Here is a 57,276-nt window from a genome sequence, read left to right as displayed (position 1 = left end):
CCGCGTGCTCGGTCCCTCCGACGCGGGCTACCGCGCGCTCGGCGGCCAGGTGCTCGGCCCGGGCGCCGGAGACAACGCCGCCGCGGCCCTCGCCCTCGACCTGGCCCCCGGCGACGTCGCCGTCTCCATCGGCACCTCGGGCGTCGTCTCGGCGGTGTCCAGCGCCCCGACCGCCGACGCCTCCGGACTGGTCAACGGGTTCGCCGACGCCACCGGCGCCTTCCTCCCGCTCGCGTGCACGCTCAACGCCTCCCGGGTCCTCGACGCCGCCGCGCGCATGCTGGGCGTCGACCACCACGGCCTGTCCGAGCTCGCGCTGAGCGCACCCGCCGGCGCCGACGGCCTCGTCCTGATCCCCTACCTCGAGGGCGAGCGCACGCCCAACAAGCCCGACGCCACCGGCGCCCTGCACGGGATGCGGCTGGCCAACACGACACCCGCTCACCTGGCCCGCGCGGCCGTCGAGGGCATGCTCTGCGCGCTGGCCGACGGCATCGACGCGCTGCGCGCCCAGGGCGTGCCGGTGCAGCGGCTGTTCCTCGTGGGCGGCGGTGCGCAGTCCGCCGCCGTGCGCGCCATCGCGCCGACCGTCCTCGGGCTCGACGTGCACGTCCCGACGCCCGGCGAGTACGTCGCCGACGGGGCGGCCCGACAGGCCGCCTGGGTGCTCTCCGGCGAGGCGCCCGCGTGGAGTGCCGCCACCGAGGCTGCCGTCCACCGCGCCGAGCCGCAGCCGCACGTGCGGTCCCAGTACGCGGCGGTCCGCGAGCTCACGGGCACGCGGCCCCTCTGACCCGCTCCCCCTGACGCACGAGAGCCCGGCGCGGGGGCGCCGGGCTCGTCGTCGACCGGCGGGGGCCGGTCGTTGCTCTGCTCGCGTCAGTGCGACGCGTCGTACGCGGCCTTGACCTCGGCCGAGATGCGGCCACGCTCGGACACCTGGTGCCCGTGCTCCTTGGCCCACTCGCGGATCGCCTGCGCGTCGCTGGACGACGAACGACGGCCGCGGGGGGCCGACTTGCCGGCCGTGCGGCCACCGACCTTGCGCGCGTGCCCGACCCACTGGGCGAGCGCGTCACGCAGCTCGGTCGCGTGACCGGCGGTCAGGTCGATCTCATAGGTGACGCCGTCCAGTCCGAACGTCACGGTTTCATCGGCGGTTCCACCGTCGATGTCGTCGACCAGGAGAACCTGGACCTTCTGCGCCATTGTTCGCTCCGTCTGGCTGAAATTACAATGCGGACGCGGTCACTATCGCATCGGCACATGAGAGCGTCAAACGCTGGAGGTCGGCGTTTCCCCATTGATGTTTCGTGCCTTGGCGGCCTCGGCGATGCGTTCCTCGGCATCCATTTTTGCCAACGCCTGCCGTTCCGTGCGGTCTGCATTGACGAGCGCGCGGATCGCCACCCAGAACAGCAGGCCGACGCCGATCGACGGAAGCAGCGCCGCGAGGGCCGTGAACAGGGGATTCATCTCACACCAGAGGTTTCACGAGAGGAAAGAGGATGGTCTCCCGGATGCCGAGCCCGGTGAGCGCCATGAGAAGTCGGTCGATGCCCAGGCCGATGCCGCCGCTCGGCGGGAGCGCGTACTCGACGGCCGTGAGGAAATCCTCGTCGACGCGCATCGCCTCGTCGTCACCGGCGGCCGCGAGCAGCGCCTGGGCCTCGAACCGCTGCCGCTGGATCACGGGGTCGACCAGCTCGGAGTAGCCGGTGGCCAGTTCGACGCCCCGCACGTAGAGGTCCCACTTCTCGACGACACCCGGCACCGACCGGTGCTGACGGACCAACGGGCTGGTCTCCACGGGGAAATCGCGCACGAATGTCGGCGCGTACAGATCGTCGCCGACGCGGTGCTCCCACAACAGCTCGACGAGCTTGCCGTGATTGATCTTCTTGGGGTCCGCCTCGATGTCGAACTTCTCCGCGAGAACCAGCAGGTCGTCCATCGACGTCTCGGGGGTGATCGGAATGCCGAGCGACTCGGCCAGCGAGTCATACATCGAGAGCTGTGCCCACTGGCCGCCCAGCTCGTACTCGGTCCCGTCGGGCAACGCGACCGTCGTCGTACCCAGAACGTCGAGCGCGGAACGCTGCACGAGATCGCGCGTCAATTCCGCCATCGTGTCGTAGTCGCCGTAGGCCTCGTACGCCTCGAGCATCGCGAATTCCGGCGAGTGCGTGGAGTCGGCGCCCTCGTTGCGGAAGTTCCGGTTGATCTCGAAGACGCGCTCGATTCCACCGACGACCGCACGCTTCAGGAACAGCTCGGGCGCGATCCTCATGTAGAGATCGATGTCGAAAGCATTCATGTGCGTGATGAACGGGCGCGCCGTGGCGCCGCCGGGCTGCGTCTGCAGCATCGGCGTCTCGATCTCGATGAAGTCGCGCGCGTGGAAGTTGTCGCGCAGCGAGCGGATCATCGCCGGGCGCAGGCGGGCCGTCTGCCGGGCCGTCGGACGCACGATCAGGTCGACGTAGCGCTGCCGGACGCGGGCCTCCTCGGACAGCTCGACGCCCTCGTACAGGTTGGGCAGCGGGCGCAGCGACTTGGCGGCGATCTGCCACGCGTCCGCCAGGACCGACAGCTCACCGCGTCGCGACGAGATCACGCGGCCGTGCACGAACAGGTGGTCCCCCAGGTCGACGTCCGTCTTGAACGCGGCGAGGCGCTCCTCGCCGACCGCGTCGAGGCTGAACATCGCCTGCAGCCGGTTGCCCTCGCCGTCCTGCAGGGTGGCGAAGCAGAGCTTGCCCCCGATGCGCACGAAGACCACGCGACCGGCCACGCCGACCTCGTCGTCCGTCTCGGTGCCGGCCTCGAGGTCGGGGTACGCGGCGCGGACCTGCGCGATCGTGTGGGTGCGCGGGACGCCGACGGGGTAGGCCTCCTGCCCCGTCGCCAGGAGTCGCTCGCGCTTCTCCCGCCGGACGCGGATCTGCTCGGGGGCGTCGTCGGTCGGTGCCTCAGTCACCGGGCAAGGATACCGGCGCGTCCTGTGCGGTCGCGGCGAGGGGTTCCAGGTCCAGCGCCAGGTCCAGGATCGGCGACGAGTGGGTGAGCCCGCCGACGGACAGGTAGTCGACCCCCGTCTCGGCGACCTCGCGCGCACGGTCGAGGGTCAGGTTGCCCGTCGCCTCCAGCTCGACGCCGGCGTCCTTGGCCCGGACCGCCTGCACGACCTGCCTCAGGACCGGCGTCGGCATGTTGTCCAGCAGCAGGAACCGCGCACCCGCCTCGACCGCCTCCAGCGCCTGGTCGAGCGTGTCCGCCTCGACCTGGACCAGGACGTCGGGGTACCGCGACCGGATCGCGTCGATCGCCGCGGTCACCGAGCCGGCCGCGACCACGTGGTTGTCCTTGACCATCGCGACGTCGTACAGGCCCATCCGCTTGTTCGTCCCGCCGCCGCAGCGCACCGCGTACTTGTCGAGCGCGCGCAGGCCGGGGGTCGTCTTGCGGGTGTCGAGCACCTGGGCGCCGGTGCCCTCCAGCACGTCCGCCCAGCGGCGGGTGTGCGACGCGACCCCGGAGGCGCGGCTGGCCAGGTTGAGCAGGGTCCGCTCCGCGACGAGCAGCACCTGGAGCCGTCCGGTGAGGACTGCGAGCACGTCGCCGCGGACCACGCGGGAGCCGTCGGAGATCCGCTGCTCGACGGTCGGCGTCGGCAGGCCGAGGCGCTGGGCCACCTGCTGCAGCACCGCCGGCACGAGCACCAGCCCCGCCACGACACCGGCCTCGCGTGCGACGAGGTCCGCCGACCCGGTCGCGTCCGGCGAGATGGTCGACTGCGTCGTGACGTCCCGGCCGGGAGCCGGGCCGAGGTCCTCGTCGAGCGCGGTCGCGACGGTGCGGGCGACCCAGTCCGGGTCGAGTCCGGTGATGCTCACGGCTGCACGCTAGCGGTTCCCGACCCGGACGACCGCGTCCGTCCGGGACCGTGCGGCCGCGGCCGAGATCGACCCTTCGGCGCGAGAACGGCTGTGCGGACGGGCGATCTCGGGGCGAAGGGTCGCCCTCGCCGCGCGCACAGGCGCACACGGCTCACAGGCTCAGCTTGAAGCCTTCGTGGGACTGCTCGTAGCCGAGCGAACGGTAGAACCGGTGCGCGTCGGCCCGGCGCTTGTCCGACGTCAGCTGCACGAGCACGCAGCCGCGCGCGCGACCGCGCTCGTGCGCCCAGAGCATCATCTGCCGGCCGATCCCGCCGCCGCGCAGGCGTGCGTCGACGCGCACGGCCTCGACGAGCAGCCTCGTTCCTCCGTGCCGCGAGATCCCGGGGACGTAGGTCAGCTGCATCGTGCCGATCACCTCGCCGTCCAGCTCGGCGACCACCAGCTCGTTGTTCGGGTCGGCCTCGATCGCCTCGAAGCCGGCGAGGTGCCGGCCGTCGAAGGAACCGGTGCGCTCGGCCGAGACGACGTCGTCGGCGATGAGCTCGACGACCCGCGCCAGATCCTCGAGGCGGGCGGGCCGGAAGCGGACGCTCACGTGAGCGGCACGCGGCGCGTGGTCAGCGTGCCGTCGGCGTCCAGCGAGGCCTCCAGCCGCAGGCGCCAGGCCTCGACCTGCGAGGGGAAGTCGCTGCGGGCGTGGCCACCCCGGCTCTCCTCGCGCTCCAGCGCGGTCGCGGTCAGCACGGTCGCCACCTGGTGCACGTTCGTCGTCTCCCACTCGGCCACCTGCGGTGCGGCCAGCCGGCGCCCCTCGTCGCTGCGCAGGTGCGCGTCCGTGGGCACGGCCGCGAGGGCGGCCGTCGCGCGCTGCAGCCCCTCGCCCGAGCGCAGGACCCCCGGCCCGTCCGAGGCGATGCGCTGGACCCGGGAGCGGGAGGCCGCCGCCACCAGCGCCGCGTCCCCGGATCGCTCGACCGGCTCGACCGTCGAGAGCGGCTGCGTGGCGATGTGCCGTGCCGCGCGCGTGGCGAACACGAGGCCCTCCAGCAGCGAGTTCGACGCGAGCCGGTTGGCGCCGTGCACGCCTGTACAGGCGACCTCCCCCACGGCGTACAGGCCGGGCACCGTGGTCCGGCCGACGAGGTCCGTGACGACGCCGCCCGAGTGGTAGTGCTGCGCGGGCGCGACCGGGACCAGGTCGGTCGCCATGTCGATCCCGTGCTCGGCCAGCCGGTCGTGGATCGTCGGGAAGCGGCGGCGCAGGAAGTCCGCGCCCAGGTGCCGGGCGTCCAGCCAGACGTGGTCGGCGCCCGTGAGCGCCATCCGGCGCACGATGGCGTGGGCGACGATGTCGCGCGGGGCGAGCTCGGCCATGGGGTGCACGTCCGGCATGAACCGCACCCCGTCGGTGTCGAGCAGCAGGGCGCCCTCGCCGCGCACGGCCTCGGACACGAGCGTCAGCTGGCCCTTCACGCCGGCGCCCAGCCACAGGACCGTCGGGTGGAACTGCACGAACTCGACGTCCCCGAGCACCGCGCCCGCGCGCAGCGCCGCGGCGATCCCGTCGCCCGTCGCCTGCGACGGGTTGGTCGACGAGCGGAACACCTGGCCGATGCCGCCGGTCGCGAGCACGACAGCGCTGCCGAGGGCCGCGCCGACGCCGTCGCGCTGGCCCTCGCCGATCACGTGCAGCGTCACGCCGCACGCGCGGCCGGGCCGGCCGTCCGGTCCCGGCGGGCCGGTCAGCACGTCCAGGACCAGCGCGTGCTCGATGACCTCGATGCCCGGGTCGTTGCGCACCGCCTCGATCTGCGCGACGAGCGCGCGCGAGACCTCGGCACCCGTGGCGTCACCACCCGCGTGCACGATCCGGTCGGCGTGGTGACCGCCCTCGCGGGTCAGCGAGATGGTGCCGTCGGGTGCCCGGTCGAACACGGCACCGCGCTGGACCAGCTCCCGGACGCGGGCGGGACCCTCGGTGACCAGCACCTCGACGGCGCGCGGGTCGCACAGGCCCGCACCGGCGACGAGGGTGTCCTGCAGGTGGGCGGCCGGCGAGTCCGAGGGGTCGAGCGCCGCGGCGATCCCGCCCTGCGCCCAGACCGTGGAGCCCGACGCGAGGATGTCCTTGGTGACGAGCAGGACCCGCGGGACGCGCGTGCGCAGCTCGAGCGCGGCGGTCAGGCCGGCGATCCCCGACCCGACGACGACCGCGTCGGCCTGCACGGTCCAGCCCGGCGCGGGCGCCGCGAGCCGGGTGGCCAGGGCGGTGGCCGTCCGGMCGGCCTCGGCCGGGTCGCCGACGAGCGCCGTCACCGGCTCTCCCCGACGAGTGCGCGCCCCTCGGCGAGCGTCAGCCCGCTCGGTTCGAGGTCCGACCAGTCCGGGACCTGGCCGGGGTCGTCGCCGAGCGCCACCGCGCGGTTCTGCTCGTCGACGAGCACGACGCGCGGCGCGTAGGTGCGGGCCTCGTCGTCGGCCATCGCGCCGTAGGCGATGAGGATCACGACGTCTCCGGGATGGACGAGGTGTGCGGCCGCGCCGTTGACGCAGACCTGGCCGGGTGAGCCCGCGATCGCGTAGGTGGTCAGGCGCGCCCCGTTGGTCACGTCGACCACGTCCACCTGCTGCCCGGGCAGGATGTCGGCGGCCGCCAGCAGCGCAGCGTCCACCGTGATCGAGCCGACGTAGTGCAGGTCGGCCTGGGTGACGGTCGCGCGGTGGATCTTGCCGGTCATCATCGTGCGCTGAAGGCTCGTCACGCGGTGACCTCCACGGTGGCGTTGTCGATCAGGCGCGTGCTCCCCACGGTCGCGGCGAGCAGCAGGAGCGCCCCACCGCGGAAGGACGCGTCGACCTCGTCGAACGTGTCGGGGTCGACGAGCGCCACGTAGTCGATGTCCTCGACGCCGGAGGCCTGCAGGGTGTCGAGGGCGATGGACCGGATGTCGTCGACCGTCTGCTTGCGCGCGGCCAGCCGCAGCGCGTGCGACAGCCCGAGCGCGCGACGGCGCTCGTCGTCGGACAGGTAGGCGTTGCGGCTCGAGAGGGCCATGCCGTCCTCGTCGCGGACCAGCGGGGCGCCGTGCACCACGACCGGGACGTCGAGGTCGCGGACCATGCGGCGGACCGCGGCCAGCTGCTGGGCGTCCTTGCGGCCGAACAGCGCGACGTCGGGGCGGGTGAGGTGCAGGAGCTTGAGCACGACGGTCAGGACGCCGTCGAGGTGGCCGGGGCGGGACACGCCCTCGAGCACGTCGCCGATCGCGCCAGCGCTGACCCGCACGATCGGGTCGCCGTCCGGGTACATCACGGACGGGTCGGGGGCGAAGACGATGTCGTCGGGACCCAGCAGCCCGGGGCCGGAGAGCAGCGCGAGGTCGCCGTGCAGGTCGCGCGGGTAGCGGGACAGGTCCTCGCCGGCGCCGAACTGCAGCGGGTTCACGAAGATCGTCACCACCACGGCGTCGGCCAGCTCACGGGCCTTCGCGACGAGGGACAGGTGGCCGGCGTGCAGCGCGCCCATCGTCATGACGACGGCCCGCCGGTGCGGCCTCGCCGTGTGCGCGGCACGACCCTCGGTGCGCGGCACCGCCTGCACGTCCTGCACCGCCAGCGCCGCGGCGAGCTCCTCGCGCGTGTGCACGAGGGTCGGCGTCGTGGTCTGCGTGGTCATTGGTCGTCCTCCTGCGGGCTCACGTCCCCTTGCAACGCCGGGGAGCCCTCGTTGATGCCATCCAGAACGTCCTGCGCCGCGCTCGCCGAGATCAGACCGGCCGCGAGCGCCCTGGCGGCGGCCGATCGGGCCAGAGCACGGTACCCCTCGACGACGTCCACCGCCCCCGTGCGGGCGGCGAACCCCGCCAGCGCCACCCCGTGCTCGCGGACCGTGCCGGCATCCCCGCGGCGCACCGGGCCCGTCAGCGCGCTGATCGCGCCCGCGCCCCGGCTGCCGGTGGCGGGATCGGTGGGCGACTCCGCGCGCAGCGCTCCGTCGAGCGCCGCCTCGAGCAGCGGGGTGAGCATCCGTCCGGGATCCGCCACGCCGGCGGCCGCGAGCGCCTGGGCGGCCTGCGCGACGAGGACGACGAGATGGTTCGCGCCGTGCGCGAGGGCCGCGTGGTAGAGGCCGCGGGCCTCCTCGTCGAGCACCACCGGCTCGCCGCCGATCTCGACGACGAGCGCCTGCCCGATCGGCAGCACCGGGCCCGGCGCCGTGACCGCGAACGAGCAGCCGACCAGGCGGGCCAGGTCCAGCGACGTGCCCGTGAACGTCATCGCGGGGTGCAGCGCCAGCGGGATCACGCCCGCAGCCCGCGCCGGCGCAAGGACGTCCACGCCGAACCGACCCGACGTGTGCACGACGATCTGGCCGGCCTGCCAGGCACCCACGTCGGCCAGGCCCTTCACGAGGCCCGCGAGCGCGTCGTCGGGGACCGCGAGCAGGACCAGCTCCGCGCGACGGACCACCTCGGGGATGTCCAGCACGGGCACGCCCGGCAGCAGCGCGGCGGCGCGCTCCCGGGAGGCCTCCGAGATGGCGGAGACGGCGACCACCGGGTGGCCCGCACCGCGCAGTGCGCTACCGAGGACCGCACCGACCCGTCCCGCGCCGACGACGCCGACCCCGAGCCGCCCCGGTCGCGCGGCCGGGTCGCTCATGCGGGCGGTCCCTGGTCTGGGGGGTGCACCGCGGGGACGTCGGCGACGGGTCGCGGTGTGGGGAGGTCGGCCGCGGGCTGCGTCGCGGGGATGTCGACGACGGGCTGCGACGCGGAGACGTCGGGCTGCGTCGGCGGGACGTCGGCCACGGGCTGCGCGGCCGGCGTCGGGACCCCGACGGCGCGCATCCACTGCTCGGGCGACGCGGTCGCGCGGGCGGTGCGGGCGCGGGCCGCCTGCTCGTCGAGGAGCTCGGCGGCGATCGCGGCGCCGAGGTGGTTCACGCGGGGCGCGACGGGACCGGGCGTCGAGTGCAGGACGAACGACGCGAGCCCGAGCCTGCGCTGGATGACCCCCTGCTCGAGGCCCAGCGACTGGGTCCGCTCGTGCGGCACCACGTCGACCTGCCGCCAGAACCTCCCCGACCGGGTGACCAGCGCCCGGTCGGTGACGCGGAAGCCGTGCCGCCGCCAGCCGATCGGGTCGACCCACCGGGCGCTGCGGGGCGCCCCCGTGAAGCCCGCGTCGTCGCCGGAGCTGTCCAGCGCCGCGTTGACCAGGGCCACCGGGTCCGCGACCCCGAGGTCCGGCAGCACGAGCCACAGGGCGGTCATCGCCTCGCCGCGGGTGGCCACGGGGTGCAGCACGGTGTCCCGCTGCGACTCGTTGCCCTGGCCGTACCCGGCGACGTTGATCTCGACGCGCCACCAGTCCTTGCCGCGCCAGAGCGGGGTCTGCGTGAGGCGGATGGCCTGCACGCGCCCGGGGGGCACGGTCTGGGCGCGGTTCTCGGTCAGCCCGTGGCGCAGGCGGATGCCGTCGGGCGAGATGGCCGCCCGGAAGTTGGCGCCCTGGTTGACGCGGTTCCAGACGAACGCGGCACCACCGAAGATCGCCGGCAGCATGTAGAACAGCGCCCCGAACTCGCCGGACACGACGACGGCGACGACGATGCCGGCGGCCGCGAGCAGGAGCGTCGGCACCGCCCCGGAACGCAGCGTGGCGACGATGAGCCGCGCCATCGGCAGCTCGTACACCTCGCGCTCGGGAGCCGCGTCGAACACGGCCGGCGGCGCGAGCGTCGTGGTCGGTACCGGGAGGCCGCCCTCGTCCGACGCCGACGCGACGGGCGCAGGCGCGGCCACGGCCGGACGTCGCAGACCTGCGGCCAGAGCGAGCAGCTCGGCCCGCAGCACCTCGGCCTCGGCCTCGCGCAGGAACGCGAGCGAGACGCTGGAGCCCTCGCCGCCGGCGACCTCGATCTTCAGCTCGGACAGCCCGACGAGCCGCGCCAGCAGCGGCTGCACCACGTCCACGGCCTGCAGCCGGTCGAGGCGGGCCTGTCGCTGCTGCCGGAACAGGAGGCCCGTGCGCAGGTGCACCGCCTCGTCGGTCACGGCGAACCGGGTCACGCGCCAGGCCAGCGACGAGTACGCGAAGCCGATCAGGGCGATCACCGCGATGGCGGCCAGCACGATGAGCCACGTGCGGCCGTGCCGCAGGTCGACGGCCTCGCGCAGGTTCTCGGACTGGATCACGACGATGCCGACGACGACCGCCAGGATCCGCCAGCCCTTGAGCGCCGGGGTGATCGGGTGCATCCGGCGCCAGCCGACGATCGCGTCAGGCCCCTCGACGGGCTCGTGCTCGACGGGCGGCGCGCCGGGGAACGGCTCGGTCACAGCCCCGCCAGCCGGGCCTCGCCCCGAGAGGCCATCCGGTCGCGCAGGCGAGCGGCCTCGTGCGGCGGCAGGCCGTCGATCGCGGCGCTCGTCGCGGGCGCGGCCGTGTGCAGCTGGACCGTCGCGATCCCGAACCGGCGGGCCAGCGGGCCGGCGTTGACGTCCACGTACTGCATGCGCCCGTACGGCACCACGACCATCGAGCGGAACATGATCCCGTGCCGCACCAGCAGGTCGTCGGCGCGTTCCGCGTAGGCCATCGCACCGACCTGACGCGGCACGAGCCAGCCGATCCACACGCCGAGCAGCACGACGAACGCCGGCAGCGACCAGAGCCACGCCTCGCCGGCCGCCACCGCCACGACCACGAGCACGACCAGCAGCGGCACCAGGAACAGGCCCGCGACCGTCAGCCGTGCGCCGATCAGCTTGCGGGACACGGGGGTCCAGGTGACGTCGCTCGGGTCGAAGGGCTCCCGGCTCGGCGGCAGCGCGTCAGAGGTCATGGTGCCCATCCTGTCACCGCGCGGGATCGCGCCGGCGCGCGTCCGTCACAGCGTGGTCGGGTCCGGCGCCGGGCGTTCGCGGGCCGAGTCGGCGCCGGCCTCGGGCGGCGGGATCCGGCAGAACCGCTCGACCACCAGACCGACCACCGCGAGCACGACGCCGCCGAGCATCGCGATCGCCGCCGACAGCGTCCGCCCACCGTTGCCGGGCTCGTCGGTGCCCGTGAGCAGCGCGAGCACCTGTCCGCCGTACCAGCCGGTCAGCAGGGCGCCCGTGTAGCAGGAGGCCTTGGCGAGCACGACCGTGCGGGCCGCGCGCAGCGCGTCGAGGTTGGGCCGCTTGCCCTGCAGGTACTGGCGCACCTGCCACCCGAGCACGAAGACGACGGCCGCGATGCCGAGCTCGACGACGACCACGAGCCACGGCACGTTCGGGGGCAGCGCGCCGCGTGAGGCCATCGAACGCAGGACGATCCAGGTGCCGACCGCGACCACCGCCGCGGTGAGCAGGAGGGTCTGCCAGCGGGTGCTGTGCATCACGACGGCGGTGCCTCACCGTCGTCGGTCGCATCGTCGTCGGTCGTCGCCGTCGACTGCGCGGCCGTCAGCCAGTCGAGCGCGAGCCAGCGGATGCCCTCGCGGTCCGGCGCCGTGGCGGCCAGCGCCGCCACGGGTCCCCCGCCGAGCCCGGGCAGGATCGCGTGCGGGTCCACCTGCGCCCACGGCTCCAGCACGAACGCACGCTCGTGCGCCCGCGGGTGCGGCAGCTCGAGGTCGTCCGTCACGGCCAGCACGGAGCCGTAGACGACGATGTCGATGTCGAGCGTGCGCGGCCCCCAGTGCTCCTCGCGGACCCGGCCGTGGTTCTGCTCGATCGCCTGGGTCACCCGCAGGAGCTCGCGCGGCGAGAGCAGCGTGCGCGCCAGCACCACCGCGTTCAGGTAGTCGGGCTGCTCGGGCCCACCGACCGCCGCCGTCCGCGCGAGCGGCGACACCTGGACCACCTCGAGGCCCGGCGTGTGCGAGAGCGCGTCGACCGCGGCGCGCAGCGTGTCCTGCGCCGCCCCGAGGTTCGCGCCGAGGGCCAGCACCACGTCCGCGACGGAGGCGGGCGCGAGGTCCAGCGCGTCGGTCACGATCTCGCCGACGACCGCGTCGCTGCTCGTCTCGACGAGCTGGGTGCCGCCGGTCCCGACGTCCTGCGCACCCGCAGCCGCGGCGACGAGCGGGACGTCGCCGGTCGGGGCGTCGGACGGAGACGGCTCGTCGTCGACGTCTGCGACGGGCTCGGGAGGCGTGAGCGGCGCCGGTGCAGGCGGCGGCGTGAGCGGCGTCGGTGTGAGCCCCGTCGGCTCGAAGGTCGTCGGCACGACGGCGGCGACCGCACCGTCCGGACCCTCGCTCGACAGCCCGCCGGGGGCGCCCGGCAGGTCGGCACCGATCGGCTGCACGATGTCCGACCACGGGATGGTCGGCGGGATCACGGCCCCGGCAGCGGCGACCGGCACCGGCGGCGCGACGACGGGCGGAGCGGGGGGTGCGGGCGGCGGGGGAACGGGAGGCACCCCGGCCGCGGCCGCGACCCCCGCGACCAGCGGGGCGCCCGGCGCCGGGGTCACCGGGAACGTCGCCGTCGGCGTGGGGGTGTGCCGGACGGGAGCCTGCGCCTCGGACTGCGTGCGCGGCAGGTACGGCTCGGCGGCGGGCAGCTTGGCGCGGTCGCGACGGATCCGCACGACGACGTCCCCGAACGGCACCTCGATGGGCGCCTGCGGCTTGTGCACGCTGACGTCGACGGCCTGGACGATCGCGTGCGACAGGACGGTGGCGGCGATGCGCTCGGCGACGGTCTCGACGAGGTCGACGGGCTCGCCCGACAGGACCGCGGAGACCTGCTCGGCGAGCACGCCGTAGTGGAGGGTGTGCGCCAGGTCGTCGCGGGCCGCGGCGCGCCGGGTGTCCATGTGCACGACGACGTCCGCGACGAAGGTCTGGCCCTCGCGGCGCTCGAACTCGAACACGCCGTGATAGCCGGTGGCCGTGATGCCCGTGAGCCGGATCTGGTCCAGCAGCCGGCCCCCGCCGTCCAGGACGCCGCCTTCCCACTGCTCGTCGGTGGTCACCGCGTGCTCCCTCCGGTTCGTGCGTCCTCGTCCACTGCGAGCTCGTCGTCGGGCAGGTCCGTGGGGGCCACGGCACGCCCGGACTGCCAGGCGGCGGCCACCCGTACCGCATCGGCCGAGCCTGCCACCTCGTGCACCCGGACGCACCAAGCCCCCGCGACCGCGGCCAGGGCGGAGACCGCGGCGGTCGCGCGGTCGCGCGCCAGGGGCGGCGCCGGCTCCCCGTCGGCCCCCGCCAGCAGGTGTCCGAGGAAGCGCTTGCGGCTCGCGCCGACCAGCACGGGGAAGCCGTCGGCGACGAGCTCGGGCAGCCGCGCCAGCAGCGGCCAGTTGCTCGCGCCCGCCTTCGCGAACCCGAGGCCCGGGTCGAGCACCACCTGCTCGTCGCGCACCCCGGCCGCGCGCAGGCCCGCGACCCGGGCGGCCAGCTCGCGCCGGACGTCGCTGACCACGTCGTCGTAGTCGTCGAGGTCGTCCATGACGTCCGCGTGCCCACGCCAGTGCATGGCGACGTACGCGGTCCCGGTCTCGGCGACCACCCCGTACATGTCGTCGTCGGCCAGACCGCCCGAGACGTCGTTGACCAGGCGCGCGCCCCGCGCCACGGCCTCGCGCGCCACGACCGCGCGGGTGGTGTCGACGCTGACGACTGCGCCGCGGGCGACGAGCCCGTCGATGACCGGCAGGACGCGGTCGAGCTCGTCCTGCACCGGGACGCGACGTGCGCCGGGCCGGGTGGACTCGCCGCCGACGTCCAGCAGGTCGGCGCCCTGCGCGAGGAGCTCGAGCCCGTGCGCGACGGCCGCGGACGGCGTGAACCAGCGGCCGCCGTCGGAGAACGAGTCGGGCGTGACGTTGACGACGCCCATCACGAGGGTCCGACCGACGTCCGGGAGACCCATCACCCTGCCGAGCCTAGGGGTGCCCGTCATGGCGCTCGAGGTGCGTCAGCGGCCGAGCACGAGGCTCATGGCCTCGGCCCGCGTCGCGACGTCACGCATCTGCCCACGGACCGCGGACGTCACGGTGCGGGAGCCGGGCTTCCGGACGCCGCGCATCGACATGCACAGGTGCTCGCACTCCACGACGACGAGCACGCCGCGCGGCTGGAGCTCGGCGACGAGGGCGTCGGCGATCTGCGCGGTGAGGCGCTCCTGCACCTGCGGGCGGCGCGCGAACACGTCGACCAGCCGGGCGAGCTTGCTCAGCCCGGTGATGCGGCCGTCGACGCCCGGGATGTAGCCCACGTGCGCGACCCCGTGGAACGGGACCAGGTGGTGCTCGCAGGTGGAGTAGACCTCGATGTCCTTGACCAGGACCATCTCGTCGTGGCCGAGGTCGAAGGTCGTCGTCAGGACGTCCGCCGGCTCCTGGAAGAGACCGGCGAAGATCTCCTTGTAGGAGCGGGCCACACGGGCCGGCGTCTCGCGCAGACCCTCGCGGTCGGGGTCCTCGCCGACGGCGATGAGCAGCTCGCGGATGGCGGCCTCGACGCGGTCCTGGTCGTACTCGCCGATCGCGGAGCCCTTGTGCGCGGTGGCGGGACCGATGTCGCCCACGGTCACGCGTCCGGGGTCTGGCCGGGCGGGAGCTGCACGATCTGCTCACCGGGGAACCCGAACGCCTCGGCGGCCTCGTCCTCGGGGATGATCGGCTTGCCGTTGCGCGCTGCGAGCTCGGCGGGCGTCATCACCGGCGGGCGGTCCGAGACGGCGCGCTGGTCGCTGGACAGCCACACCTGGCGCGGCGGGCGCTTGGTGATCGGCTCGAAGATCCTGGCGAGCTGCTCCTGGTTGAGCGTCTCCTTGTCGAGCAGCTCGAGCACGAGCGCGTCCAGGACGTCGCGGTACTCGACCAGGATCTCCCAGGCCTCGTCGTGCGCCCGCTCGATCAGGGCGCGCACCTCGAGGTCGATCGACGCGGCGACGTCCTCGGAGTAGTCACGCTGGTGGCCCATGTCGCGGCCCATGAACACCTCGCCGGACGCCTGACCCAGCTGGATCGCGCCGAGGCGGGCGCTCATGCCGAACTGCGTGACCATCTTGCGGGCCGTGGCCGACGCCTTCTCGATGTCGTTGCTGGCGCCCGTCGTCGGGTCGTGGAACACGAGCTCCTCGGCGACGCGGCCACCCATGGCGTAGGCCAGCGTGTCCAGCAGCTCGTTGCGGGTGGTCGAGTACTTGTCCTCGGTCGGCATGACCATCGTGTACCCGAGCGCGCGGCCTCGCGGCAGGATCGTCACCTTGGTGACAGGGTCGGTGTACCGCAGCGCGGTCGCCACCAGGGCGTGCCCACCCTCGTGGTACGCGGTGATCTTGATCTCCTTGGGGTTCATCACCCGGGTGCGCTTCTGCGGGCCGGCGATGACCCGGTCGATCGCCTCGTCCAGCGTCACGTCGGTGATGATCTGCTGGCCCGTGCGCGCGGTGAGCAGTGCCGCCTCGTTGAGCACGTTGGCCAGGTCCGCACCCGTGAACCCGGGCGTGCGGCGCGCGACGACGTTGAGGTCGACGTGCGGCGCCATCGGCTTGCCCTGCGAGTGCACCTGGAGGATCCGCTCGCGGCCCTTCAGGTCGGGGGCGTCCACGGCGACCTGGCGGTCGAAGCGGCCCGGGCGCAGCAGCGCGGGGTCGAGGATGTCGGGGCGGTTGGTCGCCGCGATGAGGATGACGTTCGCGTTGGCGTCGAAGCCGTCCATCTCGACGAGCATCTGGTTGAGCGTCTGCTCGCGCTCGTCGTGCCCGCCGCCCATGCCGGCGCCACGGTGCCGACCGACCGCGTCGATCTCGTCGATGAAGATGATCGCCGGGGCGTTCTGCTTGGCCTGGTCGAACAGGTCGCGCACACGGCTGGCGCCGACGCCGACGAACATCTCGACGAAGTCCGAGCCGGAGATCGAGTAGAACGGCACCCCGGCCTCACCGGCGACCGCCCGCGCGAGCAGGGTCTTGCCGGTTCCAGGCTGGCCGTACAGCAGCACGCCCTTGGGGATCTTGGCCCCGACCGCCTGGAACTTGGCGGGCTCGGCCAGGAAGTCCTTGATCTCCTGCAGCTCCTCGACGGCCTCGTCGACACCCGCGACGTCCGCGAACGTGACCTGCGGGGACTCCTTGTTGACGAGCTTGGCGCGCGACTTGCCGAAGCTCATCACCCGCGAGCCGCCGCCCTGCATCTGCGAGCTCAGGAAGAAGAACAGGCCGATGATGATGATCAGCGGGATCAGGAACGTCAGGACGCTGAGCCACCACGGGCTCTGCGGGACGTCGGACGTGTAGCCGTCCTTGGGGTTGGCCTCGGCGATCGCGTTCACCACGGACTCGCCCTGCGGGACGACGTAGTTGAACTGGACCAGCTTGCCGAAGTTCTTGTCGTCCTTGACGAAGTCCTCGGCGAGCGTGAGGTTGACGCGCTGGACGCCCTCGGTGATCTTGGCCTGCTCGACCTTGCCGTCCGCGATCAGGGACATGCCGTCGGAGGTGTCGATGCTGCTGACCTTGGGCTGGTTGATCGAGCTGAATCCGAACACCGCCAGGACCACCGCGAGGGAGATCCACAGCAGGAGGCTACGAGAAAGGCGCTTGACGTTCATGGGTGATCGGGGCCGAGCCCCTCATCCTCCGCTCGCGGGTCTGGTTGCTCGAAGTTACCCGATGAACCTGGCCTCGCCCGACCGTGTTCACCGAGGGCGCACACGAGCGCGAGCGCGTCCCGGCGCTGCTCAGGCCCCGTAGACCTTGGGCGCGAGCGTGCCGACGAACGGCAGGTTGCGGTACTTCTCCGCGTAGTCGAGGCCGTATCCGACGACGAACTCGTTGGGGATGTCGAACCCGACGTAGCGCACGTCGACCTCGACCTTGGCCGCCTCGGGCTTGCGCAGCATGGTCGCGACCTCGACGGTCGCGGGGCCGCGGGAGCGCAGGTTGGACAGCAGCCAGGACAGGGTCAGGCCCGAGTCGATGATGTCCTCGACGATCAGGACGTGGCGCCCGGTGAGGTCCGCGTCGAGGTCCTTGAGGATGCGGACGACGCCGGACGACTTGGTGCCCGACCCGTAGGAGGACACCGCCATCCAGTCCATCTGGACCGGCGAGTGCAGGCGCCGCGCGAGGTCGGCCATGACCATCACGGCACCCTTGAGCACGCCCACCAGGAGGAGGTCCTTGCCCGCGTAGTCGGCGTCGACCTGCGCCGCGATCTCGTCGAGACGACCGTGCAGCTGCTCTTCAGAGAGGAGCACCCGCTCGAGGTCGTCTCCCATGTCCGCCGGGTCCACCGAAGTCGCTCCTTGTTGTCGTGCTACGGCTGGGCGCTGAGGTCCGCCTGGCCGAGTGCAAGCCTGCCATACGCCCGGCGTGCGGCCACCCCGCCGGGAAGTGCGACCGGACCCTGCCCGTGCCAGAGGGTGACCAGTGCGTCGACGGCCAGGACGTGGTCCCTGCTCAGCGCGCCCGCCGGGCTGCCCGCGGCGATGATCGCGGTGCGCAGGGCGCGTCGGCGCACGGCGTCCGGGGCGTTCGCCAGGACCTCGACGTCCAGCCCGTCGGCGTTCGCCCCCAGCTCCTGCACGAGCGCGTCGGCGAGGCCGTCCAGCACGTCCGCGTCCTCGCGCAGCTGGGCGGCGGTCCGGGCCAGCGCCTGCGCGACCCCGGGGCCGAGGACGCGTTCGAGCGTGGGCAGCACCTCGGCACGGACCCGGCTACGCAGGGGCGCGTCCGCGTGCGAGCCGTCGTTCGTCGGGTCCTGCCAGGGCGTGAGCCCCTGGGCCGCGCACGCCGCCTCGGTGTCCGCACGACGCAGCCCGAGCAGGGGGCGCCGGAACCGGCCCCGGACCGCCGGCATGCCCGCGAGCGCCCGGGCGCCCGAGCCGCGCGCGAGGCCGAGCAGGACCGTCTCCGCCTGGTCGTCGAGGGTGTGGCCGAGCAGCACGGCGGTCGCCTGCGTCCCGTCCAAGGCCTCGTAGCGGGCCGCGCGGGCCGCCGCCTCGGGGCCGCCCGCACCCGTCACGTCGACGTGCACCACCTGCACCGGGTCGAGCCCGAGCCCCTCGCACGCGGCCGCGGCGGCCTGCGCGACGTCGTCGGAACCCTCCTGCAGACCGTGGTCGACGACGACCGCCCCGACCCGCCAGCCCGCCTTCCGACCGACGAAGGCCGCGCCCGCCGCGAGCGCGAGCGAGTCCGCCCCGCCCGAGCAGGCGACGAGCACCAGCTCGCCCGGGCCGACGTCCTCGAGGGCCGCGGCGACCGCCGACCTGACCGCGGCGACCGCAGGAGCGGGACCGGTCACCCGTGCACCCGTCGCACCCAGGCGCGGGGATCGGCGATCTCCCGGGGCTGCGGCAGGTTGTCCGCGGACGCGAAGACCGCGTTGAACCCCGAGGTCCCGACCTTCTTGCGCACCTCCCGGACGAACTTCGCCCCGTCGCGGTACTGCGCCAGCTTGGCGTCCAGGCCCAGCAGGCGACGCAGCACCTGGTCGAGCCCCTTGCCCTGGGACGCGCTGTCGCGGCGGGCGTCGAACGCCCGGCGGATGTTCTTGACGGTCGGCACGACCGACGGACCGACCTCGTCCATCGTCACGTCGGCGTGGCCCTCGAGCAGGGCCATGACGGCGCCGACCTCCTCGAACACCGTCCGCTGCTCCGGCGAGAGCGCGTCGAGGATCCCGCCGTCACCGAACGCCTTCGTCACGGATCCCATGAGGTCGGCCCGGGCGCCCTCGCCCGTCAGGTCCGCGAGCAGCTCCGCCGCACGCGACCGCACGTGTTCCGCGAGCCACGGCGCGGCCGCGAACTGCATCGCGTGGGTCTGCTCGTGCAGGGCCACCCAGAGGCGGAAGTCGGAGCCGTCGACCTTGAGCTTGCGCTCGTGGTGCAGCACGTTGGGCGCGACGAGGAGCAGGCGCCCGTGGTAGCCCGCCTGCGGCGTGAACGGGTCGAACTGGCCGAGCACCTTGGTGGACAGCAGCGCGAGCACGCCGCCCACCTGGAGCGCACCCGCGGCGCGCGTGCCGGGGCCTGCGGGCGCCTGGACGCCGCCCGTCATCACGCCGAACATCTCCGCGTTGGCCTGCGCCCAGCGCGGGCGGTCGACCACCAGCACGTTCGAGACGTCCTTCGGGTCGGTGCCGTCCGCTGCCTCGAGCTGCGCGATCCGCGCCACGTGCCCCGCCGCGCGGCCGGCCGCGKCGCGCAGCTCGTCGACGAGGCTCTCCAGCTGACCTCGCTCGGCGGTCGGGCCGGGCATCGCCAGGCGTCCCGCGATCGCCGCGGCCTTCTGCCAGTCGACGAGGCTCTTTTCGTTCCCGGAGGGCTCCACACCGTCACGGTAACCGGCGCCGTCACGCACGCCGCGTGCGTTCCGCCGTCGGCGCAAGAGCCGTCAGCGGCAGCCGCAGGCCGCGAGCCTGGTGACGAACTCGTCGATCGCTGCCCGCGGGCCCCACTGGCCGCCGTCGGGAGTGGCGTCGGCCAGGACGGCGAAGACGAGCTGGCGCGAGTCGGCGTCGAGGACGGTGCCGGACAGGGCGGTGACGTGCGGGAGGCTTCCCGTCTTCGCGCGCACCATCCCGCGCGCCTGCGACTGCGTGTAGCGGTCGGAGAGCGTCCCGGTCAGGCCGCCGATCGGCATGCCCGTCGCGACGTCACGCAGGTCGGGGTTGGCCGGGTCGGTGGAGAGCCGGACCAGACCGGTGAGCAGGCTGGGCGGCAGGATCGACCCCGCGCCCAGGCCGGACGCGTCGACCAGGTGGGACCCCGTGGTGTCGACGCCCGCGACGTCCACCGCGTGCAGCACCGCCGCCGAGCCGCCGTCGAACGTCGCCGGCAGCCCCTCGTCGATGGCCACCAGCCGCGAGACCACCTCGGTGATGGTGTTGTCCGACGTGTCGAGGAAGTGGTGCACGATCTTGTCCAGCGTGGCCGACTCGACCCGCCCGATCTCGCGGCCGTTCGCCGGCTTGTCCGCCCGGAACGGCGAGCCGGTGACCGTGATGCCGTTCTCGGCGAGCCGCACCGCGAACGTCCGCGCCGCCGCGAGCGACGGGTCCGCGTAGCGCGGCGGGTACTCACCGGGCTTGATCTTGGCCGTGTCCACGGCGAGCGCGGTCACGGGTGCGACGAACCCCGCGGCGATGTCCGCCGGGTTCCAGGCCGGGCTCAGCCGCGGGCCGGTGAACAGGCCGTCGTCGACTCCGAGCTCGACCGTCGTCGCACCCTCGAGCTGCAGGGTCTTGGCGGTCTGCGCGGCGAGCTCGGCCAGGCCCGCGTGCCCCTCGGTCGCGGCCGGGTCGCCGGCGCCCGCGGCCAGCATCATGTCCCCGCCCCCGACCAGCACGATCCGGTTGCCGTCGCCGCGCACCACCGTCGTCGGCAGCGTCATGTCCGGGCTCAGCGTGCTCAGCGCCGCGATCGCGGTGACCAGCTTCGCCGTCGACGCGGGCGTGCGGCCCTCGTCGGGAAGATGGCTGGCCAAGGTCTCCCCCGTGAGCTGGTCCTGGATCAGGACGCCGACGCTGGTGCCCATGCGCGGGTCGGCGACGAGCCCGTCGACCATGGCCTGCAACGTCGGGCCTCCCGGCAGCGGGACCTGCGGGTCGAGATCGGTCAGGGCGGGAACCAGCGCCGCCGGCTCGACCGCACCCGGAGCCGTCGGGAACGGGTTCGGCGGCGCGGGCTCTGCGGCCAGCGTGACCAGGCCGGGGACCTTGTCGTAGGCGTCAGCGGTGGCGTACGCGCCCGCGGCGAGCACCACGACGAGCATGCCCGTGCCCACCACCCGTCCCGCTGTGGTCATCGTCACCCCACCCCGCCCTGTCCCCACTCGTTCCCGGCCGTTCGGTGCGTCAGACTACTGTCCGAGACGAAGGCGCCCCTGACACCCGGCGCGCCGCACGACGAGTGTCGCTGCGACCGCCGGCCCGGAAACCCCCGGGCGCGGACGCACGGGCGGAGGAGAGCTGTGGAGTTCGACGTCACGATCGAGATCCCTAAGGGTCAGCGCAACAAGTACGAGGTGGACCACGCAACGGGGCGTATCCGGCTCGACCGGATGCTGTTCACCTCGACCCGTTATCCCGACGACTACGGCTTCATCGAGGGCACCCTCGGTGAGGACGGCGACCCGTTGGACGCTCTGGTGCTGCTCGAGGAGCCCACGTTCCCGGGCTGCCTCATCCGCTGCCGTGCTCTCGGCATGTTCCGCATGCGCGACGAGGCCGGCGGCGACGACAAGGTCCTGTGCGTCCCCACCGGCGACCAGCGCGCCGCGTGGCGGCAGGACATCGACGACGTCTCCGACTTCCACCGGCTCGAGATCCAGCACTTCTTCGAGGTGTACAAGGACCTGGAGCCCGGCAAGTCCGTCGAGGGCGCCCACTGGACGGGTCGCGCCGAGGCCGAGGCCGAGATCGAGCTCAGCCGCCAGCGCGCGATCGACACGAACTACTACAGCCACTGACGCTGGGCTGTTCGCTTTCCCGCAACGTCCGCACTCGTGTTCGCTATACGGCGAACGAGTGCGGACGTTGCGCATTTCTCACCGGTGGCGTCCGCACTCGTGGTGGTCATAGGCAACACGAGTGCGGACGTTGGTGAGCCGTCCACAGGGTCGTTCGGCGGCGGGTCATCCACAGGTCCTGGCTGACGGCTGTCCGGGCGGTACGCGACGAGGACCGTCTCCCCATGACGAACGAGACGGAGCGTCGAGCGCGCCGCGAGCTCGCGCGGTCGCACGCGCGTCAGCAGGCCGGGCTGCTGACCAGGTCACAGCTGAGCTCGCTGGGACTCACGGCTGCTCAGGTGCGCGCGGAGATCCGTGGCGAGCGGTGGCGACCCCTGGGCCGGCAGACTCTCGCGGTCCTCCCTTCCCCGCATGGCTCGCTCGTCGACTGGTGGCTCGCGGTGCTGGAGTGTGCGCCGCGCTCGATCGTCGGGAGCACGCCCCGGGCCGCACTGGCAGGCATCACGGCCCTGCTCGCGTGCGGGCTCCAGGGGATCACCGACGACGGACACATTCACGTCGCGGCGCCGAAGTCGTCGCACCCGGTGCCGGCGCCCAGCGGCGTCCGGGTCCACGAGACGAGGCGCTGGCGGGACGACGACGTGACCACCGAGGGAGTCGTCCGCATGCTGCCCGCGACCGCGACCGTCCAGGCTGCGCTCTGGGCGAGGACCGATCGCGAGGCCGCCCTGCTCCTGATCAGTCCGATCCAACAGCGCCTGACCACGGTGTCAGCCGTGGCCGAGGCGCTCGATCTCGTGCGTCGGGACAGGCGTCGCACCCTGCTCCGGGGTCTGTTGCAAGAGATCGACCACGGCGTCGCGAGCCTCAACGAGCTCGACTTCGCCGCTCACTGCCGTCGGCGCGGGCTCCCCGAGCCCGATCGGCAGGTCGTGGTCGAGGCTCGAGGAGGACGGGCGTACCTGGATGTCCGATGGAGCCGATGGCGCGTGGTCGTCGAGATCGACGGCGTCGGGCACCTCGACGCCGACCGGTGGGTCGAGGACAGCCTGCGTCACAACGAGATCGCCTTGAGCGGTGACGTCGTGCTCCGCATCCCGAGCCTCGGTCTTCGTCTGCACCCGGACCGGCACCTGGACGCCGTGGAGCGAGCCCTCCGCCGAGCAGGCTGGCGACCCTGACCGGACGTCCGCGCTCGTGGTCGCCATAGCCACCACGAGTGCGGACGTTGCTGAGATGGGTTGCGCAACGTCCGCACTCGTCGGCGCTATAGGCCACACGAGCGCGGACGTTGCGGGGAAGCGCAGGGGGTTACGGGCGGCCCGCGTACGGCATCGTGCTTGCCCAGCGCATCTTGATCATGCGGAGCGGGGCCAGCGGCTGCGGGGCCTCCATGATCTGGCCGTTCCCGGCCCAGATGGCCACGTGGTAGATCGCCTCGACGTTGTTGGGGTCGGTGGACCAGAAGATGAGGTCGCCGGGGCGCATGTCGTCGTAGCTGATCTTGAGGATCTGCTTGTACTGGTCCCGGGTGGTGCGGTTCAGGTTGATGCCGACCGACTGGTAGGCGCGCATCGTCAGGCCGGAGCAGTCGTAGGAGCTCGGGCCGGCGTCGCCCCAGCCGTAGGGCAGGCCGATCTTCGTCTGCGCCCACGCCAGCGCGGCGGCGGCGGTGCCCGCGGAGCTGCGCGACGTGCCCGTGCCGAGGCCGTACTTGACGGCGGGCGGGGTGGTCACCGGGGGCGGCGTCGTGACGGGAGGAGTGGTGGTGGCCGGCGGGGTGGTGGTCGCCGGCGGGGTGGTCGTGGCCGGCGGGGTGGTGGTCGCCGGCGGCGGCGTGGTCGCCGGCGGGGTGACGGCCGCGGGCGGGGCGACCGCAGCGGGCGGCGGGCGGTAGGCGGCGGCCTTCGCGGCGGCGTCCTCGCGGTCGCGGCGCTGCTGGTCGAGGAAGTCCTGGCGGGCGCGCTCGACCTCGGCGCTCGTCTGGCGGGCCGCAGCGAGCTGGGCGATGAGGGTGTCGCGCTCGGCGGCGGCGGACGCCTGCTCGGCGACGGCGTCGCTCTGGGCCTGCTCGGCGGCGGTCAGGGCGTCGGCGGCTGCGGCCTTGGCGGCGGTCGCCTTGTCGGCGGCCGTCTGGGCGCGCTTGGCCAGCATCCCCGAGATGAGCTGGGAGGCGCGGTACTTCTGCACGGCCTCGTCGGTCTTGCCGCTGATCCGCTCGAGCGACGCGCTGCGGTTGGCGACGTCCTGGAACCCGTCGGCCGACAGCACGGCCTGCAGCAGGTCCGTCGAGCCACCGGACCGGGCGGCCTCGCGGGCGATCGCGACGAGCTGGCGGCGGGCCGTCTCGGCGTCGGTGTCGGCCGCCGCGGACGCCGCCTTCGCGTCGCGGGAGGCCTGCTGCGCGGTGTCGGCGTCGGCGAGGGCCTGCGTGTACGCGTCCCCGAGCTGCTGGACCTTGAGCTCGGCCGCGTCGGTGGCGGCGCTCAGCTGCGCGAGCCGGACCTCCATGCCCGCGACGGACCGGGACGCGGACGCGACCGCGCCCTTGGCGTCCTGCACGTCCTGGGCAGTGGGCGGAGTGGGAGCCGGCGGGGTCGCGACGGCCACCCCTCCGAGCATCGGCACGACGAGCACAGCAGCCACCAGCACCGATGGCAGTCGGTACCGAGATGCGGCGCGCGGGCTCACGTTCCTCCAGCCGGGCGGCCGTCGGGCCGCCTCCAGTGATCGTCGACAAGCGGTGCGACCACCTGGCCGCCCCGAGGGACGCTACCGGCCAGAACCTCATTAGTGAACACCTGTCACACCAGTCACACGAGTAACAAGCGTGTGCTTAGGGACGAAGCGGACAGGAACCGGGTCGAATCACTCGTTCGCCGGTACATCGGCACCTGAGGGCGTCCACCCAAGCGTCAGCCGAACCTGCCCTCGACGTACGCCGCGGTGCGCTCGTCCTGCGGCGACCCGAACATCGCCGACGTCTCGCCGTGCTCGACGATGACGCCAGGCGTGCCCTGCGAGGCGAGGAAGAACGCGCAGCGCTGGGACACGCGGGCGGCCTGCTGCATGTTGTGCGTGACGATGACGATGGTCACCTCGTTGACCAGCTCGAGCATCGTCTCCTCGATCACCCGGGTGGACGTCGGGTCGAGCGCGGAGCAGGGCTCGTCCATCAGCAGCACGCGCGGCCGGACCGCGAGCGAGCGCGCGATGCACAGCCGCTGCTGCTGGCCGCCCGACAGGCCGCCACCGGGCGACCGCAGCCGGTCGCGCACCTCCTTCCAGAGTCCCGCCTTTGTGAGGCAGCTCTCGACGAGGACGTCCTTCGACTCCCTGCCCGCCCGCACGCCGGTCAGGCGCAGCCCTGCGACGACGTTGTCGTAGATCGACATGGCCGGGAACGGGTTGGGCTTCTGGAAGACCATGCCGATCCGCCGACGGGCCTCGACGAGCTTGCGCTCCGGGTCGTAGATGTCCTCGCCGTCGAGCAGCACCTCCCCCGCCAGCGACGCCGACGGCACGAGCTCGTGCATCCGGTTGAGGATGCGCAGGAACGTCGACTTCCCACAGCCCGACGGCCCGATCAGCGACGTGACCAGGCCCGCCGGCATCGTGGTCGAGACCCGGTCGAGGACCTGGTGGTCACCAAACCATGCGGAGATGTTGCGGGCCTCGAGCGCCGACAGCGGTCCGCTGGGCTCGGGCGTCGCGGGTTGCGGCGCGGGCGCCAGGTAGGGGTCGAGGTCGACGACCTGCGGCAGCACCTGGGTCATCTCGGCGGTGGGGGTGGGGGTGGACATCGCGCTCCGTTCTCACATCAGGTTCGGCAGGAGCCGCGCACCCTGGTCGGCGACCAGCAGCGCGGCGAGCACGGTCAGGGGGACGAACACGATCCACGCCTGGCGCGCGCCGACGCGCCGGGTGGCCCAGACGGCGCCGGCCTCGACGACGACGAGCAGCTGCAGGGCCAGCACGAGCGCCCACGTGGTCGAGGGGTCGCCAGCCATCTCCTTGTGCTCGGGCGGGAGCGTCGCGGGTCGGGTCTGCCGGCCGCCCGGCGGCCGCGGGTCCGAGACGAGCCGGGCGTCGAGCCGCACCACGCCTTGCGGCAGGAACGCCGGACCCCGGGCGGTCTCCAGGATCAGCCGCGACTCGCCGGCCTTCGGCCGCGCCAGGCTCGGGTCCCCGGCGTAGCGCAGGCCCACGACCTCGAACCGCTGCACGCCCTGCCCGGTCAGGACGGTGAACGTCGCCCCGGGCGGCAGTTCCTGCAGGCGGGCGAACGGTCCACCGAACGCCGCAGCGCGACCCATCAGGACGGAGACGCCCTCCTGGCCGGGCAGCACGGAGTCGCGGCGATGCCCGGGCCCTCCCATGAGCACGCCCGACGTGGTGCCCTCGGCGACGATCTCGTCGACCCCGATCGACGGGATCTGGATGCGGGCCACGGGAGCGCCGTCGGCGAGAAGCACCCCGTCGAACGTGCCCTCCGACACCGGCGTCGTTCCCGCCTCGCCCTCCTCGCCGAACTGGATCGCGAGGCGTTCCTGCAGCACGAGGTGTTGCAGCTGGCTGAAGCCCGTCAGGTAGACGACGAACGTCAGCAGGAGCGTCGCGACGAGGGCGGCGACGCCGCGGGCGACGCGCTGTGCCGGCGTCAGCTCGGCCCGCGGCACGACCGACCGGGGCATCTTGCGTGGCGGACGCGGCCGACGGGCAGGGGGCTCGGCGGGCGGTTCTGGCGGCGGGCCGGGCGGGGCCGTGCTGTCAGGCGCGACCGGGCGGTCGGTCGTCGTCGTCATGCGACGGCCACGGGCTGCGTCACCGGGGGACGTCCCCGGTCGCCCGACAGGCGCGCTGAGATGACGCCGGCCGCGACGACGAGCACGAGCACGATCGCGGCCCACGGCACGACCAGCATCGAGCGGTCGCGGACCACCGGCTCGACCGGCGGCGCTCCGGCCGGCGCGACGGGCGCCAGCTCGGCGTGCGCGGTGACGAGGGTCCACTGGCCGACCCCGTCGATGTCCTGCGAGACCGTGCGCGACTCACCCGGGGCGAGCCCGTTCACGGGGACCTTCGGCGCCGAGCCGATGCGGTGCCCCGCGACGGTCGTCGCCCAGAACCGCGCAGACGCGTCCACGGTCCGGTGCGAAGAGTTGCGCACGACGAACCGCACGACGAGGCGGCCGCCAGTCGGGTCGAGGGCCGCGCGGTAGGTGGTCCGCAGGCCGCTGACATCGAGCACCGAGGAAACGTCGAGCGGGACCACCGGCTCGGCCACCGCGGCGTCGGGAGGCAGGGGTACGTCGGCCGGGACCGAGCCCGACCCGGCCGAGAGGCCGGAGCCGGCTCCCGGGGCCGGCGCCGGCGCGGACCCGCCGACGACGGCCTGCAGCCCGATGCCCTCGCCACCGTCGGGGTCGAGGTCGGCCGCAGCGGCAGGTGTCGCCAGCACGAGGCCGCCGACGATGAGGAGCGCCGCGACGAGCAGGGCGCGGGCGCCGCTCATCGCGCGACGTCCAGGGCCGCGGCGCGCCGCGCCTCCTCCTGCGTGAACGCGATCCACTCCTGCGCCCGTCGGGTCTCGCGGCGGCGCCGGGCCCGCAGCGCGAACCAGCCCCCGACCGCGAGCGCCAGGATCCCCAGGAGCATCCACGGGACGGCGACGACCGTGGTGTCGCGGTGCACGGGCGCGAGCGGCCCGGGGTCGAGGGCGGCCGGGTCGACGTTCGGCTGCAGGTCGACGTAGGGCCGCAGCAGACCGGAGCGTCCGACGCCGGGCACCGACAGCGTGACCACCCGGGTGGCGCCCGGCAGGATCTCGGGAACCTCCTCGTGGACGGCCCGTGCGGCGGACACGCCGAACCACGTCGTCGCGCCTGCGGCGAGGGTCGCGCCGAGGGCCACGTTGCCGGTGTTGTGGACGGTGACCGTGACGGTGCTGGGGCCGGTGAGGGGATTCGCGCCAGCCGGTGCCGAGGCGGTGATGCTCGCGACCGTCAGCACCGGCTGCAGCTCCCCGGCGACGCGCACGTACATCCGGGTGGCCACCCGCCGCTCGACCTTCACCTGGCCCTCGACCGCGCTCGCGGACACCACCAGGCCTGCGGCGTGGTCGCCGGGGCGGGCGTCGGCGGGGACCGTCACCGTGAACGGGACGACCTGCTGCGCACCCGGAGCCAAGGGGACGGTCAGACGCTTCTGGCCGTCCTGCAGCGTCACCCACGCACCCGCGTCCTTCGGCTCCTCGTCGGTCGCCAGGAGCGCGAACGCACCGTCGTCGGTGTTGTATGCGTCGGTCGCGACGAGCTCGACCGACTGGTCGGTGGTGCCCGTGTTGCGCACCAGGTAGAAGTCGGCCACCTGCTGGCCCGGCTGCACCTGGTAGCTGTACCGGCTGCGCCCGTCGGGGTCGGTCCCGTTGCTGGGCGCTCCCGCGATCCCGACGGTGTCGTCGGCCCGGGCCGGCGCGGCCACGGCGAGTCCCGCGGCAACGAGGACCAGCAGCGCGAGCACGGCACGAAGGACGGGACCGTGGGCGTGCCGACGGTCGAGGAGCGGGACGAGCATGCTTCATTCACGCCCGTCGACGTGGCGGCCGGCCTGCGTCGTCGCGACGACGGGATGAACGCAGGACGGCACAGGAGTGGACGCGCGAACGGCGTGGGCCGCAGGGCCCACGCCGTTCGGTTCAGGACGTCACTTCGAGACGAGCGTCACCGTGAGCGTCGAGGTGTAGGTGCCGGCGGGCGTGCCCGTCGGCGCGACGAACGTCAGGTCGGCATCGAGCACCGAGTCGCCGGCGGTGCCGGCGGGCAGCTCCGCGAACAGGCTCGGGTAGGTGGCCGAACCGGCGGACTGAGCGGCGCCGAGCGTCGCCGCGACGCCGGAGACGTTCTTGGGTGCCAGGCCGAGCTGCTGCTTGTTGATCGTCGTGGCCCCGTTGACGAAGTTCGCGACGCCGGAGGTGCTCAGGGTCCAGCCGGGCTTGGACGCCGCGCGGCCGTCCTGGACGGTCAGCTGGCCCAGCGCACCTGTCGACTTCGAGAGCCCGTTGACGATGGCCGGGTTGCCGATGGTCGACGACGACGCCGCCGGCGCGACGAGCGAGAGGACTCCGTCCACGACGGGCGGCTCGGTCACTTGCGCGGAGAGGTCGTGGCCGGTCCCGTTCGGGTCGGTGGGCGGGTCGGTGGGCGGCGTGCCGGCACCCGCCACCTGCGCGTAGGTGTACGCGCCGGTACCCGCCGTGACGTGGACGTGGATGTAGTAGAGGCCGTGGTCGACGACGGCGAGGTTGTTGGTCTTGAGGAAGGCGATACCGACCGAGAAGTCACCGCCGGCAGACTTCACCGCGTTGGTGCCCGCCGGGGTGCCGTTGCCGATGATGAGCTGGTTGATCGGGGTCACGTTGGGCAGGTAGATCCCCCCGGGCGTCAGGCTGATGTCCGCCGCCGCGTTCCACTGCGCCGGCGTCGACTCCTTGCCCTGCGGGGAGATGAAGGTGCGCACCGTCTCGGCGCCGGCCGGGATCGGGAACTTCCCCGCGAGGTCACCGGCGCTCGGCAGGGCGATCGCCTGGAAGTCGTAGGCGACCGTGGCGTTCGTCGCGACGTCCTCGCCTGTGCTCCCGTCCGCGAGGTACAGGGTGCCGCCGAAGTACTGGTCGGGGGTGATCTGGTCGGCGGCGTGGGCCGCCCCCATGCCGATGCCGGCCAGGGCAACGGCGAGGGTTGCGCCCAGGGTGGCGCGGGCCAGTCGGGTCAGGCTCATGAGTCGTGTTCCTCTCGTCGGGTGGTGCGGGGAGCTGCGGGGCGTGCGGGCGTGCGGTCTCACGGCACCAGCTGAGGGACGGCCGGTGCGGGCGGGTTGGCGGTGGGGGCAGGGGGGGTCGGGCGACGACGACGACGGCGCACGACGAGCCAGGCGCTGAGCAGCAGCACGACGAGCACGAGCAGCGGCCACGGCACCGCCCAGGCGCGGGTCGAGCCGGTGACGGTGCCGATCCCCGGGTCGTCGCGCCCGAGCGTCGAGACGGCGGCGGCCGAGACCGTCACAGATTCGATGACCAGCGGCCACACCTCGGGGACGGCGACGGTCTGCTCGACCGACGCGCCCGGCAGGAGCTCGTCGACCTTCGTGCCGTCCGCGGTGCGCGCGAGCAGGCCGAACGGTCCGGAGGCGCGCACCGACGGTTCGACGCCGTACCGGACGTTGCCCGTGTTCGTCAGGGTGTAGGTGACCGTCAGGGCCCCGGGGCCGGCGACGCCCAGGGCGCGCCCGGCGTCGTACCCGGCGTGGACGTCGGTCACCGCGAGGCCGGGCTCCAGCGGGCCGTCGACCGTTACGTAGATGCGCGCGCCGGTCCGCTGCTCGAGGTCGACGGCGGGCGAGTTGGCCCCGCCTGCGCCCTGCGTGGTCATCGCCGCGACGACACCGGCGACGTGGTCGCCCGGCTCAGCGTCGGCCGGGATCGTGATCGTCACCGGGACGACGACGAACCCGATGCCGTCGGTCGTCGACTGCGGCGCGACGCTCACCGTGCTCGCGCCGAGCGTCAGCCAGGAACCCGCGCGGCTCGGGGCGACCGAGCGTGCGGGCAGGCCCAGCGTGCCCGCCTTGTCGTTCGCGACGTCGGCCGCGTAGACGTCGAGGTCGAGCGGGACGTCCGACTGGTTCAGCACGGCGATGTCGTCGTAGACGACCGAGCCCGGGGGCGCCGTCAGCGCGACGTAGCTGCGCGTGTCGGGGCGGCCGCCCGACGCCGGCGAGATGCCGAACGTGACCAAGGGGGCCGTGCCTGCGTCGGCTTGCGATGACGCCTCGGGGGTCGGTGCGGGCGCGGCGGCGCCGGCGGCGGCGGTCGAGCCGGACGCGAGGGCCGCGCCGAGCGCCACGACGGCCGCCGCCCGGACGGCCACGGTGCTCAGGTGTCGGTACATGCGGTGGGTCACTCCTGGTGGGGTGCGTCGTGGTGGAGAACGGCCGAACGGGAGGCGGGGCGACGTGCGCCCCGCCTCCCTCGGACCCACCCGCCGGGAACGGACCCCGGCGGGCGGGAACCGGTCAGAACGCGGTGAAGGTGACCGTCGCGCGGTAGGTGCCCGCCTCGACCGAGGTCGGCACACCGGCGATGCCGAGCGTCCCGCGGATCTCGACGGTGCCCGAGTTCTTGTGGGCCGGGTACACCGCGAATGTGGCCGGCGCGGCAAGACCCGGGGTCACCGGGGCGTTGTCGGTCAGCGCGACGTCGGCGAGCGAGAGGGTGTTGCCCGCCGGGCTCGTCTTGGTCAGGCCCGTGAGGCCGAGGTGCGTCCCCGGGAAGGTCTGGGTCGCGTCGGTGCTGGACACGAAGTCGCTCGAGACGACCGTGGCGGTGAAGCCCGGCTGGCCCGAACGGGTGTCCGTGATCTTGATCGGGGCGTCAGCGGCCTTCGGGAAGGCGGCCGAGGCGTAGTAGGTGGACGTGGCCTGGTCGAGAACGGCGGTGCCGAGGTCGAACGGGTTGGCCGGGGTGTACGGCGTCGTGATCTCGATGGAGCCGGCCGGGATCGTGACGTCGACCGTCTGCGGGTCGGCGACCCCGGTGCCCTGGGCCAGCACCAGCGTGGCCGGCGCCTGGGTGGCGGAACCGGTGTAGACGCCCGTGCCGGCGAAGGTCGCCTGGAACGTCCAGGTGCCGACCGTGAGGTTCGACTTGGTCAGCGACGCGGTGCCGCCCGCGCCGACCGGTGCGGTGCCCAGGTTCTGGACCGGACCGCCGTCGACGGAGCCCGTGAACGCGACCGAGCCGGTCGGGGTGGAGGCGTCGCCGGACACGACCGTCGCCGTGATGGTGGCGGGGGTCAGCGCCTGACCGGTGGCCGAGGTCGCCGCGACCGTGACCGTCGTGGCGACGGGCTGACCGGCGACGACGACCGTGCTCGGAGCCGAGGTCGAACCCGCATACGCCGAGTCACCGAGGTACTTCGCGGTGATCGGGTGGCTGCCGGCAGAGAAGCCGGTCGCGACGTTGAGGGACGCCGCACCGGCCGCGACCGGCGAGGTGCCGAGAAGGGTGGCGCCGTCGTAGAACTCGACGGAACCGGTCGCGGCGGCCGGGGCGACCGTCGCGGACAGGCTCACCGCGTTGCCGGCGGTGGCCGTGGCGGGCGCGGTGAGGCTCGTCGTGCTGGGCGTGAGCGGCGCGGCGGCCACCTCGACCTGCTGGAACGTGTACGCGCCGGTGCCGGGCGTGACGTGGATGTGGACGTAGTACAGACCGTCCGCGACGACGACCAGGTTGTTGGTCTTGAGGAACGCGATGCCGATCGAGTAGTCGCCACCGGCGGCCTTGACCGCGTTGGTGCCGGCCGGGGTGCCGTTGCCGATGATGAGCTGGTTGATCGGCGTGACGTTCGGCAGGTAGATCCCGCCGGGCGTCAGGCTGATGTCGGCGGCGGCGTTCCACTGGGACGGCGTCGCCTCCTGGCCCTGCGGCGCGAGGAACGTGCGGGCCGTCTCGGCCCCGGCGGGAATCGGGAACGTCCCCACCAGGTCGCCGGCGGACGGCAGCGCGATCGCCTGGAAGTCGTAGGCGAGCGTGGCGCCGGGCGCGACATCCTCGCCCGTGCTCCCGTCGGCGAGGAAGAGGGTGCCGCCGAACTGCGGGACGTCGGGGACCTGGTCGGCGGCGGACGCGGTGGCCGCGCCGGCGCCGATCAGGGCGAGCGCGACCACGCCCGCGGCAAGACTGCGTCGAACTGTTCGTGCTGACATGTCAGTTCTCCTTGTGAGCTGAAGCTGGCGAGAGCGGGACAGGGACGAACGGTCAGAGGGTGGTGAAGGCGCGGATCGCGGTGGTCGACGACGGGGCGAGGAAGCCGAACTTCTTCTTCACGGCACCCGGCGTGGACGGCAGGCTGCCGAAGCTGGTCAGGCTGGACAGGCCCTGTGCCGGGTCGAGGAGCTTGGCGAGGTTGGCGTCGTACTTCGCGTCGGCCGGGTTGACGCGGGCGTACTCGGCGACGAGGTACGTGTCGCGGCCCCAGGTCGTGTTCGAGTAGTAGGCGGCGTTCGGGGCGAGCGACGGGGCGGTGCCGGTGAACGCGGCCACGCCGGTCGGCGAGCCGAGCAGCACGCCGGTTGCGCCGATGGTGCTGGGGGCGGCGCCGTTGGACTGCGCGACCCAGTTGGCGACCGAGAACGGGATGATCTCGTTGGCGCCGAGCACGGACGCGTCGTTCTCGGGCGTCGTGTTGTTGACGTCGTTGACGGCGCCGCCGAGGGTGGCCGCGGTCACGCCGATGGCACCGAGGAAGAACGACCGGGTGCCAGAGCCGTTCTGGGGCAGGCGGGGGGTGACGACGACGCCGTTGATCGTCGTCGCGGCACCCACGCTGGGGGCCGTGTAGAGCGAGGTCAGCTGCGCGGCCGTGATGTTGGCGAGCGCCGCCGGGTCACCCTTGTAGGCGTACGCGAGGGCGTCACGGCCGTAGGGCACGTAAAGCAGGAGCCCGGCGGCGTTGGCGTTGGTGCCGGGGCCGCTGGACGAGCGGGCGATGTCGATCTGGCCGGTGATGACCGTGCCGTTGTTCGGCGCACCCGTGATCGAGTTCCGCAGCGCGGTCACGCCGTTGCCCGAGCCGGCGGGGCGGACGAAGAACGGGCCACCCGGCTTGGTCTGGATGCGGGCGGAGCCGAACGCGTCGAAGTTGCCGAGGGAGTTGCCTGCCGCCGACACGCGCACGGACGAGCCCGTGACGGACGTGCCGTTGGTGATCGCGTTGAGCGAGTCCTGCAGCGTGTCCGACCCGACGAGCACGTAGCTGCCCGAGACAGGGTCGGCCGAAGCCGGTCCGGCGAGTGCGACGGCGCCGGCCAGGAGGCCGAGCGTGACGCCCACCGAGGCGAGCTTGCGGAGCTTCATGGTGATGTCCTTCCGTGGAGGGAACTGCATGTGGGACAGGTGGTCAGAGCACTCGGCGACGCCGAGCGACAAGGGGGACGCACCCGGCCGCGAGCAGCCCACCGACCGCGCTGACGGGCACGGTCGAGGCGAGCGAGCCCGCGGAGGGGTCGTCGGAGGTGGGCGCGCCGGTGAGCGCGCCGGCCGCGTCGCCGGTGGCGTCGGGCGCGGACGGCACCGGCGCCGTGGCGTTGGCGGAGGCGTCGAGAGGCGCACCCGCGTCGTCGTAGGTGGTGCCGGATCCGGCGGACGTCGGGTCGGACGTCGTCGCGCCGGGAGCCGGGGCCGCGGGCGGTCCGGCCTGGATCGTGGCCGCGGCCGCCAGTGCGGCCTGGCGCCACGCCGGCGGCAGCGGGGCGTAGCCGGCGGGCAGCTGGCCCGGTTCGGTGCCGACGGTCTGGCCGTCGCCCGCCGCGTACCGGATGAACGCCGCGTACGCCGCCCGGCTCGCGGTGTCGCCTCCGGCCGCGTTCGTCGCCGCGTACACCGGGACCGTCAGCGGATAGGCGTCCGCGGCGCGCTGCACGACGGGCGAGGTGAGGTCGAGCGAGCGGACCTGCGCCTGCGTCGGGTCGGGCGTCATGACCGCGGCTGCGGCGGCCATGGACTCGGTCGTCGGGACGACGAACTCGCCCGCCGGGTTGCGCAGCGCCGCCGTGAACACCTGGTACTTGGCGGCGGCCGCGGTATCGGTCAGGCCGAGCACCGCCTGGCTGCCCTGCGGGTCACGAGGGGCGGTCGCCCACTTGGGCGGGCTGGCCAGTACGTCCCAGTCGCCGAGCCCGCGTCCGTCGCCGCGCAGCACCCAGTAGCCCGCGGTGTCGAGGTCCGGCGCGAACGGCCGCCAGGTCACGAGGTTGACGACGCTGAGCGGCTCCTGGTCGTTCTTGTTGAACTCGTAGGGGTCCGCCTTGGGGAAGCTGTCCGTCGGGTAGGTGGCCGGGGCGCCGGTCGGGTTGATCGTCGCGTCCGTCGCGCTGTACGGATTCACGACCATGCCCCAGGGGTCCGGGTGCCCCGCGAGGAACGCGACCGCGTCGGGGTCCGAGAGGACGTACCGCCAGACCGCCCACGCCGCGTCGGACCGGCCCAGGGGCACCAACGCGTCGGCGATGGAGGGCGCGAACATGAGCTGGTCGGCCCACTCGTGGTCGTTGACCGCCAGGAAGTCGGGGTCGTCCGCGATCGTCTGCGGGTTGCCGTCGAGGTAGTCCGCCGCCTGGCCGCCGTACGGCAGGGCACGCTTGTAGGAGGCCGTCAGCAGCTTCGCGACGAGCCGCGGCGTCAGCCGAAGCTGGGTGAACGGCTGACCGTCGCGCCCCTTCACCTCGTCGGGGACGCCGTCCCGGGGGCTCGCGCGGTGGTCGACGGCGAAGGCCACGGTCAGTCCGGTCAAACCGACGGGTGCGTAGGTGAGCGCGTCGGTCACGTCCGGCTCGGACAGCGCGCGCGTGGTCAGCGCGAGCGGCGCCGGGGCAGTGCCGTTCGACTGCAGGGCCTGGTCCGCCTCGTTCCCGACGAGCAGGTTGAACGTGGACCCCGACGTCCCCGCGCACAGCTTCGGCTGCCACGAGGCGACCGCGGTCGTCATGAGCTCGCTGCCCGCCAGCGACCGCTCGGCCACACCCAGCGCGCACCGCACCCCGAGCGGCTTGAAGCTCAGCCGGACCGCGAGCCGGTGGGTCCACGTCTCGGCGAGGAGGCCGGACTTGGTCACGTGCTCCTCGCCCCAGTCGTGGTCGCCGCGGGGCAGCACGACGAGCCAGCACGGCTGTCCGACGACCGCGCCGCCCGCGAGTGTCTGCGGGTTGCCGCAGCCGAGGCCGGGCGCCTGCATGTTCGTCTGGACCTCGAAGGTCGTCGTGCCCCTGCCGCTCGCGTCGAAGGGAGCCCAAGGCACCTCGTTCGTCGTGAGGCGCGTGAAGAACTCGTTCTCGTTCGGGTCGACGCCGGGCACGATCTGACCGTCCACGACGCGGGCGATCGTCTTGCCCGTGACCGACCGGAACGGGATCGACACCTCCGCCTGGTCGGCGAACCCGGTGCCGGGGTGCAGGTACGGCTGGTCGAGCGGCGAGACGAACTCGAGGTCGTTGGACTTCGTCGACGTGCGGGTCTGGCCGACGTTTGCGGTGGCGCCGTACTGGCAGGTCGTCCGGTCGGGCTGCCGCTGGCCGGCCGCGTCGAGCACTGGCGCGCCGCTCGCGTCGAGGAGGTCGCCCCAGCACTGCATGACCTGGAGGAAATTGCTGCCTGCGGTCCCGCCGGGCGGGTCGGAGCGCCTGCCGCCGGAGTACGTCAGGCGGACGCCCTGGCTCGTGAGGTCCTCGGTCTGCGCGACGGTCACCGAGAGGTCGGGGAACGGCGCGTCCGCGACGTCGGGGTCCTGCTGCGCCGCCGTGACGGTGACGGCGGAGGAGTCTGCGGCCCGTGCCTGCGCCGGGACGAGCAGCCCGGTGCTGAGCAGTGCGGCGAAGACGCCGAGCCCGACGACCGTCGACCGGACGACGGTCGATCCCCAGAGTTCCTGGACGGTTCGTGCGGCGCTGCTCACAGTGCTCCCGTGCTCGTTCGAACGGCGCGTTTCGCGCTCGTTACGAACCTTGGGCGGCGCTGGTGGAGCGGCGGTGAACGGTGCGGGAACGACGTCAGGAGCGCACCTTGCCGACGTCCGTCCGGCTGGCGCCAGAAGCCGTCGCGCCGCAGGTCAGGAGTCCGTCGACGCCTTGCGCAGCCGGCGGGAGAGCACGGGCGGCAGCGTGACGGCCGCGAGCAGGAGCAGCACGGCCGCCACGATCACGAGGGTCGGGCTCGTGCTCGCCGGCATGGCGAAGGCCGTTGCGGTCGCCGAGGCGCCGCCGGACGACCCCGAGCCGTCGGCGAGCAGACCCAGCTCGTCGTACCCGCCCTCGGCGAGTGCCGGGTCTGCGGCCGCGGCCGCCGGATCGACCGGCGCCGCGCCGCCCCCGGTGCCTCCTCCCCCGGTCGCACCCACCGCAGCGGCACCGCCGCCACCCGCCGTGACCGCGGTCGGCGCCTGCGCACCGCCGGTCCCGGTGGTGCACTGCGTCGCCCCGCCCTTCTTGTCACAGGCCGCCGGCTGCGGAGCGGTGGCCGCCAACTGGTTGTTCGCCGGGTTGTCGCCCGCCTTGAATGTCGGGTTGTTGCAGGTGGCGAGGTCGGGGCCGTTCGGGTCCGCGCCGGGGATCCGCTTGATCTGCTCCGCGGCCGCTTGGACGAGGTTCATGGGCAGCGGCGAGTAGCCGAGGCTGTCCGCCTGCTGCTGGCCCTCGCAGATCATGTACGACGCGAACGTGCCCAGCGTCTGCCCTTTGCTCTCCGTGAAGATCCCCGCCACCTGCGTGGGGACGATGAGGTACGAGTAGCTCGACAGCGGGTACGTGCGGGGGTCCGGGTTGTTGTAGACGCCGTCGAGGATCTGCGTCAGGTAGTCCGGCGAGGCCGGGTCGTTGTTGATCTTCGCGGAGAGCAGTCCCACGGCGACGGCCTGCGCGGTCGGCTCGATGTAGTAGCCGGCCTTATTGAGCACCTTGACGACGGGGAAGCCGGACTTCTTCGCGTAGGAGTACTCGACGTAGGTGATGGCCCCCTCGCCGTAGTTCTGGGCCACGTAGCCGGAGACGCCGTCCGAGCCTCGCTGCGCCTTGGCGCCGCCGAAGATCGGGTACTGCGAGGTGAAGCCGCAGGTCGAGGACCGACCGATCTTGGCGCAGAACGACTGCCACACGTCCGGGAACTGCTTGGACATCCAGAGCGTGAACTGGGCCGTGGTCCCCGAGCCGTCGGAGCGGATCACGGGCACGATCGGGCGGGCGGGCATGGCCAGCCCCGGGTTGTCGGCCGCGATCGCCGGGTCGTTCCAGGTCGTGATCGCGCCGGTGAAGATCTTGGTGATCGTGTCCCCCGAGAGCCGCAGGTTGGTCACCTGCTTGCCGCCGATCTTTAGGTTGTACATGAACGACGTACCGCCGGCGACGATCGGCATGTACGCGTAGCCGACGGTCGGTCTCTCGGGCGCCGAGCCGTCCTCGGGCGCGGCCTGGAACGGGATCTCGCTGATCGCGAAGTCGACGGAGCCGGAGATGAAGTCTCGACGACCCTGCGTCGAGCCGACGCCGGAGTAGTTGACGGTCATGCCGTAGTTGGCGGCGACGTTGCGGCGCCACTGGTCGAGGGCGTTCTGCGACCACGTCGACCCGGTCCCGGTGATCGGCACGTAGCCGTCGGCGAACGCGGCACTCGTCGGCAGCACGACGACGAGCAGGGCCAGCAGTGCGGCCAGGGCGAGGGACAGGCGACGGCTCATCGGGGGGTCTCCTGCTCGGTGAACTGCGGGTGGTGGCTGGCCTCGATCCGGGCGGCGTCCCGCGCCGACCGCTCGCCGGCACGTCGACGCTGGCGGTCGCTGAGCTGCCCTGGACCGCGCCCGCCGATGACGCGTGCGATGCCGAACAGGCCGAGCACGAGCATCATCAGCACGGCCGCGGCGCCGAACCCGCGGGCGACCATGGCGGGCTCCGGCGACCGGACGAAGTCGAAGACCTGGAGCGGCAGCGAGATCATCGGCCCGTGGAACGGGTTGGCGTTCTGCACGGCGGTGACACCGGACGTCAGCAGCACGGGACTCGTCTCGCCGATGCCGCGCGCGGTGCCGAGGATCACGGCGGTCGCTAGGCCGGACCGGGCGGTGGGGAGCACGACGTGCCAGACGGTGCGCCACCGCGTGGTGCCCATGGCGTAGGACGCCTCGCGCAGGGGGTTGGGCACGAGCCGCAGCACCACGTCGGACGACCGGATGATGATGGGCAGCATCATCACGGTGATCGCGATCGCGGCAGCGAAGCCCGAGCGCTCGTGGGTGACCAGCTGGATCACGGACGCGTAGACGAACAGCCCGGCGACGATCGAGGGCAGCGCGGTCATCGCGTCGGTCACGGTGCGCACGAACCGCGCGAACGGGCCGCCCACCTCGTTGAGGAACACGGCGGTCGCGACGCCCAGCGGGATCGACACGACGAGGGCGATGCCGAGCTGGATCATGGTGCCGACGATCGCGTGCCGGATCCCGCCGACCGTCAGCGGGTCGAGCGGGCCTGCCTTCTCCATCGTGCGCGTGAAGAAGTTCAGGTGCCGCAGCGCGGGCAGCCCTCGGCTGACGGTGTAGATGATGATGAACGCGAGGCTGCTGAACAGGATGACGCCCGCGGTCCCCAGCAGCACCGTGACGACGCGGTCCTTGACCTCCTGCCGGTCGCCGCGCAGGGACACGAGCAGCGCGTACACGCCGACGAACGCGAGCAGGGCCACGACGCTCCAGCCGATCGCCGACTGCAGCGGGGTGATCCAGCCGAAGAGCAACGTGGCCAGGGCGACGGCGGAGGCGGCGGCGCCGAGCAGGTCGAACTTCTCCGCGCGCGTGGCAGTCCGCACGGTCCGGCGCGGGCCGACGGGCCCCGTGGCGACCGGGGTCTCGGTGCGGGTCTGCGTCTCGGTGGCCACGGTGCTCACTGGCTCTGCGCGCCGGACCGCGACCGGGCGACGATCGAGGAAGCGGTGAAGTTGATGATCAGGGTCAGGACGAACAGCACGAGGCCCGCGGCCATGAGTGCAGAGAGGCCGAACTCGCTCGCCTCCCCGTAGCGCAAGGCGATCAGCGCCGAGACGGAGTTGGTGCCGGACTTCAGCGCCTGCCAGTTGATGACGAACACCGGCGAGATGATCATGTAGACGGCGATCGTCTCTCCCAGCGCGCGCCCCAGACCGAGCATCGTGCCGCCGACGACACCGCCCCGCCCGAACGGCAGGACGACCGTGCGGATGACCCCCCAGCGGGTCGACCCGAGCGCGTACGCCCCCTCGCGCTCCCCTACCGGCGCCTGCGAGAAGGCCTCGCGCATGATCGAGGTCGTCGTCGGCACCACCATGAGCCCGACGACGATCCCCGCGATGAACGCCGACGACGTGAAGAAGCTGGCGTCGGACATCGCCCTGCCGTCGTCGTCCGTGACCCGCAGGAACGGCACGAAGTCGAAGTTCCTCGAGATCCACCGGGACACCGGGATCACGGAGCCCTGCAGGAAGTAGACACCCCACAGCCCGAAGATGATGCTCGGCACCGCGGCCATCAGGTCGACGAGCGCGACCAGGCCGGCACGGACGCGTCCGACCACCACTTCCGAGAGCAGCAGGGCCGTGCCCAGCGCGAGCGGGAAGGCGACGATCAGCGCGACGACGGCGATGGTCACGGTGCCGAACAGCACGGCCGCGACGCCGAATTTCTGGACCTCCGGCATCCACTCGCGCTCGGTGAGGAAGCTCAGGCCGGACGCGCGCAGGGCCTCGCTCGCCCGCAGCGTGAGGAACAGGCCGACGGCGAGCATGATGCCGACCGTCGCGAAGCCCGCGGCGTAGGCGAGCCGTCGGAACGCGGTGTCGGACCCGGACGGCCTCGAGACCAGCGAGCGGCGGACAGGCGTGCTCGGCTCGGGCGTCGGCGGGATCGCGGCCGGGCGCTCGTCGAGCAGCGTCATCTCGTCTCCGTCCTTGTTCGGGGCACACCGACGGGGGCCGGGCGTCGGACGGCGCGGGCGGGGGCTCGGCATCGTCGGACGCGATGGTCCGGACCGCGGATGAACGACGACCGACGCGGCGACGTACGCCGTGCCCCCGCGGGACGACGGGGCCGCGTCACGGGGTCGACGCCTCGGTCGCGGTGGGCGTCGGGTCCGGCACCTGAGGCTGCGGGGTGCCCAGCTCGAGAGTCACGGTCGAGCCCACCGGCAGCTCCACGGTCGCGGGCGGCGACGAGGCCAGGACGCCGTGCACGCCGTCGCCGCTGCGCTCGGGCACCAGGCCCGCGGCGCGCAGGACCGCCTCGGCGTCGTCGACGGAGAGGCCGACGACGAGGGGCACGAGCGTGCTGCCCGAGGCGGCGACGAGGTCGACGGCCGACCCGGCCGGCACCGAGGCACCCGCGGCAGGGGTCGAGCCCAGCACCGTGTCGCCGGCCGTGGCCGCGCGCGTCAGCGCAACCGCACCGGCGCGCAGGCCCAGCGCCTCGATCGCCGCGACCGCCTCCGCGGTGCTCATCCCGGTGACCACCGGCACGGTCACCACCGTGATCGTCGGGGTCGGGCTCGGGCGGGGGCGGGCGCCGACCGACCGAGAGCGGGTGGGGGTCGGCGACGGTGCCGTCGTCGCCGTGGTGGCGATCGGCGTCGGCGGGTCCGCCACCGGGTCGGCCGCGGCCCGCGCCCACCACGAGACCCCGACGACGGCGGCGAGCACCACGAGCATCACGAGCACTACGGGTGCGACGCCGCGGTTCGACCGCACCGGCCCCTGCGCGGGCGCCGGCGGTACGACCTCGTCGGGCACGCGCGCCGCGACGAGCAGCTGCGAGCGGTGGATCTCGTCGGCGCGCGTCACCACGGGCAGCAGCCGCGTGCCCGGTCCGGGCGCCGTGGCGCCGGCGGCGGCGTGCGCGGCCGCACGCATGGCGGCGGCCGAGGGATAGCGCTGCGCGGGCTCCTTGAGCATGGCCGTGACGACGAGCCGGTCGAGCGCCGCCGGCAGTCCGGGGCGGGCCGCCGACGGGACCGGCGGCGGAGCCGCGCGGTGGGCGTCGACCAGGTGCTGCGCGGTCCCGTCGCCGAACGGTGGGCGGCCGGTGAGCGCGAGGTAGAGCGTCGCGCCCGCCTGGTACACGTCGCCGCGCGCGTCGACGGGCGCGCCCCGCGACTGCTCCGGGGAGACGTACCCCGGGTTGCCCAGCGCGCCGGCGCCCTCGATCGCCGCGGCGGTCCCGGTCGGTCCGGCCAGGCCGAGATCGAGCAGCCGCACACGGTCGGCGGCGAACGCCCCGGGCAGCACGTGCACGTTGAGCGGCGACACGTCCCGGTGCACCAGCCCGGCCGCGTGCACGGCCGCGAGCGCGTCCAGCAGGCCGTCCGCCAGCGCGATCGCCTCCGCCGGGTCGAGCGGCCCGTCCCGGTCCACCCGGTCGGCCAGGCTCGAACCGTCGACGAGACCGAGCGCGACCCACGCCCGACCGTCCTCCAGGTCCCCCTCGGCCAGCGCGCGCACCACGTTCGGGTGGTCGACGCCGCGCGTGGCCCGCGCCTCGTCGTGCAGGCGCGCCGGGTCCGCGTGCGGGTGTGACACCTTGAGCGCGACGACCTCGTCGGCGAGCACGTCGTGCGCGCGGTAGACCACCGCCGTGCCGCCGCTGCCCAGCAGGCCCAGCACGCGGAACCGGCCGGCGACCAGCCCCGACGGGCTCACAGGGTCGCGTCACCCCGGCGCCCGTCGGCGCTGCGCAGCAGGACCGGGTTCTGCCCGGCGCGTCGGTAGGTCGCGACGACCGGGTCGACGCGTGCCCCCGGCACGAGCTCGGTGAAGGTGCGGGCGGCGTGCACGCACCGCACCCGGCGGTCCTGGTCGCCGATGCCCTGTGCGACGTCGAGGCCGTCCTCGCGCAGCGACCACCGCCAGCGGTACTCGGGGGTCAACCTGATGATCGCCTCGAGGCCCGGCAGCCGGGTCGCCAGGCCGGCGAGCTCGGCCCGGACGGTGTCCGCGTCGGGCCCGGGGACGCTCGCGCGGGCGAGCCCACGACCGTTCGGGCTCACCAGTCGCCACCAGACGACGTCGTCGTCGGAGAAGCGGTAGAGCTGGAACACGGGCGCCACCGTCCGCATCCCGTCCTTTCGTCGCGGCACCGAGTCCTCGGCGCGTCCGATGAAGTGGACCGCACGACTCGCACCTGTGAGCGGCCTGTGCGGGTCCGCAGGACGAACGGCGGGGGGCGCCCGGTCGACGATCCGGCGACGTCTCGCACAGCCGGGTGAATGCGTCTCGAAGAATGAGACTTCGGTTCCGCCCCGCGGACGTACCGGCCTACAGTCGCGTCATGTCCCGCCGAATGTGTCGCTGACCAGCGCACGCTCGGCTGTGCCCGCGGGCAGGTTGTCGTCCTCACACGGACGGCCCTGAGACCCGCCCGAGCCATGGCTCGACCCGTGCGCCCTCCCCCAACCTTCGCGGGACGGATGTCGGCTGCCCTCCTGCGGATCCACCAGACCCACCCAGACCCAGGAGCACAGACCGTGAGCAACGAGAGCTGGAACTTCGAGACCCGTCAGATCCACGCCGGCCAGACGCCGGACCCGGCCACCGGTGCCCGGGCGCTGCCGATCTACCAGACGACGTCGTTCGTCTTCCCCGACGCGAAGGTCGCGGCCGCGCGGTTCGCGCTGCAGGACCTCGGCCCCATCTACACGCGCATCGGCAACCCGACGCAGCAGGTCGTCGAGGACCGCATCGCGTCCCTCGAGGGCGGCGTCGGCGCGCTGCTCGTCTCCTCCGGCCAGGCCGCCGAGACGTTCGCGATCCTCAACATCGCCGAGGCCGGTGACCACATCGTCGCCAGCCCGTCGCTGTACGGCGGCACGTACAACCTCCTGCACTACACGCTGCCCAAGCTCGGCATCGAGACGACGTTCGTCACCGACCCGCACGACGCGCAGGCGTGGAAGGACGCGATCCGCCCGAACACCAAGCTGTTCTTCGCGGAGACCATCCCGAACCCGAAGTCCGACATCCTCGACATCGAGCTCGTCGCCGGCGTCGCGCACGAGTACGGCGTGCCGCTGGTCGTCGACAACACCGTCGCGACGCCCTACCTGATCAACCCGCTCAAGTGGGGCGCCGACGTGGTCGTGCACTCCGCGACGAAGTACCTGGGCGGTCACGGCTCGGCGATCGGCGGCGTGATCGTCGACGGCGGCTCGTTCGACTACGCGCAGTACCCCGAGCGGTTCCCCAACTACAACACGCCCGACCCGTCCTACAACGGCCTCGTCTTCGGGCGGGACCTGGGCGTCGGCGGCCTGTTCGGGATCAACCTCTCCTTCATCCTCAAGGCGCGCGTGCAGCTGCTGCGCGACCTCGGCTCGGCGATCTCGCCGTTCAACGCGTTCCTCATCGCGCAGGGCGTCGAGACGCTGTCCCTGCGCGTCGAGCGCCACGTCGAGAACGCCGAGAAGGTCGCCGCCTGGCTCGAGGCCCGCGAGGACGTCGGCACGGTGCACTACGCCGGCCTGGAGTCGAGCCCGTGGCACGCCGCGCAGCTCAAGTACGCACCCCGTGGCGCGGGCGCGGTCCTCGCGTTCGAGATCGAGGGCGGCACCGAGGCCGGTCAGGCGTTCGTGTCGGCCCTGGAGCTGCACTCGAACGTCGCCAACATCGGTGACGTGCGCTCGCTGGTCATCCACCCGGCCTCGACCACGCACAGCCAGCTGACCCCCGAGGAGCAGGCGCTGTCCGGCGTCACCCCCGGCCTGGTCCGCCTGGCTGTGGGGATCGAGCACATCGATGACATCCTTGCTGACCTGGACGCGGGCTTCCGCGCCGCCAAGGGAGCCTGATTCCTTCATGAGTTCTGGTACGCAGCCGACGCCGCCCGAGATCACGACCGACTCGGGCGGCTCGGCCGCGCGCCCGCTCTTCACCACGCCCCGCGCGCGCCCGTCCACGCTGGCCTCCCGGCCGTCGCCGTCGGACAAGCCCGCCATCCGGGCGAGCAGCGCATGGCGCGACGGGGACCCCGTGGGTCGTCGACAGTTCGCCGACCTCGGCCCGTTCGCGCTGGAGTCGGGCGGCCGGCTGCCTGCGGTGCGGCTGGCCTACGAGACGTGGGGCGAGCTGAACGAGGACGGCAGCAACGCGGTCCTCGTCCTGCACGCGCTGACCGGCGACTCGCACGTCACGGGCCCCGCCGGCGACGGGCACCCGACGGCCGGCTGGTGGCAGTCGATGATCGGGCCCGGCGCCCCCATCGACACCGACCGGTGGTTCGTCGTCGCGCCCAACGTCCTCGGTGGCTGCCAGGGCTCGACCGGCCCCGCCTCGCTCGCGCCCGACGGCCGCCCGTGGGGCGGTCGCTTCCCGCTGCTGACCGTCCGCGACCAGGTCGCCGCCGAGATCCGCCTCGCCGACCTGCTCGGCATCGACTCGTGGGCCCTGGTGATCGGTGCCTCGCTCGGCGGCCTGCGCGTCCTGGAGTGGGCCGCGAGCGCGCCCGAGCGGGTCGACGCCATCGCCGCGATCGCCACGGCGGCGCAGACCTCCGGCGACCAGATCGCCGGGTTCCACACGCAGATCGCCGCCATCCGCGCCGACCCCGCCTACCGCGCCGGTGACTACTACGACGCCGCCGACGGCGAGGGCCCGCACGTCGGCCTCGGCCTGGCCCGGCAGATCGCCCACCAGACGTACCGGTCCGCCGTCGAGCTGGACCAGCGGTTCGGGCGCATCCCGCAGGGCGCCGAGGACCCCCTGGAGGGCGGCCGGTTCGCGGTGCAGTCCTACCTGGACCACCACGGCGACAAGCTCGCGCGGCGCTTCGACGCGAACACCTACATGATCCTCACGCGCACGATGATCACCCACGACCTGGGCCGCGACCGCGGCGGAGTCGCCGCGGCGCTCTCCGCGATCACCGCCCGCTCCCTGGTGATCGCCGTCGACAGCGACCGGCTCTTCCCGCCCGCGCAGTCGCAGCGGATCGCCGACGGCATCCCCGGGGCGGTCCTGCGCACCGTGCACTCCGACTACGGCCACGACGGCTTCCTCATCGAGGAGCAGCTGGTCGGCTCGCTGGTCAACGAGTTCCTGGAGTCGGCGAGGCGCTGAGGCGTCGCGACGAGGGCGGCGGGCTCCGTCCTCGTCTGGCCCCCAGCCGGACGAGGGGCTGGTGCCGTTCTCGTCTGGCCCCAGCCGCTCGTCCCGCGCGAACCTAGCGCCACCTGGGACGCAGGTGATCGCCCGGGACGCCTGGGGCACCTCACCGGCCCCACCCGTCCCACGCGTCCCGCGCGTCCCACGTGGCGCTCGGTCGACCCGCACCCGTGCGGACCTAGCCGCACCTGGGACACGAGTGCACTCCCTGGACGTCTCCGGCGCCTCACCAGCCCCACCAGTCCCAGGTGCGGCTGGATCCGTCGCGCGTATCGAGGTCGACGGGTCGGGCGCGCGACCGCAAGGATGGCGCCATGTCCCCCTCCGGTGAGCTCGCCGACGCAACCGCCGCCCTGCACGACCAGTGGATCCGCCTGCGGCGGTGGGTGGGCGACGTCGTGGACGACCAGGTCGCCGACGAGCCGTCGGTGCTGGACGGCTGGACGGTCGCGGAGCTCGTCGCGCACCTCGGCCGCGCGATGGAGGCCCTCGCCGTCTGCGTCCCGCTGCCCGACGGCACGGTCCCGCTGACGCTCGGCGAGTACGTGGGGACGTACGCCGAGCGCAAGGAGGGGATCGCGCAGGTCACGCGAGAGCTCGCGGTCGAGATCGCCGGCGACCCGCTGGGCGGTGTCGACCAGCGCGCGCAGGCGGCGTTCGACCGGCTCGACGAGCTGGGCCCGGAGGACCGTGTCGTGCAGGCCCGGCGCGGCCCGGTGCTGCTGAGCACGATGACGGTCTCGCGGGTGCTGGAGCTCGTCGTGCACGCCGACGACCTGGCCCGCTCCGTCCCCCGCGGCGTCGACCCAGTCGAGCCCGGAGCGCTTCGGCTCGTCGCCGACGCGCTGCTGCGGATCGTCGTCGCTCGCGGCGGCTGGGACCTCGAGGTCAGCGATGCCCGCCGCTGGGTCCGCCTCGCCGCGGGCCGTCAGCCGTACGACGTCGACGAGCTCGCGATCGCCCTGCACCCGCGCTACACCAGCGACGCGGTCCCGGACCTGGGCCGGATGCTGCCCCTGCTCTAGAGCGTCCAGAGCGTCCAGAGCGTCTAGAGGTCGACGACGACGAGCAGCTGGCGGCCGACCATGCCCACGCTGCGGGCGAGGGTGTCGCGGAAGGCACGCTCGAGGAACGCGATGTCGCGCAGGTGCCAGAGCGTCAGGGCGGAGATCCACGCGGCGTCGCGGGCCTTGTCGATCGAGAAGTTGCTCATCAGGTCGGCCAGCGGCGCGACGCCGGCGCCGTGCTTGACGACCGCCTCGTCGAGGAACGAGTCCCGGATCGGGCGGACCACCTCGGCGAGGACCGCATTGACCTTCTCGAAGTCGTCGCGGATGGACCCGTCGTCGGGCTCGACGCCGCGGGCCTCGCACGTCGCGACGACCGCGAGCGCCAGGTCGTGGTTGATGTGGGCGTTCATGCCGGCGAGCGCGTACTGGATCGGCAGGATGCCCGGCACCGCGCGCCGCTCGATCAACGGCTTCCACGCCTTCGACACCGCCCGCTTGGCGGCCAGGTCCTGCGGGACGTCCAGGAAGATGTCGGCGAACCGCACGTCGAGGTCCTCGGTGAACGCCGGGTCGTGGAACGTGCCGTCCACGACGCGCAGCGCGACGAGCGCCGTGACGCGTCGGTAGACGTCGAGGAACACCCCGAGCCCGTCGGCGTGCGGGAGCCCGGACCGCACCTTGTCCATCTCGGCGACGACGCGCCCGATCTTCACAGAGCCGCTGGTCATGGGCACAGGATCACAGGTCGCGCGCGCCGCGGGAAGGATTACGTTGGGGCCGTGATCGCCGCCTACGCCGCCAGCTTCGACCCGGACGAGCCGCTGAACGGGCTGGCGGTGGGCGAACGACCCGCCCCGGAGCCTCGGGAGGGGTGGACCGTCGTCGACGTGCGAGCGGCGTCCCTCAACCACCACGATCTCTGGTCGTTGCGGGGCGTCGGCCTCCGAGCGGAGCAGCTGCCCATGATCCTCGGCACCGACGCGGCCGGGATCACCGCGGACGGGCGGGAGGTCGTGGTCCACGGCGTCATCGGCGGGCTGCCCGGCGACGAACCACGCTCGCTGCTGTCCGAGAAGTACGACGGCACGCTGGCCGAGCAGGTCGCGGTGCCCACGCAGAACCTCGTCGACAAGCCCGCGTCCCTGTCGTTCGTCGAGGCCGCGTGCCTGCCGACCGCCTGGCTGACCGCCTACCGCATGCTCTTCGTGACGGGCGGCGCCACCCACGGGCAGCGCGTGCTCGTGCAGGGGGCCGGCGGCGGGCTGGCCACCGCGGCGATCCTGCTCGGGGCGGCGGCGGGCATCGAGATCATCGTGACGGGTCGCGACGAGGCACGACGGGCCCGCGCCCTGTCCCTCGGAGCCGCCGCGGCGGTGGAGCCCGGGACGCGCGTGCCGCGGGTGGACGTGGTGCTGGAGTCCGTCGGCAAGGCGACCTGGTCGCACTCGGTGCGGTCGGTGAAGCCCGGCGGGATCATCGTGGTCGCGGGCGCGACGAGCGGTGACGCGAGCCCGGCCGAGCTGACGCGGATCTTCTTCCAGGAGATCACCGTGGCCGGCACGACGATGGGGTCGCGCGAGGACCTGGCCGACCTGATCGCGTTCCTGGACCGGACGGGGGTGCGGCCGCTCGTCGACTCGACGTTCGCGCTGACGGATGCCCGGGACGCGCTCGCCCGCCTCTGGCAAGGCGCCCAGACCGGCAAGGTCGTGCTGGAGATCGCCGCGTGACCGGCTGGGAACCGGACATCCTCGGCGACGACTACGTGGCCCGCACGCTGCCGCTGCGCCCCGACGACGAGGGCGAGGTGGTGGCGACGCTGGTCAGGTACGCGCCGCCGACCACCGAGCCGCTGCGGCCGTCGCGCGTGATCCTCTACGTGCACGGCTGGTCGGACTACTTCTTCCAGACGGGCCTCGCGGAGTACTGTCACGCGCGCGGGGCCGCGTTCTACGCCCTCGACCTGCGCAAGTACGGCCGGAGCCTGCGCCCGCACCAGACGCCCGGCTACATCGACGACCTCGACGCGTACGACGAGGAGCTGGAGGCGTCGCTCGACGTCATCCGCGCCGAGCTCGGGGTGCACGCGCGGCTCATGATCATGGGCCACTCGACCGGCGGCCTGATCGCGTCCCTGTGGGCGCAGCGGCACCCGGGAGCGGTCAGCGGGCTCGTGCTGAACAGCCCCTGGCTCGAGCTGCAGGGGTCGTCGGTGCTGCGGCACCTGTCCGGCCCGGCCGTCGCGCGCCTCGCCCGGTTCCAGCCCAAGGCCCCGCTGCCGAACATCGACCCGGGCTACTACGCGCGCACCCTCGACGTCGCGTCCGGCGGCGAGTGGACGTACAACGCCACCTGGCGCCCGACCCCGTCCTACCCCGTGCGGGCCGGCTGGCTGCGGGCCATCACGATCGGGCACGCGCGCATCGCCCGCGGCCTGTCGATCGACGTCCCGATCGTCATGCTCTGCTCGAGCCGCACGATCATCAGCCCGCGGTGGACCGAGGACATGCGCGCCGCCGACGTCGTGCTCGACGTGGAGCTGCTGGCCCGCCGGGCCGTGCAGCTCGGCTCGCACGTGACGGTGATCCGCGTGAAGGACGGCCTGCACGATCTGTCCCTGTCGCCGCGGCCGGTACGCGACCGCTTCTACGCCGAGATCGACCGCTGGGTCGTCGCCTACGGCTGGGGATAGGCCCCCGGGGCTCGGCCGACGTCACCGACCGCCGGGTCGTCGACGACGAGCGCGACGTCAGGGGCGGATGACGCCCGTCGCCTCGGCCAGCGTCGGGCCGCCCTCGCCCAGGCGCCAGGCGCGCCAGCCGTCGACCGGGTTCTCCGACGCGACCGACACCGAGGCGGCGGTGTCCGGGTCGGCGTACACCTCGCCGGTCGGCAGCTCGATCAGGCCGTCGGAGCGCAGCATCGCGACGATCCGCTGCCCGCGCCGCGCGCGCACCCAGACCAGCGTGGTGACGGCGCGACGGCTCTTGGCCAGCGTCGCCAGCTCGGGCAGGGCGAGCGGGATGCCGTCGCCGAGAGTCCGCTCGGGGCCGCCGTAGTGCTCGACCGGCAGGGGCGCCTGGCGCGTGACCGGGCGCGACGGACGTAGCGGCTGGGTCGGGTGCGCCGCCCGCGCGAGCTCGGCCCAGACGGTCTCGACCTCGGGGGTCGAGTCCTCGGTCGGCTCGGCGGGTTCCGCGGCCTCGTCGTCGCTCTCCTTTGGGGCCGACACCTGGTCGTTGCTGGGCGCCTCGGCGTGCGTGGTGCTGGGCGCCGGGACGAACGGGCGCGGGCCGTCGATGTCGTTCGACGAGTCGTCGGGGGTCGCCAGGTGGTGCGCCGGCGCGTGGTCGCGGGGCGGCGTCTGGTCCTGCGCAGCGCGCAGGCCGACGACGGGCGTCAGGGTGGTGGGGGCCTCGTGCGTCGCGTGCGAGACGGGGGTCGGGGCGGCCGGTTCGAACCGCTCCGGCTCGTACTTACCGACGGGCGCAGGCGTCCGCGCGGGGGCCGCCTCGTCACCGGTCGCCGCCTCCTCCGCCGGGGCCGGGCGCCGCACGATGGGCGTCGGCTCCGTGATCCCGGACGGTGCGGGCGCGGGCGGGGTGACCGCGCGCAGCTCGCCCGACGACGGCTTGCGCGGCGGCTCGAACGTCGTCGTGGGGCCGGCGAAGCCCTCGCTGGCCCGCACGAGACGCAGCGCGGTCGGCTCGACGGACCGGCGGGCGCCCTCATGCGTGGCCAGCGGCGAGACGTCGAGCAGCCGGCGTTCGTCCTCGCCGCGCACGACGCCGACCTGCAGCACGTCCACGTGTCGACCCGGGCCGCGCAGGAACGACAGGGTGTGGCCCGCCTCGGCGGCGACCTCGGAGCAGAGCAGGATCAGCCGGACGCCCTCGCGACGCGTGGTCTGCGCGCCGAACGCGGCCTGCTCGCGGAACGCGGCGAAGTCGATCGCGAACCGCGACGGGTCCGGGTGGTAGGCGCGGGCCAGGTCGGTGGTCGTCATCCGCGACGCCGCACCCGCGTGCCGCAGGGCCGAGATGATCGCGTCGTCGTCGAGAACCTGCCCCACGTCGATCACGACCGAGCGTCCCGTGGCGTCGAGCGCCAGCAGCGTCGGCAGGTCCGCGTGGTCCGGCGACGCGGTCTTCGAGCGGACCGCGAACAGCGGTTCGCCGGCGATCGCGGCGAGGTGGTGCGTGAGGAGTGCGGCGGCCTCCTGCGCGAAAGAACCGGCCAGGGGCTGCATCGGCTGGACTAGGCGCGGTCGGCCCTCGTCGAGCTCGAAGATGGGCATCTGTCCCGGCCTTCCTGGGGCACGCCGCGGCCCGCGGCACCGTCGTCTTTGCCACCCGCGGAGCCCTTCGGCCCACGCGTGCGACCACACTGTCCCACAGCGGACTGGGCTCGTCAGCCGCTCGGGCGAACCGGTCGGTAACAGTTGGGCGCGATCACCCGGTTGCGTGGATGTCGGCCCCCCGATCGTGGCGCATCGCACACCGGCGACGTCCTCGACGATCCGCCGACGGAGGCCCGGCACGGCGTTCGGAGGGCGGTCCACGACGGTCCGTGGACGGGTGCCGACGAGGTTCGTCGGGGGGGTGCCCTCAGTCCTGTGCGAGGGCCGCCTCGACGCGTGCGACCTTGCCCGTGAGCTCGCCCGTGTGACCCGGGCGGATGTCCGCCTTGAGCACGAGGCTGACCCGGTGGCCGTGCCGTCCGACGGCTTCGGTGGCCCGCTTGACCACGTCCATCACCTCGTCCCACTCACCCTCGAGGGTGGTGAACATCGAGTCGGTCTGGTTGGGCAGACCCGACTCGCGCACGATGCGCACGGCATCGGCGACGGCGGCGGTCACGGACTCGCCCGCACCGAGCGGGGCGACGGAGAAGGCAACGAGCATGCGTCCACCCTGGTCCCCCGGGCGGCAGGTGTCCAACCCGTCCCGCGCCGCTACCGTCGAGGCCACGTCACCGACCCGGGAGTCCCGTGAGCCGATCCGCCCGCCTGCTCGCCGTCGCCACACTCGTCGGCGCGTCGACGCTGGCCGCCTGCAGCGCGGACCCGTCCCCGACCGTCACAGCCCCGGCAGCGCCCACGCTGGCCCCGAGCTACAGCTACACGCTCGCGTCGTCGTGCGGCGAGCGCGCGATGTACGGCACCTTCTCCCTGACGGTCGACGAGGGCGCGGTGGCGGCCGTGGAGGGGCTCGACACCGTCGGCATCCGCGAGGCGGCCAGCCTTCCGCTGGAGACCTTTCCCACGATCGAGACCCTGACCGCCCGGGCCGCCTCGGACGACCCCGCCGAGGCGTCGTACGACCCCGACACCGGGATGCTCACCAAGGTCGTGTTCGACCCCGTCCCTCAGGGCGTCGACGACGAGGAGTGCTACCTGATCAGCGACTACACGCCGGCCCCGTGACCCGTGTCGGTCGCTGCGGGTAGAACTGGTGGCATGACGCGATGGGCCGACATCCGGGCGCAGGAGCCGGAGTTCGCCGACGAGGTCGAGGCGCTGTTCCGTTCCGGCACCAACAAGACCATGGCCACGCTGCGGGCCGACGGGTCCCCGCGGATCTCCGGCACCGAGCTCGAGATCGACGACGAGGTCACGCTCGGGATGATGCCGGACAGCCGCAAGCTCCACGACGTCCTGCGCGACCCGCGCGTCGCCATCCACTCCCCCACGCTGGAGCCGCCCAAGGACCCGTCGGCATGGGTGGGTGAGGCCAAGCTCGCGGGTCGGCTGGTGCCCATCCCGCCGTCGGAGAAGGAGCCGCCGGGGTCGTCGTCCTTCGCGCTCGACGTCACGGAGGTGGTGCACACCCGGGTCGACGAGACCGCGACCTACCTGGTCGTCCGCTCCTGGCACCCGGGCCGAGGACTCACGGAGCTGAAGCGGACGTAGTCAGGCGGTCGGTTCGCGCGACGGCAGGTGCGCGGCGAGCAGCTCGGCCAGGTGGAGGCCCTCGACGCCCGCGAGCTGGTCGGCCTGCGTGCGGCACGAGAAGCCGTCAGCGAGGTAGACGTCGCCGGGCGCTGCGTCGCGCAGCGCGGGCAGCAGGGAGTTCTCCGCGACCGCCACCGAGACGTCGTAGTGGCCCTTCTCCATGCCGAAGTTCCCGGCGAGCCCGCAGCAGCCGGCGAGCGCCGAGAACTGGGCGCCCGCCTCGGTGAGCAGCGCGCGGTCGGGGTTCCACGTCATCACCGAGTGGTGGTGGCAGTGCGGCTGGACGACCGCGGTGACGTCCGACAGGTCCGGCACCTGCCAGCGGTCGCCGGGGCCGATCGGCGCGGGAGCGGTCAGCAGCTCGGCGAGCGTGCGGGTCTCGCGGGCGACCGCGACCGCGCGGGGGTCGTCGGGGAACAGGTCGCGCAGGTCCGAGCGCAGCACCGCGGTGCACGACGGCTCCAGGCCGACGATCGGGATGCCGTTGACCGCGAACGGCCCGAGCACGCCGAGCAGGTGGTTCAGCTGCCGGCGCGCCCCGTCGAGCTGGCCGGTGCTGATCCACGTGAGCCCGCAGCACGCGTTCTCCTCCGGCACGACCACCTCGTACCCGGCGTCCCGCAGCACCGCGACCGCGGCGTGGGCGACGCTCGGCGAGAGGTTGTCGGAGAACGTGTCGGTCCAGAGCACGACCTTCGGCCGCCGACCCGCCCCGCTGGGTTCGAGCGAGAGGTCGCTGGAGCGGCCGCCTGCTCGGACGTCCGCGGTGTTGTTGTCGCGGCCGGTCGCCAGCGTGACCTCGTCGCGACCCTCGCCGCGGGCCCAGGCGCGGAACGGGGTGCGCGCGAAGGTGATCATCTGGCGGCGCGTGTCCATGCCGCCGCCGGCGAGCACCACCTTGGCGAGCGGGCGGATGCGGAGCACGGTGTTCGTCAGCGCCGCGACGCCGGGGATCCCGGTGACCAACCGCGCCCACCTCGGCAGCCAGCCGAGGGCGTAGTGCGACGCCGGACGCAGCTTGCCGCGATATGTACGGTGCAGGACCTCCGACTTGTACTGAGCCATGTCGACGCCTGCGGGGCAGTCGGACGAGCACGCCTTGCAGCTCAGGCAGAGGTCGAGGGACTCGTGCACCTCGGGAGACGACCAGCCGCCGGAGACGAGGGTGCCGTTGGCCATCTCCTGCAGGACGCGGGCGCGTCCGCGGGTCGAGTCCTTCTCGTCCTTCGTCGCGAGGTACGAGGGGCACATGAAGCCGCCGGTCGCGGTGCTGTCGGCGCGGCACTTGCCCACGCCGACGCAGCGGTGCAGGGCCGTGGTCAGGTCGCCGGCGTCGTGCGCGAACGAGAACCCGTGGCCGTCGGCGAGCAGCGGACGGGCCCAGGGCCGGCGCAGGTCGGCGTCCAACGGCCGGGGCCGGACGAGCACGCCGGGGTTGAGCAGGTCGCGCGGGTCGAAGAGGTCCTTGAACGCGCCGAAGAGGCCGATGGCCTTCGGCGTGTACATGACCGAGAGCAGCTCGGAGCGGGCGCGCCCGTCGCCGTGCTCCCCGGACAGCGAGCCCCCGTGCGAGGCCACGAGGGCCGCGGCGTCCTCCATGAATGCGCGCAGGGGGTTGCCCGACCGCTCGAGCGGGATGTCCAGCCGCAGGTGCACGCAGCCGTCCCCGAAGTGCCCGTACGCCAGGCCGTCGACGCGGTGCGACGCCATGAGCGCCTCGAGCTCGCGCAGGTAGGCGCCGAGCTGCGCGGGCGGCACGGCCGAGTCCTCGAACCCGGGCCACGCCTGCTCGCCCGAGGGCGTCCGGCCTCCGAGGCCGGCGCCGTCCTCGCGGATGCGCCACATGCGCGCCGCGTCGGGGCCGGGCGGGAACAGGCCGACCGCGGTGGTGCCGGCGTCGGCCGCGAGGGCGTGCGCCCGCTCCATCGCCTCGTCGAGGTTCGCTCCGCCGACCTCGACCATCAGCCACCCGCCGCCCGGCGGCAGGGTCGGGACCGCGGCGGCGCCGCGCACCCGTCGGACCACGTCCACCAGGCGCGAGTCCATGCCCTCGATGGCGAGCGGCGCGTGCGCGAGCAGCGCGGGCACGGCGTCGGCGGCCGCGGGCATGTCGGGGTAGCCGAGCACGACGAGCACCGGGGCGGCGGCGATCGGGACCAGCCGGACGGTGGCGCCGAGCAGCGTGCCGACCGTCCCCTCGGTGCCGACCAGGGCCTTGGCCAGGTCGGTGCCCTTCTCGGGCAGCAGGTGCTCGAGCGAGTACCCGGAGACCTGCCGGCCGAAGCGACCCAGCTCGGTCCGGATGACCTCGAGGTGCGAGCGGACCAGCTCGTCGAGACCCGGGACCACGTCGAGGGCACCCGCGCCCGCGCCGGCCTCGAGGCGCCGGCCGGTCCCGTCGACCATGTCGAGCGCGAGGACGTTGTCGGCGGTGCGGCCGTAGGCCACGGCGCGCGGGCCGCAGGCGTTGTTGCCGATCATCCCGCCGAGGGTCGCGCGGGCCTGCGTGCTCGGGTCCGGCCCGAACCGCAGCCCGTGCGGTGCGGCGGCCTTCTGCAGCGTGGCCATGACCACGCCGGGCTCGACGCGGGCGGTCTGCGCGTCCGGGTCGATCGACAGGATCCGGTTCACGTGCCGCGAGAAGTCGAGCACGATCCCCGTGCCGACCGCGTTGCCCGCCACGCTCGTGCCTCCGCCGCGTGCCGTCAGCGGGACACCGAGGTCCCGTGACACCTGCAGCGCCGCCTCGACGTCGTCGGTGTCCTGCGGGAACGCCACCACCTCCGGCACGACGCGGTAGTTGGACGCGTCCGTCGAGTACTCGGCGCGGCGGCGGGTGGAGTCGTCGACGACCCCACGCATCGCAGCGCGCAGCTCCGCCACGACCTGCGCGCTGTCGACGGTCACGGTCTCGGTCACGGCCACCACCCGCGCAGTCTCGCACCGGAGGCGTGATCCCCGGCACAGGTATCCACGCGACGTGACCAACCCGACGACACGCAACGTCCGAGCAGAAGCGGCTCAGGGCCGACATCTGCTCGGACGCAGCGCGAGAGAAGTGTCAACGTCCGAGCAGAAGCGGGCCAGGACCCGCATCTGCTCGGACGCAGCGGAGAAGAGCGGGCCGCCGCCCTCAGTCGAGCGCGGCGTCCAGGGTGATCGTGGTGCCGGTGAGGGCCTTGCTGACGGGGCAGCCCTTCTTGGCGGCCTCCGCGGCGGCCTGGAAGCCGTCGGCGTCCAGGCCGGTGACCTCGGCGCGGACGGTCAGGTGGATCGCGCTGATGCGCAGGCCGCCCGCGGGGTCGGGCGAGAGGGTCACGTCGGCGGTGACCTGGTGCGCGACGGGGGTGCCGCCGGCGCCGGCGATCTCGCCGGCGAGCGCCATCGAGTAGCAGGCCGAGTGCGCGGCGGCGATCAGCTCCTCAGGGCTCGTCGTGCCGTCGGCGGTGTCGGCCGTGCGGCGCGGGAACGAGACGTCGAACGTGCCGGCGCCGGAGCTGGTCAGCTCGACCTGCCCGGCGCCCTCCTGCAGCGTGCCGTTCCAGGCGGTGCGAGACGTACGGGTAGCCATGGTTCTCCTTCGGTGGGTGGGCCGAACACTCACACGCTAAGAGGATCTCCGGGTCAGCGCGCGCGCTCGAGATGTGCTGAGACGATCTGCGCCGGCGCGCCCGCCTCCTGCAGCGCGACCGCCGCCCGGGCGTGCAGGGCGCGCCGGTCGTCGGGGTCCAGCCCGTTGTACAAGGCGGCGCGCACCAGGTCGTGGCCGAAGACGAGCCGGTCGCCGCGGGCGCGCACGACACCGGCCGCGAGGCCGTGCCGCAGGGTCCGCCAGCAGTCCGCGACGGGCTCCTGGGCGAGCAGGGCGAGGTCGGTCATGACGAACGACGTCCCCAGCACGGACGCCTGGCCGAGCAGGAGCAGGACGTCGTTGCCCAGGTACTCCAGACGTCGTCGGACCACCTCGTCCAGCGGGACCAGCCAGTCCACGCCGGAGGTGTCGTGCGTGCCGTCCACCGTGACCAGCGCGCCCGCCGAGCGGGCGGTCCGGACGACGTCCGCGACGAACCTCGGGTTGCCTCCGGTGGTGGCCAGCGTGCCGCGCAGGGACGGTCCGACGGACCCGCCGACGAGGTGCTCGGCCAGCTCGACGGTGGCGCGGCCGCTCAGGGGCCGCAGCTCGAGGTGCCGCGCACCGGCCCGGGTCCAGGCGGCGACGACGGCGGCGAGCTCGGCCCGGTACGGCACCGGCCGCATGGTCAGGATGACGAGCGCGTGGTTCAGCGCCCCCTCGTGCGCGAGCTCGTGCAGGACCTCGAGCGACGCCGCGTCGGACTCGTGCACGTCCTCGAGGACCAGGGCCCAGGGACGCGACGCCCCTCGCGTGCGCATGAGGTCGGCGAACATCGCGCCGGCGCGCACGATCTCGTCGGCGGGCACGGTCGGCGCCGCGTACAGCGTGTCCAGAAGGCCCGCGAGCTCGACCTCGAGCGGGGTGCGCGACGAGCTCTGCAGCAGGGCGTCGGACAGCAGCGCGTACGGCCAGGGGCGCATGCTCGACGCGCGCGCCGTGCTGAGCTGGACGTCGAGCAGCCGGGCGGACCCGCGCAGGGCGTCGACGAGGCTGGACTTCCCGACGCCGGCCTCACCCTCGAGCAGGACGGTCACTCCCTGACCGCCGGCCGTGGTGGCCAGGAGGTCGTCGAGGTCGTCGAGCTCCGCGGCGCGCCCGACCAGGGGCCAGGTGCGTCCCTGCGAGGAGCTCATGGCCCGATCGTAGGACCGGTCAGCCCGAGTACTCCCAGTGCCACGCCTCAGGCTTGGTGCCGCGGATGTCGGCCCAGCTCGGGTGGACCCACTGCAGGTCCCCCGCGTTGGCGTCCATCCAGGCGTGCTGCTTGGTGCCGAACGTCTCGATCCCGCCGCCGAAGTCGACCGCGATGCCGTTGCCGTGGTTCGAGGTGCCGGGAGTGGCGCAGAGGTAGCCCTTGGTGCGCACGCAGGCGACCTGGCCGGCGTAGGAGCGGTACGAGTCCGAGACGACCATGTCGACGCCGAAGACCGCCTTGTACGCGGTGTTCAGCACGTCGAGCTGCTCGGCGGCGTCGCAGCGCAGGCGCACGGACGCGTCGAAGCTGACGCCGCAGAGCGCCGAGTCGGGGATCTTGCCGTTCGCGTAGCCCTGCAGGGACTGCTTCCACGCGGCGCGCTGTGCGGCGGCGGCGTCGGCGGCAGCCTGCGCGGCGGCGTCGGCGGCGGCCTGGGC

General features: G+C 73.5%; 52 protein-coding genes (1 of these 52 only partly in view). 10 read left to right on the top strand and 42 right to left on the bottom strand.

Going from position 1 to position 57,276, the window contains the following annotated elements; all coding sequences use genetic code 11:
* On the top strand, window positions 1-793 hold the 3' portion of the coding sequence (xylB, locus tag AC1DUE_RS12255; protein ID WP_477039703.1) for a xylulokinase. The gene continues 602 nt to the left of window position 1, outside the view; 793 of the gene's 1,395 nt are visible here — the last part of the coding sequence; its start codon lies off the left edge, out of view; it ends in the stop codon at window positions 791-793.
* A gap of 86 nt (window positions 794-879) precedes the next feature.
* On the opposite strand, the gene AC1DUE_RS12250 is transcribed toward xylB, so the two are convergent.
* The 20 genes from AC1DUE_RS12250 to AC1DUE_RS12155 form a co-directional block, all read right to left on the bottom strand.
* A complete protein-coding gene (locus AC1DUE_RS12250; protein WP_477039702.1) occupies window positions 880-1,209 on the bottom strand; it encodes a histone-like nucleoid-structuring protein Lsr2 in 330 nt (109 codons plus the stop codon).
* Between the two features lie 66 nt (window positions 1,210-1,275).
* Window positions 1,276-1,476 carry a hypothetical protein gene (locus AC1DUE_RS12245; protein WP_477039701.1) on the bottom strand — a complete coding sequence of 67 codons (201 nt, stop codon included), beginning with the start codon at window positions 1,474-1,476 and terminating at the stop codon, window positions 1,276-1,278.
* 1 nt (window position 1,477) lies between these two features.
* Window positions 1,478-2,980, bottom strand: a complete 1,503-nt coding sequence (lysS, locus tag AC1DUE_RS12240) for a lysine--tRNA ligase (protein ID WP_477039700.1) — start codon at window positions 2,978-2,980, stop codon at window positions 1,478-1,480.
* On the bottom strand, window positions 2,973-3,896 hold the full coding sequence (gene nadC / locus AC1DUE_RS12235; protein ID WP_477039699.1) for a carboxylating nicotinate-nucleotide diphosphorylase: 924 nt from the start codon (window positions 3,894-3,896) through the stop codon (window positions 2,973-2,975). Before nadC ends, lysS begins: the two co-directional genes overlap by 8 nt.
* 154 nt (window positions 3,897-4,050) lie before the next feature.
* Window positions 4,051-4,497: an N-acetyltransferase family protein gene (locus tag AC1DUE_RS12230; RefSeq protein WP_477039698.1), complete on the bottom strand. Its 447-nt coding sequence runs from the start codon at window positions 4,495-4,497 to the stop codon at window positions 4,051-4,053.
* Window positions 4,494-6,218: an L-aspartate oxidase gene (locus AC1DUE_RS12225; RefSeq protein WP_477039697.1), complete on the bottom strand. Its 1,725-nt coding sequence runs from the start codon at window positions 6,216-6,218 to the stop codon at window positions 4,494-4,496. The genes AC1DUE_RS12230 and AC1DUE_RS12225 overlap by 4 nt, the downstream gene beginning before the upstream one ends.
* Window positions 6,215-6,664, bottom strand: coding sequence for an aspartate 1-decarboxylase (panD, locus tag AC1DUE_RS12220; protein WP_477039696.1), 450 nt, complete (start codon window positions 6,662-6,664; stop codon window positions 6,215-6,217). The genes AC1DUE_RS12225 and panD overlap by 4 nt, the downstream gene beginning before the upstream one ends.
* Window positions 6,661-7,578: a pantoate--beta-alanine ligase gene (gene panC / locus AC1DUE_RS12215; protein ID WP_477039695.1), complete on the bottom strand. Its 918-nt coding sequence runs from the start codon at window positions 7,576-7,578 to the stop codon at window positions 6,661-6,663. Before panC ends, panD begins: the two co-directional genes overlap by 4 nt.
* Entirely contained in the window at window positions 7,575-8,564 is a 990-nt protein-coding gene (locus tag AC1DUE_RS12210; protein WP_477039694.1) for a Rossmann-like and DUF2520 domain-containing protein, read from the bottom strand. The genes panC and AC1DUE_RS12210 overlap by 4 nt, the downstream gene beginning before the upstream one ends.
* Entirely contained in the window at window positions 8,561-10,246 is a 1,686-nt protein-coding gene (locus tag AC1DUE_RS12205) for a PH domain-containing protein (RefSeq protein ID WP_477039693.1), read from the bottom strand. The genes AC1DUE_RS12210 and AC1DUE_RS12205 overlap by 4 nt, the downstream gene beginning before the upstream one ends.
* Window positions 10,243-10,752 carry a PH domain-containing protein gene (locus AC1DUE_RS12200; protein ID WP_477039692.1) on the bottom strand — a complete coding sequence of 170 codons (510 nt, stop codon included), beginning with the start codon at window positions 10,750-10,752 and terminating at the stop codon, window positions 10,243-10,245. The genes AC1DUE_RS12205 and AC1DUE_RS12200 overlap by 4 nt, the downstream gene beginning before the upstream one ends.
* A gap of 45 nt (window positions 10,753-10,797) precedes the next feature.
* Window positions 10,798-11,289 carry a DUF3180 domain-containing protein gene (locus tag AC1DUE_RS12195; protein ID WP_477039792.1) on the bottom strand — a complete coding sequence of 164 codons (492 nt, stop codon included), beginning with the start codon at window positions 11,287-11,289 and terminating at the stop codon, window positions 10,798-10,800.
* Entirely contained in the window at window positions 11,289-12,875 is a 1,587-nt protein-coding gene (folK, locus tag AC1DUE_RS12190; RefSeq protein WP_477039691.1) for a 2-amino-4-hydroxy-6-hydroxymethyldihydropteridine diphosphokinase, read from the bottom strand. The genes AC1DUE_RS12195 and folK overlap by 1 nt, the downstream gene beginning before the upstream one ends.
* On the bottom strand, window positions 12,872-13,777 hold the full coding sequence (gene folP, locus AC1DUE_RS12185) for a dihydropteroate synthase (protein ID WP_477039791.1): 906 nt from the start codon (window positions 13,775-13,777) through the stop codon (window positions 12,872-12,874). The genes folK and folP overlap by 4 nt, the downstream gene beginning before the upstream one ends.
* Before the next feature lie 45 nt (window positions 13,778-13,822).
* Window positions 13,823-14,440: a GTP cyclohydrolase I FolE gene (folE, locus tag AC1DUE_RS12180; protein ID WP_477039690.1), complete on the bottom strand. Its 618-nt coding sequence runs from the start codon at window positions 14,438-14,440 to the stop codon at window positions 13,823-13,825.
* A complete protein-coding gene (gene ftsH / locus AC1DUE_RS12175; RefSeq protein ID WP_477039689.1) occupies window positions 14,437-16,464 on the bottom strand; it encodes an ATP-dependent zinc metalloprotease FtsH in 2,028 nt (675 codons plus the stop codon). The genes folE and ftsH overlap by 4 nt, the downstream gene beginning before the upstream one ends.
* Before the next feature lie 129 nt (window positions 16,465-16,593).
* Entirely contained in the window at window positions 16,594-17,148 is a 555-nt protein-coding gene (gene hpt, locus AC1DUE_RS12170; protein WP_477039688.1) for a hypoxanthine phosphoribosyltransferase, read from the bottom strand.
* Window positions 17,149-17,171: 23 nt separating this feature from the next.
* Complete coding sequence (gene tilS, locus AC1DUE_RS12165; protein ID WP_477039687.1) at window positions 17,172-18,161, bottom strand: tRNA lysidine(34) synthetase TilS; 990 nt, start codon at window positions 18,159-18,161, stop codon at window positions 17,172-17,174.
* Complete coding sequence (locus tag AC1DUE_RS12160; RefSeq protein WP_477039686.1) at window positions 18,158-19,192, bottom strand: zinc-dependent metalloprotease; 1,035 nt, start codon at window positions 19,190-19,192, stop codon at window positions 18,158-18,160. Before AC1DUE_RS12160 ends, tilS begins: the two co-directional genes overlap by 4 nt.
* Window positions 19,193-19,255: 63 nt before the next feature.
* Window positions 19,256-20,668 carry a D-alanyl-D-alanine carboxypeptidase/D-alanyl-D-alanine-endopeptidase gene (locus AC1DUE_RS12155; RefSeq protein ID WP_477039685.1) on the bottom strand — a complete coding sequence of 471 codons (1,413 nt, stop codon included), beginning with the start codon at window positions 20,666-20,668 and terminating at the stop codon, window positions 19,256-19,258.
* Window positions 20,669-20,833: 165 nt separating this feature from the next.
* On the opposite strand from AC1DUE_RS12155, the gene AC1DUE_RS12150 reads away from it, so the two are divergent.
* Together AC1DUE_RS12150 and AC1DUE_RS12145 are read left to right on the top strand one after the other, a co-directional pair.
* Entirely contained in the window at window positions 20,834-21,331 is a 498-nt protein-coding gene (locus AC1DUE_RS12150) for an inorganic diphosphatase (protein WP_477039684.1), read from the top strand.
* Window positions 21,332-21,555: 224 nt separating this feature from the next.
* Window positions 21,556-22,515, top strand: a complete 960-nt coding sequence (locus AC1DUE_RS12145; protein ID WP_477039683.1) for a hypothetical protein — start codon at window positions 21,556-21,558, stop codon at window positions 22,513-22,515.
* A 130-nt stretch (window positions 22,516-22,645) separates the two neighbouring features.
* Here AC1DUE_RS12145 and AC1DUE_RS12140 read toward each other — a convergent pair whose 3' ends face one another.
* The 15 genes from AC1DUE_RS12140 to AC1DUE_RS12070 all read right to left on the bottom strand — a co-directional run bounded on the left by AC1DUE_RS12140 (window position 22,646) and on the right by AC1DUE_RS12070 (window position 41,989).
* On the bottom strand, window positions 22,646-23,980 hold the full coding sequence (locus AC1DUE_RS12140; RefSeq protein WP_477039682.1) for a C40 family peptidase: 1,335 nt from the start codon (window positions 23,978-23,980) through the stop codon (window positions 22,646-22,648).
* Between the two features lie 269 nt (window positions 23,981-24,249).
* Window positions 24,250-25,137 (bottom strand): phosphate ABC transporter ATP-binding protein, encoded by an 888-nt coding sequence (locus tag AC1DUE_RS12135; RefSeq protein WP_477039681.1) that lies wholly within the window; start codon window positions 25,135-25,137, stop codon window positions 24,250-24,252.
* Window positions 25,138-25,149: 12 nt separating this feature from the next.
* Entirely contained in the window at window positions 25,150-26,028 is an 879-nt protein-coding gene (locus AC1DUE_RS12130; protein WP_477039680.1) for a sortase, read from the bottom strand.
* Between the two features lie 107 nt (window positions 26,029-26,135).
* Window positions 26,136-26,849, bottom strand: a complete 714-nt coding sequence (locus AC1DUE_RS12125; RefSeq protein ID WP_477039679.1) for a hypothetical protein — start codon at window positions 26,847-26,849, stop codon at window positions 26,136-26,138.
* Window positions 26,846-27,910, bottom strand: a complete 1,065-nt coding sequence (locus AC1DUE_RS12120; RefSeq protein ID WP_477039678.1) for a hypothetical protein — start codon at window positions 27,908-27,910, stop codon at window positions 26,846-26,848. Before AC1DUE_RS12120 ends, AC1DUE_RS12125 begins: the two co-directional genes overlap by 4 nt.
* Before the next feature lie 129 nt (window positions 27,911-28,039).
* Window positions 28,040-29,113, bottom strand: coding sequence for a hypothetical protein (locus tag AC1DUE_RS12115; RefSeq protein ID WP_477039677.1), 1,074 nt, complete (start codon window positions 29,111-29,113; stop codon window positions 28,040-28,042).
* A gap of 59 nt (window positions 29,114-29,172) precedes the next feature.
* Window positions 29,173-30,282: a hypothetical protein gene (locus tag AC1DUE_RS12110; RefSeq protein ID WP_477039676.1), complete on the bottom strand. Its 1,110-nt coding sequence runs from the start codon at window positions 30,280-30,282 to the stop codon at window positions 29,173-29,175.
* A gap of 124 nt (window positions 30,283-30,406) precedes the next feature.
* Complete coding sequence (locus AC1DUE_RS12105) at window positions 30,407-32,098, bottom strand: Ig-like domain repeat protein (RefSeq protein ID WP_477039675.1); 1,692 nt, start codon at window positions 32,096-32,098, stop codon at window positions 30,407-30,409.
* A 52-nt stretch (window positions 32,099-32,150) separates the two neighbouring features.
* The gene (locus tag AC1DUE_RS12100) at window positions 32,151-33,248 is read right to left on the bottom strand and encodes a hypothetical protein (RefSeq protein ID WP_477039674.1); all 1,098 of its coding nucleotides are present in this window, start codon (window positions 33,246-33,248) and stop codon (window positions 32,151-32,153) included.
* A 43-nt stretch (window positions 33,249-33,291) separates the two neighbouring features.
* Window positions 33,292-35,841 (bottom strand): hypothetical protein, encoded by a 2,550-nt coding sequence (locus AC1DUE_RS12095; RefSeq protein WP_477039673.1) that lies wholly within the window; start codon window positions 35,839-35,841, stop codon window positions 33,292-33,294.
* A 153-nt stretch (window positions 35,842-35,994) separates the two neighbouring features.
* On the bottom strand, window positions 35,995-37,614 hold the full coding sequence (gene pstS / locus AC1DUE_RS12090; protein WP_477039672.1) for a phosphate ABC transporter substrate-binding protein PstS: 1,620 nt from the start codon (window positions 37,612-37,614) through the stop codon (window positions 35,995-35,997).
* Entirely contained in the window at window positions 37,611-38,816 is a 1,206-nt protein-coding gene (pstA, locus tag AC1DUE_RS12085) for a phosphate ABC transporter permease PstA (RefSeq protein ID WP_477039671.1), read from the bottom strand. Before pstA ends, pstS begins: the two co-directional genes overlap by 4 nt.
* A complete protein-coding gene (gene pstC / locus AC1DUE_RS12080; protein ID WP_477039670.1) occupies window positions 38,813-39,838 on the bottom strand; it encodes a phosphate ABC transporter permease subunit PstC in 1,026 nt (341 codons plus the stop codon). The genes pstA and pstC overlap by 4 nt, the downstream gene beginning before the upstream one ends.
* A 157-nt stretch (window positions 39,839-39,995) precedes the next feature.
* A complete protein-coding gene (locus tag AC1DUE_RS12075) occupies window positions 39,996-41,591 on the bottom strand; it encodes a serine/threonine-protein kinase (RefSeq protein WP_477039669.1) in 1,596 nt (531 codons plus the stop codon).
* Complete coding sequence (locus AC1DUE_RS12070) at window positions 41,588-41,989, bottom strand: hypothetical protein (protein WP_477039668.1); 402 nt, start codon at window positions 41,987-41,989, stop codon at window positions 41,588-41,590. Before AC1DUE_RS12070 ends, AC1DUE_RS12075 begins: the two co-directional genes overlap by 4 nt.
* A gap of 426 nt (window positions 41,990-42,415) precedes the next feature.
* On the opposite strand from AC1DUE_RS12070, the gene AC1DUE_RS12065 reads away from it, so the two are divergent.
* From AC1DUE_RS12065 to AC1DUE_RS12055, 3 genes are all read left to right on the top strand, one after another.
* Window positions 42,416-43,735 (top strand): bifunctional o-acetylhomoserine/o-acetylserine sulfhydrylase, encoded by a 1,320-nt coding sequence (locus AC1DUE_RS12065; RefSeq protein WP_477039667.1) that lies wholly within the window; start codon window positions 42,416-42,418, stop codon window positions 43,733-43,735.
* Window positions 43,736-43,742: 7 nt separating this feature from the next.
* Window positions 43,743-45,002: a homoserine O-acetyltransferase MetX gene (metX, locus tag AC1DUE_RS12060; protein WP_477039666.1), complete on the top strand. Its 1,260-nt coding sequence runs from the start codon at window positions 43,743-43,745 to the stop codon at window positions 45,000-45,002.
* A gap of 359 nt (window positions 45,003-45,361) precedes the next feature.
* Window positions 45,362-46,072 carry a maleylpyruvate isomerase N-terminal domain-containing protein gene (locus AC1DUE_RS12055; protein WP_477039665.1) on the top strand — a complete coding sequence of 237 codons (711 nt, stop codon included), beginning with the start codon at window positions 45,362-45,364 and terminating at the stop codon, window positions 46,070-46,072.
* A 23-nt stretch (window positions 46,073-46,095) separates the two neighbouring features.
* On the opposite strand, the gene AC1DUE_RS12050 is transcribed toward AC1DUE_RS12055, so the two are convergent.
* Window positions 46,096-46,785 (bottom strand): DUF5995 family protein, encoded by a 690-nt coding sequence (locus AC1DUE_RS12050; protein ID WP_477039664.1) that lies wholly within the window; start codon window positions 46,783-46,785, stop codon window positions 46,096-46,098.
* Window positions 46,786-46,836: 51 nt separating this feature from the next.
* Between AC1DUE_RS12050 and AC1DUE_RS12045 the strand changes: the two genes are divergently transcribed.
* Both AC1DUE_RS12045 and AC1DUE_RS12040 read left to right on the top strand, forming a co-directional pair.
* Entirely contained in the window at window positions 46,837-47,787 is a 951-nt protein-coding gene (locus tag AC1DUE_RS12045) for a zinc-binding dehydrogenase (RefSeq protein ID WP_477039663.1), read from the top strand.
* Window positions 47,784-48,749, top strand: coding sequence for an alpha/beta hydrolase (locus tag AC1DUE_RS12040; protein WP_477039662.1), 966 nt, complete (start codon window positions 47,784-47,786; stop codon window positions 48,747-48,749). The genes AC1DUE_RS12045 and AC1DUE_RS12040 overlap by 4 nt, the downstream gene beginning before the upstream one ends.
* Before the next feature lie 57 nt (window positions 48,750-48,806).
* Here AC1DUE_RS12040 and AC1DUE_RS12035 read toward each other — a convergent pair whose 3' ends face one another.
* Together AC1DUE_RS12035 and AC1DUE_RS12030 are read right to left on the bottom strand one after the other, a co-directional pair.
* Window positions 48,807-50,354 carry a restriction system modified-DNA reader domain-containing protein gene (locus AC1DUE_RS12035; RefSeq protein WP_477039661.1) on the bottom strand — a complete coding sequence of 516 codons (1,548 nt, stop codon included), beginning with the start codon at window positions 50,352-50,354 and terminating at the stop codon, window positions 48,807-48,809.
* Between the two features lie 310 nt (window positions 50,355-50,664).
* Window positions 50,665-50,961 (bottom strand): MTH1187 family thiamine-binding protein, encoded by a 297-nt coding sequence (locus AC1DUE_RS12030; RefSeq protein ID WP_477039660.1) that lies wholly within the window; start codon window positions 50,959-50,961, stop codon window positions 50,665-50,667.
* Window positions 50,962-51,047: 86 nt separating this feature from the next.
* Here AC1DUE_RS12030 and AC1DUE_RS12025 point away from each other — a divergent pair, with 86 nt between their 5' ends.
* Together AC1DUE_RS12025 and AC1DUE_RS12020 are read left to right on the top strand one after the other, a co-directional pair.
* Entirely contained in the window at window positions 51,048-51,482 is a 435-nt protein-coding gene (locus AC1DUE_RS12025) for a DUF6174 domain-containing protein (protein ID WP_477039659.1), read from the top strand.
* 33 nt (window positions 51,483-51,515) lie between these two features.
* Window positions 51,516-51,968, top strand: a complete 453-nt coding sequence (locus tag AC1DUE_RS12020; protein WP_477039658.1) for a pyridoxamine 5'-phosphate oxidase family protein — start codon at window positions 51,516-51,518, stop codon at window positions 51,966-51,968.
* On the opposite strand, the gene AC1DUE_RS12015 is transcribed toward AC1DUE_RS12020, so the two are convergent.
* From AC1DUE_RS12015 to AC1DUE_RS12000, 4 genes are all read right to left on the bottom strand, one after another.
* Window positions 51,969-54,872 carry an FAD-binding and (Fe-S)-binding domain-containing protein gene (locus AC1DUE_RS12015; RefSeq protein ID WP_477039790.1) on the bottom strand — a complete coding sequence of 968 codons (2,904 nt, stop codon included), beginning with the start codon at window positions 54,870-54,872 and terminating at the stop codon, window positions 51,969-51,971. It lies immediately after the preceding gene.
* Window positions 54,873-55,143: 271 nt separating this feature from the next.
* Window positions 55,144-55,581, bottom strand: a complete 438-nt coding sequence (locus AC1DUE_RS12010) for an OsmC family peroxiredoxin (RefSeq protein WP_477039657.1) — start codon at window positions 55,579-55,581, stop codon at window positions 55,144-55,146.
* Between the two features lie 53 nt (window positions 55,582-55,634).
* Window positions 55,635-56,777 carry an AAA family ATPase gene (locus AC1DUE_RS12005; protein ID WP_477039656.1) on the bottom strand — a complete coding sequence of 381 codons (1,143 nt, stop codon included), beginning with the start codon at window positions 56,775-56,777 and terminating at the stop codon, window positions 55,635-55,637.
* Between the two features lie 19 nt (window positions 56,778-56,796).
* Window positions 56,797-57,276: M15 family metallopeptidase (locus AC1DUE_RS12000; RefSeq protein ID WP_477039655.1), on the bottom strand; the 480-nt coding region annotated here is incomplete at its 5' end.

Source organism: Cellulomonas sp. P4_A2 (assembly GCF_056402515.1).
This window is presented reverse-complemented; position numbering and strand designations above follow the sequence as displayed.

What these genes read in the sequence shown, in the direction of transcription:
- AC1DUE_RS12195 (WP_477039792.1), bottom strand. Translation starts at nt 11,289, where the DNA reads ATGCACAGCACCCGCTGGCAGACCCTCCTGCTCACCGCGGCGGTGGTC.
- AC1DUE_RS12010 (WP_477039657.1), bottom strand. Translation starts at nt 55,581, where the DNA reads ATGGCTACCCGTACGTCTCGCACCGCCTGGAACGGCACGCTGCAGGAG.
- AC1DUE_RS12200 (WP_477039692.1), bottom strand. Translation starts at nt 10,752, where the DNA reads ATGACCTCTGACGCGCTGCCGCCGAGCCGGGAGCCCTTCGACCCGAGC.
- AC1DUE_RS12250 (WP_477039702.1), bottom strand. Translation starts at nt 1,209, where the DNA reads ATGGCGCAGAAGGTCCAGGTTCTCCTGGTCGACGACATCGACGGTGGA.
- AC1DUE_RS12100 (WP_477039674.1), bottom strand. Translation starts at nt 33,248, where the DNA reads ATGAAGCTCCGCAAGCTCGCCTCGGTGGGCGTCACGCTCGGCCTCCTG.
- AC1DUE_RS12135 (WP_477039681.1), bottom strand. Translation starts at nt 25,137, where the DNA reads ATGTCCACCCCCACCCCCACCGCCGAGATGACCCAGGTGCTGCCGCAG.
- folP (WP_477039791.1), bottom strand. Translation starts at nt 13,777, where the DNA reads ATGGGTCTCCCGGACGTCGGTCGGACCCTCGTGATGGGCGTCGTCAAC.
- AC1DUE_RS12110 (WP_477039676.1), bottom strand. Translation starts at nt 30,282, where the DNA reads ATGTACCGACACCTGAGCACCGTGGCCGTCCGGGCGGCGGCCGTCGTG.
- AC1DUE_RS12015 (WP_477039790.1), bottom strand. Translation starts at nt 54,872, where the DNA reads ATGCGTGGGGTCGTCGACGACTCCACCCGCCGCCGCGCCGAGTACTCG.
- pstC (WP_477039670.1), bottom strand. Translation starts at nt 39,838, where the DNA reads ATGACGCTGCTCGACGAGCGCCCGGCCGCGATCCCGCCGACGCCCGAG.
- panC (WP_477039695.1), bottom strand. Translation starts at nt 7,578, where the DNA reads ATGACCACGCAGACCACGACGCCGACCCTCGTGCACACGCGCGAGGAG.
- AC1DUE_RS12155 (WP_477039685.1), bottom strand. Translation starts at nt 20,668, where the DNA reads ATGACCACAGCGGGACGGGTGGTGGGCACGGGCATGCTCGTCGTGGTG.
- AC1DUE_RS12245 (WP_477039701.1), bottom strand. Translation starts at nt 1,476, where the DNA reads ATGAATCCCCTGTTCACGGCCCTCGCGGCGCTGCTTCCGTCGATCGGC.
- AC1DUE_RS12030 (WP_477039660.1), bottom strand. Translation starts at nt 50,961, where the DNA reads ATGCTCGTTGCCTTCTCCGTCGCCCCGCTCGGTGCGGGCGAGTCCGTG.
- AC1DUE_RS12115 (WP_477039677.1), bottom strand. Translation starts at nt 29,113, where the DNA reads ATGAGCCTGACCCGACTGGCCCGCGCCACCCTGGGCGCAACCCTCGCC.
- AC1DUE_RS12210 (WP_477039694.1), bottom strand. Translation starts at nt 8,564, where the DNA reads ATGAGCGACCCGGCCGCGCGACCGGGGCGGCTCGGGGTCGGCGTCGTC.
- AC1DUE_RS12020 (WP_477039658.1), top strand. Translation starts at nt 51,516, where the DNA reads ATGACGCGATGGGCCGACATCCGGGCGCAGGAGCCGGAGTTCGCCGAC.
- AC1DUE_RS12145 (WP_477039683.1), top strand. Translation starts at nt 21,556, where the DNA reads ATGACGAACGAGACGGAGCGTCGAGCGCGCCGCGAGCTCGCGCGGTCG.
- AC1DUE_RS12035 (WP_477039661.1), bottom strand. Translation starts at nt 50,354, where the DNA reads ATGCCCATCTTCGAGCTCGACGAGGGCCGACCGCGCCTAGTCCAGCCG.
- AC1DUE_RS12050 (WP_477039664.1), bottom strand. Translation starts at nt 46,785, where the DNA reads ATGACCAGCGGCTCTGTGAAGATCGGGCGCGTCGTCGCCGAGATGGAC.
- AC1DUE_RS12005 (WP_477039656.1), bottom strand. Translation starts at nt 56,777, where the DNA reads ATGAGCTCCTCGCAGGGACGCACCTGGCCCCTGGTCGGGCGCGCCGCG.
- AC1DUE_RS12105 (WP_477039675.1), bottom strand. Translation starts at nt 32,098, where the DNA reads ATGTCAGCACGAACAGTTCGACGCAGTCTTGCCGCGGGCGTGGTCGCG.
- ftsH (WP_477039689.1), bottom strand. Translation starts at nt 16,464, where the DNA reads ATGAACGTCAAGCGCCTTTCTCGTAGCCTCCTGCTGTGGATCTCCCTC.
- AC1DUE_RS12130 (WP_477039680.1), bottom strand. Translation starts at nt 26,028, where the DNA reads ATGCCCCGGTCGGTCGTGCCGCGGGCCGAGCTGACGCCGGCACAGCGC.
- AC1DUE_RS12120 (WP_477039678.1), bottom strand. Translation starts at nt 27,910, where the DNA reads ATGCTCGTCCCGCTCCTCGACCGTCGGCACGCCCACGGTCCCGTCCTT.
- AC1DUE_RS12055 (WP_477039665.1), top strand. Translation starts at nt 45,362, where the DNA reads ATGTCCCCCTCCGGTGAGCTCGCCGACGCAACCGCCGCCCTGCACGAC.
- metX (WP_477039666.1), top strand. Translation starts at nt 43,743, where the DNA reads ATGAGTTCTGGTACGCAGCCGACGCCGCCCGAGATCACGACCGACTCG.
- pstS (WP_477039672.1), bottom strand. Translation starts at nt 37,614, where the DNA reads ATGAGCCGTCGCCTGTCCCTCGCCCTGGCCGCACTGCTGGCCCTGCTC.
- AC1DUE_RS12125 (WP_477039679.1), bottom strand. Translation starts at nt 26,849, where the DNA reads ATGAGCGGCGCCCGCGCCCTGCTCGTCGCGGCGCTCCTCATCGTCGGC.